The sequence below is a fragment of the Nocardia sp. CDC153 genome, assembly GCF_035818515.1.
GTDB lineage: Bacteria > Actinomycetota > Actinomycetes > Mycobacteriales > Mycobacteriaceae > Nocardia.
In genome coordinates this window covers 684260-739980 of sequence record NZ_JAYKYU010000004.1, presented here as the reverse complement: position 1 = coordinate 739980, position 55721 = coordinate 684260, and the positions used below count along the sequence as shown (strand labels likewise).

The 55721-nt window shown below is 66.9% G+C and carries 61 protein-coding genes (2 of these 61 running past the window's edge); 29 read left to right on the top strand and 32 right to left on the bottom strand.

The features are described 5' to 3' along the window. The 9 genes from nuoH to VMT65_RS25970 form a co-directional block, all read right to left on the bottom strand. A protein-coding gene (nuoH, locus tag VMT65_RS26010) for an NADH-quinone oxidoreductase subunit NuoH (protein WP_442790309.1) crosses the window boundary here: on the bottom strand, positions 1-1558 show its 5' portion. 203 nt of this gene lie to the left of the window's left edge; the window shows 1558 of its 1761 coding nt (coding positions 1-1558); its start codon is at positions 1556-1558; the stop codon falls past the left edge of the window. Positions 1559-1572: 14 nt separating this feature from the next. After that, the gene (locus tag VMT65_RS26005; RefSeq protein WP_326311015.1) at positions 1573-4038 is read right to left on the bottom strand and encodes an NADH-quinone oxidoreductase subunit G; all 2466 of its coding nucleotides are present in this window, start codon (positions 4036-4038) and stop codon (positions 1573-1575) included. Further along, a complete protein-coding gene (gene nuoF, locus VMT65_RS26000; protein ID WP_326311014.1) occupies positions 4035-5357 on the bottom strand; it encodes an NADH-quinone oxidoreductase subunit NuoF in 1323 nt (440 codons plus the stop codon). Before nuoF ends, VMT65_RS26005 begins: the two co-directional genes overlap by 4 nt. Continuing rightward, the gene (gene nuoE / locus VMT65_RS25995; protein ID WP_326311013.1) at positions 5354-6052 is read right to left on the bottom strand and encodes an NADH-quinone oxidoreductase subunit NuoE; all 699 of its coding nucleotides are present in this window, start codon (positions 6050-6052) and stop codon (positions 5354-5356) included. The genes nuoF and nuoE overlap by 4 nt, the downstream gene beginning before the upstream one ends. Beyond that, positions 6049-7380, bottom strand: a complete 1332-nt coding sequence (gene nuoD / locus VMT65_RS25990; RefSeq protein ID WP_326311012.1) for an NADH dehydrogenase (quinone) subunit D — start codon at positions 7378-7380, stop codon at positions 6049-6051. The genes nuoE and nuoD overlap by 4 nt, the downstream gene beginning before the upstream one ends. Then, on the bottom strand, positions 7380-8129 hold the full coding sequence (locus VMT65_RS25985) for an NADH-quinone oxidoreductase subunit C (RefSeq protein WP_326311011.1): 750 nt from the start codon (positions 8127-8129) through the stop codon (positions 7380-7382). The genes nuoD and VMT65_RS25985 overlap by 1 nt, the downstream gene beginning before the upstream one ends. After that, positions 8126-8680, bottom strand: coding sequence for a NuoB/complex I 20 kDa subunit family protein (locus VMT65_RS25980; RefSeq protein ID WP_326311010.1), 555 nt, complete (start codon positions 8678-8680; stop codon positions 8126-8128). Before VMT65_RS25980 ends, VMT65_RS25985 begins: the two co-directional genes overlap by 4 nt. 88 nt (positions 8681-8768) lie before the next feature. Then, positions 8769-9149 (bottom strand): NADH-quinone oxidoreductase subunit A, encoded by a 381-nt coding sequence (locus tag VMT65_RS25975; protein WP_326311009.1) that lies wholly within the window; start codon positions 9147-9149, stop codon positions 8769-8771. A 266-nt stretch (positions 9150-9415) separates the two neighbouring features. Further along, positions 9416-9835 carry an Rv3143 family two-component system response regulator gene (locus VMT65_RS25970; RefSeq protein WP_326311008.1) on the bottom strand — a complete coding sequence of 140 codons (420 nt, stop codon included), beginning with the start codon at positions 9833-9835 and terminating at the stop codon, positions 9416-9418. A gap of 207 nt (positions 9836-10042) precedes the next feature. Between VMT65_RS25970 and VMT65_RS25965 the strand changes: the two genes are divergently transcribed. The 4 genes from VMT65_RS25965 (at position 10043) to VMT65_RS25950 (ending at position 13998) form a co-directional block, all read left to right on the top strand. Continuing rightward, positions 10043-11242, top strand: coding sequence for an FHA domain-containing protein (locus VMT65_RS25965; protein ID WP_326311007.1), 1200 nt, complete (start codon positions 10043-10045; stop codon positions 11240-11242). A gap of 33 nt (positions 11243-11275) precedes the next feature. Beyond that, a complete protein-coding gene (locus VMT65_RS25960; RefSeq protein ID WP_326311006.1) occupies positions 11276-12646 on the top strand; it encodes a dihydrolipoyl dehydrogenase family protein in 1371 nt (456 codons plus the stop codon). Positions 12647-12735: 89 nt separating this feature from the next. Continuing rightward, positions 12736-13164 carry a CBS domain-containing protein gene (locus VMT65_RS25955; protein ID WP_326311005.1) on the top strand — a complete coding sequence of 143 codons (429 nt, stop codon included), beginning with the start codon at positions 12736-12738 and terminating at the stop codon, positions 13162-13164. Positions 13165-13173: 9 nt separating this feature from the next. Further along, the gene (locus VMT65_RS25950) at positions 13174-13998 is read left to right on the top strand and encodes a dienelactone hydrolase family protein (RefSeq protein ID WP_326311004.1); all 825 of its coding nucleotides are present in this window, start codon (positions 13174-13176) and stop codon (positions 13996-13998) included. Between the two features lie 22 nt (positions 13999-14020). On the opposite strand, the gene VMT65_RS25945 is transcribed toward VMT65_RS25950, so the two are convergent. Beyond that, positions 14021-14662, bottom strand: a complete 642-nt coding sequence (locus VMT65_RS25945) for a short chain dehydrogenase (RefSeq protein ID WP_326311003.1) — start codon at positions 14660-14662, stop codon at positions 14021-14023. A gap of 314 nt (positions 14663-14976) precedes the next feature. Between VMT65_RS25945 and VMT65_RS25940 the strand changes: the two genes are divergently transcribed. Both VMT65_RS25940 and VMT65_RS25935 read left to right on the top strand, forming a co-directional pair. After that, positions 14977-16137, top strand: coding sequence for a helix-turn-helix domain-containing protein (locus VMT65_RS25940; RefSeq protein WP_326311002.1), 1161 nt, complete (start codon positions 14977-14979; stop codon positions 16135-16137). Positions 16138-16263: 126 nt separating this feature from the next. Beyond that, entirely contained in the window at positions 16264-16605 is a 342-nt protein-coding gene (locus VMT65_RS25935) for a hypothetical protein (protein ID WP_326311001.1), read from the top strand. Between the two features lie 45 nt (positions 16606-16650). Here VMT65_RS25935 and VMT65_RS25930 read toward each other — a convergent pair whose 3' ends face one another. From VMT65_RS25930 to VMT65_RS25900, 7 genes are all read right to left on the bottom strand, one after another. After that, on the bottom strand, positions 16651-17040 hold the full coding sequence (locus VMT65_RS25930) for a hypothetical protein (protein WP_326311000.1): 390 nt from the start codon (positions 17038-17040) through the stop codon (positions 16651-16653). Between the two features lie 218 nt (positions 17041-17258). Continuing rightward, on the bottom strand, positions 17259-17771 hold the full coding sequence (locus VMT65_RS25925; RefSeq protein WP_326310999.1) for a MarR family winged helix-turn-helix transcriptional regulator: 513 nt from the start codon (positions 17769-17771) through the stop codon (positions 17259-17261). Further along, complete coding sequence (locus tag VMT65_RS25920) at positions 17722-19488, bottom strand: MFS transporter (protein ID WP_326310998.1); 1767 nt, start codon at positions 19486-19488, stop codon at positions 17722-17724. Before VMT65_RS25920 ends, VMT65_RS25925 begins: the two co-directional genes overlap by 50 nt. A gap of 113 nt (positions 19489-19601) precedes the next feature. Next, positions 19602-20876, bottom strand: a complete 1275-nt coding sequence (locus tag VMT65_RS25915) for an RNA polymerase sigma factor (RefSeq protein ID WP_326310997.1) — start codon at positions 20874-20876, stop codon at positions 19602-19604. A gap of 9 nt (positions 20877-20885) precedes the next feature. Next, positions 20886-21305 (bottom strand): YciI family protein, encoded by a 420-nt coding sequence (locus VMT65_RS25910; protein WP_326310996.1) that lies wholly within the window; start codon positions 21303-21305, stop codon positions 20886-20888. 180 nt (positions 21306-21485) lie between these two features. After that, the gene (locus VMT65_RS25905; RefSeq protein ID WP_326310995.1) at positions 21486-21917 is read right to left on the bottom strand and encodes an Imm63 family immunity protein; all 432 of its coding nucleotides are present in this window, start codon (positions 21915-21917) and stop codon (positions 21486-21488) included. A gap of 35 nt (positions 21918-21952) precedes the next feature. Next, a complete protein-coding gene (locus VMT65_RS25900) occupies positions 21953-22828 on the bottom strand; it encodes a LysR family transcriptional regulator (RefSeq protein ID WP_326310994.1) in 876 nt (291 codons plus the stop codon). Positions 22829-22951: 123 nt separating this feature from the next. Here VMT65_RS25900 and VMT65_RS25895 point away from each other — a divergent pair, with 123 nt between their 5' ends. From VMT65_RS25895 to VMT65_RS25875, 5 genes are read left to right on the top strand one after another with little or no spacing between them, the layout of a single operon-like run. Next, the gene (locus VMT65_RS25895) at positions 22952-24400 is read left to right on the top strand and encodes a form I ribulose bisphosphate carboxylase large subunit (RefSeq protein WP_326310993.1); all 1449 of its coding nucleotides are present in this window, start codon (positions 22952-22954) and stop codon (positions 24398-24400) included. A gap of 20 nt (positions 24401-24420) precedes the next feature. Beyond that, a complete protein-coding gene (locus VMT65_RS25890; protein WP_326310992.1) occupies positions 24421-24843 on the top strand; it encodes a ribulose bisphosphate carboxylase small subunit in 423 nt (140 codons plus the stop codon). A gap of 25 nt (positions 24844-24868) precedes the next feature. Next, positions 24869-25966, top strand: coding sequence for an AAA family ATPase (locus VMT65_RS25885; protein ID WP_326310991.1), 1098 nt, complete (start codon positions 24869-24871; stop codon positions 25964-25966). Positions 25967-25982: 16 nt separating this feature from the next. Beyond that, positions 25983-27059 carry a class 1 fructose-bisphosphatase gene (locus tag VMT65_RS25880; RefSeq protein ID WP_326310990.1) on the top strand — a complete coding sequence of 359 codons (1077 nt, stop codon included), beginning with the start codon at positions 25983-25985 and terminating at the stop codon, positions 27057-27059. Positions 27060-27114: 55 nt separating this feature from the next. Then, positions 27115-27993 (top strand): phosphoribulokinase, encoded by an 879-nt coding sequence (locus tag VMT65_RS25875; protein ID WP_326310989.1) that lies wholly within the window; start codon positions 27115-27117, stop codon positions 27991-27993. A 65-nt stretch (positions 27994-28058) separates the two neighbouring features. On the opposite strand, the gene VMT65_RS25870 is transcribed toward VMT65_RS25875, so the two are convergent. Continuing rightward, positions 28059-28646 carry an HdeD family acid-resistance protein gene (locus VMT65_RS25870; RefSeq protein WP_326310988.1) on the bottom strand — a complete coding sequence of 196 codons (588 nt, stop codon included), beginning with the start codon at positions 28644-28646 and terminating at the stop codon, positions 28059-28061. Positions 28647-28717: 71 nt separating this feature from the next. After that, positions 28718-29389 carry a YoaK family protein gene (locus VMT65_RS25865; RefSeq protein WP_326311198.1) on the bottom strand — a complete coding sequence of 224 codons (672 nt, stop codon included), beginning with the start codon at positions 29387-29389 and terminating at the stop codon, positions 28718-28720. Positions 29390-29575: 186 nt separating this feature from the next. Between VMT65_RS25865 and VMT65_RS25860 the strand changes: the two genes are divergently transcribed. From VMT65_RS25860 to VMT65_RS25840, 5 genes are all read left to right on the top strand, one after another. Then, positions 29576-30742: a thiolase family protein gene (locus VMT65_RS25860; protein ID WP_326310987.1), complete on the top strand. Its 1167-nt coding sequence runs from the start codon at positions 29576-29578 to the stop codon at positions 30740-30742. A 426-nt stretch (positions 30743-31168) separates the two neighbouring features. Beyond that, entirely contained in the window at positions 31169-32278 is a 1110-nt protein-coding gene (locus tag VMT65_RS25855) for a winged helix DNA-binding domain-containing protein (protein WP_326310986.1), read from the top strand. Between the two features lie 48 nt (positions 32279-32326). Beyond that, a complete protein-coding gene (locus VMT65_RS25850) occupies positions 32327-33361 on the top strand; it encodes a pentapeptide repeat-containing protein (RefSeq protein ID WP_326310985.1) in 1035 nt (344 codons plus the stop codon). 90 nt (positions 33362-33451) lie between these two features. Next, complete coding sequence (locus VMT65_RS25845) at positions 33452-34594, top strand: serine hydrolase domain-containing protein (RefSeq protein WP_326310984.1); 1143 nt, start codon at positions 33452-33454, stop codon at positions 34592-34594. Positions 34595-34679: 85 nt separating this feature from the next. Further along, complete coding sequence (locus VMT65_RS25840) at positions 34680-35879, top strand: FAD-dependent oxidoreductase (RefSeq protein WP_326310983.1); 1200 nt, start codon at positions 34680-34682, stop codon at positions 35877-35879. A 78-nt stretch (positions 35880-35957) separates the two neighbouring features. Here VMT65_RS25840 and VMT65_RS25835 read toward each other — a convergent pair whose 3' ends face one another. Continuing rightward, entirely contained in the window at positions 35958-37199 is a 1242-nt protein-coding gene (locus VMT65_RS25835; RefSeq protein WP_326310982.1) for an MFS transporter, read from the bottom strand. Between the two features lie 113 nt (positions 37200-37312). On the opposite strand from VMT65_RS25835, the gene VMT65_RS25830 reads away from it, so the two are divergent. The 4 genes from VMT65_RS25830 (at position 37313) to VMT65_RS25815 (ending at position 40125) form a co-directional block, all read left to right on the top strand. Then, positions 37313-37690, top strand: a complete 378-nt coding sequence (locus tag VMT65_RS25830) for an ArsR/SmtB family transcription factor (RefSeq protein ID WP_326310981.1) — start codon at positions 37313-37315, stop codon at positions 37688-37690. Between the two features lie 20 nt (positions 37691-37710). Next, complete coding sequence (locus VMT65_RS25825) at positions 37711-38118, top strand: NUDIX hydrolase (RefSeq protein WP_326310980.1); 408 nt, start codon at positions 37711-37713, stop codon at positions 38116-38118. 140 nt (positions 38119-38258) lie between these two features. Next, positions 38259-39380 (top strand): NAD(P)H-dependent flavin oxidoreductase, encoded by a 1122-nt coding sequence (locus tag VMT65_RS25820; protein ID WP_326310979.1) that lies wholly within the window; start codon positions 38259-38261, stop codon positions 39378-39380. Positions 39381-39627: 247 nt separating this feature from the next. Then, positions 39628-40125 (top strand): sensor domain-containing protein, encoded by a 498-nt coding sequence (locus VMT65_RS25815; RefSeq protein WP_326310978.1) that lies wholly within the window; start codon positions 39628-39630, stop codon positions 40123-40125. 1 nt (position 40126) lies between these two features. On the opposite strand, the gene VMT65_RS25810 is transcribed toward VMT65_RS25815, so the two are convergent. After that, positions 40127-40354 carry a hypothetical protein gene (locus tag VMT65_RS25810; protein WP_326310977.1) on the bottom strand — a complete coding sequence of 76 codons (228 nt, stop codon included), beginning with the start codon at positions 40352-40354 and terminating at the stop codon, positions 40127-40129. Positions 40355-40524: 170 nt separating this feature from the next. On the opposite strand from VMT65_RS25810, the gene VMT65_RS25805 reads away from it, so the two are divergent. Both VMT65_RS25805 and VMT65_RS25800 read left to right on the top strand, forming a co-directional pair. After that, entirely contained in the window at positions 40525-41325 is an 801-nt protein-coding gene (locus VMT65_RS25805; protein WP_326310976.1) for an HNH endonuclease family protein, read from the top strand. 35 nt (positions 41326-41360) lie between these two features. After that, positions 41361-41585 (top strand): hypothetical protein, encoded by a 225-nt coding sequence (locus tag VMT65_RS25800; RefSeq protein ID WP_326310975.1) that lies wholly within the window; start codon positions 41361-41363, stop codon positions 41583-41585. A 10-nt stretch (positions 41586-41595) separates the two neighbouring features. Here the strand turns inward: VMT65_RS25800 and VMT65_RS25795 are convergent, their stop codons facing one another. Then, a complete protein-coding gene (locus VMT65_RS25795; RefSeq protein WP_326310974.1) occupies positions 41596-42048 on the bottom strand; it encodes an SRPBCC domain-containing protein in 453 nt (150 codons plus the stop codon). Positions 42049-42110: 62 nt separating this feature from the next. On the opposite strand from VMT65_RS25795, the gene VMT65_RS25790 reads away from it, so the two are divergent. Next, positions 42111-42632 carry an NUDIX domain-containing protein gene (locus VMT65_RS25790; protein WP_326310973.1) on the top strand — a complete coding sequence of 174 codons (522 nt, stop codon included), beginning with the start codon at positions 42111-42113 and terminating at the stop codon, positions 42630-42632. On the opposite strand, the gene VMT65_RS25785 is transcribed toward VMT65_RS25790, so the two are convergent. Then, complete coding sequence (locus VMT65_RS25785; RefSeq protein ID WP_326310972.1) at positions 42607-43560, bottom strand: endonuclease domain-containing protein; 954 nt, start codon at positions 43558-43560, stop codon at positions 42607-42609. The two genes, VMT65_RS25790 and VMT65_RS25785, sit on opposite strands and share 26 nt — an antisense overlap. A gap of 133 nt (positions 43561-43693) precedes the next feature. Continuing rightward, a complete protein-coding gene (locus VMT65_RS25780) occupies positions 43694-44263 on the bottom strand; it encodes a TetR/AcrR family transcriptional regulator (protein ID WP_326310971.1) in 570 nt (189 codons plus the stop codon). 39 nt (positions 44264-44302) lie between these two features. Here VMT65_RS25780 and VMT65_RS25775 point away from each other — a divergent pair, with 39 nt between their 5' ends. Further along, complete coding sequence (locus VMT65_RS25775; protein ID WP_326310970.1) at positions 44303-45547, top strand: KasA/KasB family beta-ketoacyl-ACP synthase; 1245 nt, start codon at positions 44303-44305, stop codon at positions 45545-45547. Positions 45548-45573: 26 nt separating this feature from the next. Here VMT65_RS25775 and VMT65_RS25770 read toward each other — a convergent pair whose 3' ends face one another. Both VMT65_RS25770 and VMT65_RS25765 read right to left on the bottom strand, forming a co-directional pair. Beyond that, positions 45574-45987: a hypothetical protein gene (locus tag VMT65_RS25770; protein WP_033091132.1), complete on the bottom strand. Its 414-nt coding sequence runs from the start codon at positions 45985-45987 to the stop codon at positions 45574-45576. Then, complete coding sequence (locus VMT65_RS25765) at positions 45984-46265, bottom strand: hypothetical protein (RefSeq protein WP_326310969.1); 282 nt, start codon at positions 46263-46265, stop codon at positions 45984-45986. Before VMT65_RS25765 ends, VMT65_RS25770 begins: the two co-directional genes overlap by 4 nt. Positions 46266-46478: 213 nt before the next feature. On the opposite strand from VMT65_RS25765, the gene mtnA reads away from it, so the two are divergent. The 5 genes from mtnA to VMT65_RS25740 all read left to right on the top strand — a co-directional run bounded on the left by mtnA (position 46479) and on the right by VMT65_RS25740 (position 51107). Next, positions 46479-48161 (top strand): S-methyl-5-thioribose-1-phosphate isomerase, encoded by a 1683-nt coding sequence (gene mtnA, locus VMT65_RS25760; protein ID WP_326310968.1) that lies wholly within the window; start codon positions 46479-46481, stop codon positions 48159-48161. Positions 48162-48180: 19 nt separating this feature from the next. Further along, positions 48181-48759, top strand: coding sequence for a 1,2-dihydroxy-3-keto-5-methylthiopentene dioxygenase (locus VMT65_RS25755; RefSeq protein ID WP_326310967.1), 579 nt, complete (start codon positions 48181-48183; stop codon positions 48757-48759). Continuing rightward, complete coding sequence (gene mtnC / locus VMT65_RS25750; RefSeq protein WP_326310966.1) at positions 48756-49439, top strand: acireductone synthase; 684 nt, start codon at positions 48756-48758, stop codon at positions 49437-49439. Before VMT65_RS25755 ends, mtnC begins: the two co-directional genes overlap by 4 nt. Before the next feature lie 131 nt (positions 49440-49570). Continuing rightward, positions 49571-50143 carry a PadR family transcriptional regulator gene (locus VMT65_RS25745; RefSeq protein ID WP_326310965.1) on the top strand — a complete coding sequence of 191 codons (573 nt, stop codon included), beginning with the start codon at positions 49571-49573 and terminating at the stop codon, positions 50141-50143. Position 50144: 1 nt separating this feature from the next. Further along, on the top strand, positions 50145-51107 hold the full coding sequence (locus VMT65_RS25740) for a glycoside hydrolase family 5 protein (RefSeq protein ID WP_326310964.1): 963 nt from the start codon (positions 50145-50147) through the stop codon (positions 51105-51107). Between the two features lie 75 nt (positions 51108-51182). Here VMT65_RS25740 and VMT65_RS25735 read toward each other — a convergent pair whose 3' ends face one another. The 6 genes from VMT65_RS25735 to VMT65_RS25710 all read right to left on the bottom strand — a co-directional run. Then, positions 51183-51776, bottom strand: coding sequence for a GTP-binding protein (locus tag VMT65_RS25735; protein ID WP_326310963.1), 594 nt, complete (start codon positions 51774-51776; stop codon positions 51183-51185). Further along, positions 51757-52134, bottom strand: a complete 378-nt coding sequence (locus VMT65_RS25730; protein ID WP_326310962.1) for a DUF742 domain-containing protein — start codon at positions 52132-52134, stop codon at positions 51757-51759. Before VMT65_RS25730 ends, VMT65_RS25735 begins: the two co-directional genes overlap by 20 nt. Then, positions 52131-52556, bottom strand: coding sequence for a roadblock/LC7 domain-containing protein (locus tag VMT65_RS25725; protein ID WP_326310961.1), 426 nt, complete (start codon positions 52554-52556; stop codon positions 52131-52133). Before VMT65_RS25725 ends, VMT65_RS25730 begins: the two co-directional genes overlap by 4 nt. After that, on the bottom strand, positions 52534-55146 hold the full coding sequence (locus VMT65_RS25720; RefSeq protein WP_326310960.1) for a sensor histidine kinase: 2613 nt from the start codon (positions 55144-55146) through the stop codon (positions 52534-52536). The genes VMT65_RS25725 and VMT65_RS25720 overlap by 23 nt, the downstream gene beginning before the upstream one ends. 165 nt (positions 55147-55311) lie before the next feature. Then, a complete protein-coding gene (locus VMT65_RS25715; RefSeq protein ID WP_326310959.1) occupies positions 55312-55710 on the bottom strand; it encodes a roadblock/LC7 domain-containing protein in 399 nt (132 codons plus the stop codon). Then, positions 55688-55721: the final stretch of a sensor histidine kinase gene (locus VMT65_RS25710; protein ID WP_326310958.1), read on the bottom strand. The gene runs 2492 nt beyond the window's last position; only the last 34 of its 2526 coding nucleotides appear in the window; its start codon lies beyond the right edge, outside the window — the gene reads right to left on this strand; its stop codon occupies positions 55688-55690. The genes VMT65_RS25715 and VMT65_RS25710 overlap by 23 nt, the downstream gene beginning before the upstream one ends.

The window sequence follows — 55721 nt, the reverse complement described above, 5'->3', positions numbered from 1 at the left end:
TCAGCGCACGCGTCGGGCACGCCTCGATGCACAGGCCGCAGCCGATGCAGCGCAGGTAGTTGATCTGGTAGACGCGGCCGTAGCGCTCACCGGGCGACATGCGCTCGTCCTCGGTGTTGTCCGCGCCCTCGACATAGATGGCGTCGGCCGGGCAGGCCCAGGCGCAGAGCTCGCAGCCGATGCACTTCTCGAGGCCGTCCGGGTGCCGATTGAGCTGGTGGCGGCCGTGATAGCGCGGCGCGGTCGGGGTTTTGACCTCGGGGTAGAGCTCGGTATTGGGCTTCTTGAACATGGTGGCCGCGGTGACCATGAACCCGCCGAGCGGTTCCAGCAGACCGGGTTTCGCCGTGGCCGCCGGGGTTTCGGCGGGCATGGGCGGCACCGGGAAGTCGGAGTACGCCCGGGTCGAATCCGGATCCGGGGAGGCCTTGGTGCGGTCGTCGCCCGCGTGCCCGGCCCGCAGCACCAACGCCAGCAGCACGAGCGCGACGACAATGCCGCCGATCACCATGCCCGCGGTCTGGATGTGAGTCCCGTTGTCCTGCAGCACCTTCAGCGTGGCCACGAACATGACCCAGGCCAGCGAGACCGGGATCAGCAGCTTCCAGCCCAGGTTCATGAACTGGTCGTAGCGCAGTCGCGGCAGGGTGCCGCGCAGCCAGATGAACACGAACAGGAACGTCCACACCTTGGCGGTGAACCACAGCATGGGCCACCAGCCGGAGTTCGCGCCCGACCACAGCGAGATCGGGAACGGCGCGTGCCAGCCGCCGAAGAACAGCGTGGTGGCCAGCGCGGAAACCGTTGCCATGTTGATGTACTCGGCCATCATGAACATGGCGAATTTCAGCGAGGAGTACTCGGTGTGGAAGCCGCCGACCAGCTCACCCTCGGCCTCGGGGAGGTCGAAGGGCGCGCGGTTGGTCTCGCCGACCATGGACACCGCGTAGATCAGGAACGAGGGCAGCAGCAGGAAGACGTACCAGGTTCCGTTCTGCGCCTTCACGATTCCGGAGGTGGACATGGTGCCCGAGAGCAGGAACACCGCCGCGAAGCACAGCGCCATGGCGATCTCGTAGGAGATGACCTGCGCGGTCGACCGCAGACCGCCGAGCAGCGGGTAGGTGGAGCCCGACGCCCAGCCCGCGAGCACGATGCCGTACACGCCGACCGAGGCCATGGCCAGGATGTAGAGCACACCCACCGGCATATCGGTCAGCTGCAGCGGCGTCCGGTGTCCGAACATGGACACCTGCGGCCCGAACGGGATCACCGCGAACGCCATCACGGCCGGGATCAGCGAAATCACCGGCGCGAGAATAAAGATCGGCTTGTCCACGATGGCCGGGACGATGTCCTCCTTGAGGAGCATCTTCACGCCGTCGGCGATGGACTGCAGGGTGCCGCGCGGCCCGACCCGGTTGGGTCCGACGCGCATCTGCATGAACGCCACGATCTTGCGTTCGGCGTACACCGCCAGCATCGGGGTCAGCAGCAGGAACACGAAGATGCCGACCGATTTGACGAGGACCAGCCACCACGGATCGTGGCCGAACATACTCAGGTCGTAACTCACAGGTGGTCCTCCCGTCGGATACGCACAAGGTGTCCGGGTGTGGTGCCGAGCTGCACCAGCACGTCGGAGCCGGGGGAATTCATGGGCAGCCACACCACCCGGTCGGGCATCTCGGTGACCACCAGCGGCAGCGTGATGAGACCGTGGTCATTGCTGACGGTCACGGGATCGCCGGTGGTGACGCCGATTTCGGCGGCGGTGTGCGGGGACAGCCGCACCACCGGTGGGCGGGCGGTACCGGCCAGATTGGGCTCGCCGTCCTGGAGCCGGCCGCGGTCGATGAGCATGCGCCAGGACGAGAGCACCGCGGTGCCCGGATTCGGCTGGACCACCGGGTGCGGGCGATGCACCGGGGTGGCGGCCGCCGGACCGTCCCACGCACCCAGATCGGCCAATTCGGCACGGGCACTGGCCGCGTCGGGCAAGCCCAGCCGAATGCCCATCTCCGCCGCGATGGCGTCGAGCACCCGGTATTCGGCCATCGGCGCGGCCTCGCGGCGCACGGTCGAATCGCGCAGGGCGGCATCGAACTGGCGGTGGCGGCCTTCCCAGGTGAGGAAGGTGCCGGCCTTCTCCATGGCCGAGGCCACCGGGAACACGACATCGGCGCGGTCGCTGATATCGCTGCGCCGCAACTCCATCGACACCACGAAGCTCGCCGCGTCGATGGCCCGCAGCGCGGCATGCGGATCGGGCATGTCGCCGACCTCGACGCCGCCGATGAGCAGTGCGCCCAGCGTGGGTGCGGCGGCGAGGATGGCGGAGGTGTCACGCCCCGGGTTCATCGGCAGCTCATCGCAGTTCCACGCCTGCTGAACCTGTTGGCGCGCAGTGGGATCGGCGACGGGACGCCCTCCTGGGAGGAGAACCGGGAGGGCGCCCGCCTCCAGCGCACCGCGCTCACCGGCGCGGCGCGGAATCCAGGCCAGGGCCGCCCCGGTTTCGTCGGCCAGGCGGGCGGCGGCGGACAGGCCACCGGGGATTCCGCCGAGGCGTTCGCCGACGAGGATGAGGGCCCCGGGCTCCCGCAGCAGCGAGCCGACCTCGCCGAGCCGGGTGTAACCGGCTGTGGTCTCATCGGTTTCGCCGGTGCGGATGGATTCGAGCACGTGCGGTTCGGCGCCGGGTGCGGTGAGCAGCAGGGTGCCGGACATGCGCTGCAGGCCGCGGGTCACGTACGGGGCGAGCGAGTAGATCGGGGTGCCGTTCTTGCGGGCCGCTTTGCGCAGCCGCAGGTACACGATCGGCGATTCCTCTTCGGCCTCGAAGCCGACCAGCAGCACGAACGGGGCGCGTTCGAGTGCCGCGTAGTCGACCGTTATGCCCCGTCCCGCAATGCGGGCCGCCAGGAAATCGGCCTCCTCGCCCGAGTGTTCGCGGGCCCGGAAGTCGATGTCATTGGTGCTCAATGCGACTCGCGCGAACTTCGAGTAGGCGTAGGCGTCCTCGAGGGTGACCCGGCCGCCCAGCAGCACACCGGCATTGCCGCGCGCCGCGGCCAGTCCGCGTGCCGCCGCGCCGATGGCCTCCGACCACGACGCGGGCTGCAGGCTGCCGTCCCAGCTCCGCACCAGCGGTGTGGTCAGCCGGTCCTGTTCGGTGGCGTACTGGAACGCGAAACGGCCCTTGTCGCAGTTCCATTCCTCATTGACCTGCGGGTCGTCACCGGCCAGGCGACGCATGACCTTGCCGCGCCGGTGATCGGTGCGCTGGGCGCATCCGGACGCGCAGTGCTCACACACCGCCGGGCTCGACACCAGATCGAACGGCCGCGCCCGGAACCGGTAGGTGCTGCCGGTGAGCGCGCCCACCGGGCAGATCTGCACGGTATTGCCGGAGAAGTAGGAGTCCATCGGCTCCCCGGCCGCGATGCCGACCTGTTGCAGCGCACCGCGATCCATCAATTCGATGAACGGGTCACCGGCCACCTGCTGGGAGAATCGGGTGCAGCGCGCACACAGCACGCAGCGTTCGCGGTCCAGCAGGATGGCCGAGGACAGCGGAATCGGCTTGGGGTACGTGCGCTTCTCCCCGTCGAAGCGGGATTCGGCGCGCCCATTGGACATGGCCTGGTTCTGCAGCGGGCACTCGCCGCCCTTGTCGCACACCGGGCAGTCGAGGGGGTGGTTGATGAGCAGCAGCTCCATCACGCCCTCCTGCGCCTTGGCGGCGACGGGGGAGGACAGCTGGGTGCGGATCACCATGCCCTCGGCCACCGTCTGCGTACAGGACGCGACGGGCTTGCGCTGCCCTTCCACCTCGACCAGGCACTGACGGCACGCCCCCACCGGGTCGAGCAGCGGGTGATCGCAGAACCGCGGAATCTGGGTGCCGATGAGTTCGGCGGCACGGATCACCAGCGTGCCCGCGGGCACGGAAACCGTTGTGCCGTCGATGGTTACGGTCACCATGTCGGCGGGCGTCACCCCGCCGCCGGTCGTGGAGCTCACTGTCGAGGTCATCGCGCTCCTTCAGCCCAGACGGTGGACCGGGCCGGGTCGAACGGGCAGGCGCCGAGGCGGATGTGCTCGGCGTACTCGTCGCGGAAGTACTTGAGGGAGGAGAAGATCGGGCTGGCCGCGCCGTCACCCAGGGCGCAGAAGGACTTGCCGTTGATGTTGTCGGCGATATCGGCCAGCTTGTCCAGATCGGTCTCATGGCCCTGGCCGTTCTCCAGGCGCTCGAGCAGCTGGACCAGCCAGTAGGTGCCCTCGCGGCAGGGGGTGCATTTGCCGCAGGATTCGTGGGCGTAGAACTCGGTCCAGCGCAGGACCGCGCGCACGACACAGGTGGTGTCGTCGAAGATCTGCAGTGCCTTGGTGCCGAGCATGGAGCCCGCCGCGGCGACGCCCTCGTAGTCCAGGGCGATGTCGAGGTGCTCGTCGGTGAAGATCGGGGTGGACGAGCCGCCCGGGGTCCAGAACTTCAGGGTGTGACCCTTGCGGACGCCTCCCGCGTATTTCAGCAACTCTCGCAAGGTGATTCCGAGGGGCGCTTCGTACTGCCCCGGTCGCGTCACGTGACCCGAGAGCGAGTACAGCGTGAAGCCCGGCGACTTCTCGGTGCCGAAGGACCGGAACCAGTCCACGCCATTGGCGATGATCGACGGCACGGACGCAATGGATTCCACATTGTTGACCACGGTCGGGCAGGCGTACAGACCCGCCACGGCCGGGAACGGGGGACGCAGGCGCGGTTGGCCGCGGCGGCCCTCGAGGGAATCCAGCAGCGCGGTCTCCTCACCGCAGATGTACGCGCCCGCACCGGCGTGCACGACGACCTCCAGGTCGAAGCCGGAGCCCTGGATGTTCTTGCCCAGATAGCCTGCGGCGTAAGCCTGTTGGACCGCGGCCTGCAGACGCCGCAGCACCGGTACGACTTCGCCTCGCACGTAGATGAAGGCGTGCGAGGCGCGAATGGCGTAGGCGGCGATGATGACGCCCTCGATGAGGGTGTGCGGTGTCGCCAGCATGAGCGGAATGTCTTTACACGTACCGGGTTCCGACTCGTCGGCATTGACCACCAGGTAGTGCGGCTTGACCGGCGCACCGGCCGGTCCGGGCCCCTGCGGGATGAAGCCCCACTTCATGCCCGTCGGGAAACCGGCACCGCCGCGGCCGCGCAGACCGGAGTCCTTTACCGTGGCGATGACCTCGTCGGGCTGCATGCGCAGCGCCTTGGGCAGGGCCCGGTAGCCGCCCTGCCGTCGGTAGGCGGCCAGCGTCCAGCCGTCGGGATCCGCCCAGTGCTTGGAGAGGACGGGTGTCAGAGCGGTCGTCACTGCGCGCCTCCCTCGGTCTTCTCTTGTTCGGCGGCCGCGTACAGACCGGCGAGGGTGGCCGACCCGGGCGTGCCGTCGGTGGCTCCGGGCCGCTGGTCCTCGTAACCGGCCAGAATGCGGGCGGTTTCGCGGAAGGTGCACAGCGGGATGCCGCTGCGCGATCCGGTCATCTGCTCGCCGCGGCGCAGCGCGTCCACCAGCTGCTTGGACGATTCGGGGGTCTGGTTGTCGAAGAACTCCCAGTTGACCATCACCACGGGTGCGTAGTCGCAGGCCGCGTTGCACTCGATGTGCTCGAGGGTGATCGCGCCGTCGGCGGTGGTCTCGCCGTGCTTGATGCCCAAGTGCTGCTTCAGTTCCGCGAGAATCTGATCCCCGCCCATCACCGCACACAGTGTGTTCGTGCAGACGCCGACGTGATAGTCGCCGGTCGGGGTGCGCCGGTACATGGAGTAGAAGGTCGCCACCGCGGTGACCTCGGCATCGGTCAATCCCAGCTGCTCGGCACAGAATTCGATGCCCGTCCCCGAGACGTACCCCTCCACCGATTGCACCAGGTGCAAAAGGGGAAGCAGTGCAGAACGCGAGTTCGGGTACCGCTCGATGATCTCCTGGGCCTCGAGCTGCAGCCGATCGCGCACCTTCTCCGGGTACGGGATCGGCCGCGTGGTCAGGTTGAGCAGGATCTCTGTCATCGGTCCACACCACCCATCACCGGGTCGATGGAGGCGACCGAGGCGATGACATCGGCCACCAGGCCGCCCTCGCACATGGCCGCCACCGCTTGCAGATTCGTGAACGAGGGGTCGCGATAGTGGACCCGGTACGGGCGGGTGCCACCGTCGCTGACCATGTGCACGCCCAGCTCACCGCGCGGGGATTCCACCGCCACGTACACCTGGCCCGCCGGGACGCGCAGGCCCTCGGTCACCAGTTTGAAGTGGTGGATGAGCGCCTCCATGGAGGTGCCCATGATGTTGCCGATGTGCTTGGGCGAATTGCCCAGCCCATCCGGCCCGAGCTGCAAGTCGGCAGGCCATGCAATCTTCTTGTCCTCCACCATGACCGGGCCCGGCCGCAGCTTGTCGAGGCACTGCTCGACGATCTTGACCGACTCCTTCATCTCGTTGACGCGAATGAGGTAGCGGCCGTAGCAGTCACAGCCCGTGTCGACCTGCACGTCGAACTCGTAGTTCTCATAACCGCAGTACGGCTGGGACTTTCGCAGATCGTGCGGCAGGCCGGTGGAGCGCAGCACCGGGCCGGTGACACCCAAGGCCATGCAGCCGGTCAGGTCCAGGTAGCCGACATTGCGGGTGCGGGCCTTCCAGATGGGGTTCTCATTGAGCAGCAACTCCATGTCCCGCAGCCGCTTCGGCAACAGATCCAGGAGTTCGCGGACCCTCTGCACACCGTCATCGGGCAGGTCCTGGGCCACGCCGCCGGGGCGGATGTAGGCGTGGTTCATGCGCAGACCGGTAATGGCCTCGAACACGTCCAGGATCAGTTCGCGTTCGCGGAAACCGAACAGCATCGGGGTGAGCGCACCCAGCTCCATGCCGCCGGTCGCCAGCGCGACCAGGTGCGAGGAGATGCGGTTGAGTTCCATGAGCATGACGCGAATGACATTGGCGCGCTCGGGAATCGCGTCGGTGATGTCGAGCAGCTTCTCGACCGCCAGGCAGTACGCCGTCTCGTTGAAGAACGGCGACAGGTAGTCCATGCGGGTGACGAAGGTGGTGCCCTGCATCCAGTTGCGGTACTCGAGGTTCTTCTCGATGCCGGTGTGCAGGTAGCCGATGCCGCAGCGGGCCTCGGTGACGGTCTCGCCTTCGATTTCGAGAATGAGCCGCAGCACCCCGTGGGTGGAGGGGTGCTGCGGGCCCATGTTCACGACAATGCGTTCCTCGGCGACGCCATCGAGGGCAGCGGAGATCTCGTCCCAGTCATTGCCGACCACGGTGACCGATCGCTGCGGCCGTTCCTCGGTGGCGGGCTGGGACTTGGTGTCGATGTCGTTCATTACGAGTAAGACCTCCGCTCGTCGGGCGGCGGGATGCGCGCGCCCTTGTATTCGACCGGGATTCCGCCGAGCGGATAGTCCTTGCGCTGCGGGTGGCCACGCCAGTCGTCGGGCATGGCGATCCGGGTCAGCGAGGGGTGTCCGTCGAAGAGGATCCCGAAGAAGTCGTAGGTCTCCCGCTCGTGCCAGTCATTGGTGGGGTAGACCGAGTACAGCGACGGAATGTGCGGATCGGCGTCGGGCACCGAGACTTCCAGTCGCACCCGCCGGTTGTGGGTGATGGAGTTCAGGTGGTAGACCGCGTGCAGTTCGCGCCCGGTGTCCTCCGGATAGTGCGCGCCGCTCACGCCCAGGCACAGCTCGAAGCGCAGGCCGTCGCGCAGCGCCTTCGCCACCCGCACCAGATGCTCGCGGCGGATGTGCAGGGTGAGTTCGCCGCGGAAGACGACGATCTTCTCGATCGACTCCTCGAACGTCTTGGCCAGGGCCAGACGCAGATTCGCGATGATCTCGTCGAAGACCGGGCCATACGGCGGCGGGGTGCTGCCGGGCATATTGATCGTGCGGACCAGACGGCCGTAGCCGGAGGTGTCGCCGGTGCCGGAGACCCCGAACATGCCCTTGCGCACGCCGATCACTTCCTCGGCGGGCGCGCTCTGTTCGGATTCTGTTGTCTCCGTGTTGTTCTCATCAGGTTCCACGGCCGCCTCCGGGGGGCTCTCCGTGCCGGAAGGTGCATCGAACGTCATCGCAGCAGCCCCTTCAGCTGAATGGTCGGGGTGCTGGCGAGCGCGGCCCGCTCGGCCTCGCGCACGGCTTCCTCGCGATTCACGCCCAGCGGCATCTCCTGAATCTTCTCGTGCAGCTTCAGGATCGCGTTCAACAGCATCTCCGGCCGCGGCGGGCAGCCGGGCAGGTAGATGTCGACCGGCACGATGTGGTCGACGCCCTGCACGATGGCGTAGTTGTTGAACATGCCGCCCGAGGATGCGCAGACGCCCATGGCCAGCACCCATTTCGGTTCGGTCATCTGGTCGTAGACCTGGCGCAGCACCGGGGCCATCTTCTGGCTCACCCGGCCCGCCACGATCATGAGATCGGCCTGGCGCGGGGAGGCGCGGAACGCCTCCATGCCGAAGCGGGCGATATCGAATCGCCCGCCGCCGGTGGCCATCATCTCGATCGCGCAGCACGCCAAGCCGAACGTGGCCGGCCAGAGCGAACTCTTGCGCAGATAGCCGGCCAAATCTTCCACCGTGCTCAGCAGGAACCCGCTGGGCAGTTTCTCCTCGAGACCCATGTCGGACTACATCTCCCGTGGCTCATCCCCGCACGTGCGGGGATTGATGATTCGAATACCCCTGTGCGCCAGTCGATCCGGCTGCGCGTCAGTCCCAGCTGAGTCCGCCGCGCCGCCACTCGTAGGCGTAGGCGACCGAGACGTTGAAGATGAACAACGCCATGGCCGCCAGTCCGAACACTCCGAGCGAATCGAAGTGGACGGCCCACGGGTAGAGGAACACGATCTCGATGTCGAAGATGATGAACAGCATGGCGGTGAGGTAGTACTTCACCGGAAAGCGTTGGCCCGCAGCGTTTCCCGGCCCGCCCGCGACGGCGTGCGGGGTCGGTTCGATACCGCATTCGTAGGCTTCGAGCTTGGCCCGGTTGTAGCGTTTGGGGCCGATGAGGGCCGCCAGGAAGATCGAGAACACCCCGAACGCGGCCGCGACCGCGCCAAGTACAAGGGTCGGCACTTCTATATTCACAACAGAACTACCCCTCCTGCGAGCTGGACAACGCACTTCGGATGGCAGCAGCGAGTGAGGCGGCGGCGTCATTGATCAGTGATACCGATGCCCGCGCTCGTGTGAGCTACGGCACAGATTACAACCCGGACCAGAAGATACATGACGATTCGCGATCGCGTTTGATCGAATTCGGAACGGTCTTTTATGACCGATTGGACGCAATCGCGAATGTCACGTGACGTGGATATGCCCTGATCACGGGGCAGTGGAAGATCGGCCGAAGATCAGGCCGCGAAGCTATCGCCGAGCACACCGAGCACGGCGTCGGTCAGGCGAATCGGGTCGATGGGATGCGACACCGCCGCCTCGGCGCGCGACCAGTTGGCCAGCCAGGCATCGTCCGGGCGGCCAGTCAGCACGACTATCGGTGGGCAGTCGGCGATTTCGTCCTTGAGCTGCTTGGCCAGGCCCATGCCGCCGGTCGGGGCGGACTCGCCATCGAGGATGAGCAGATCCAGATCGCCCTTGTCCATGAGCTCGATGACAACCGGCCCGGTCGCCACCTCGACGTACTCGATGGGTGGCAATTCCGGGTGCGGCCGTCTGCCCAGGGCCAGCATCACCTGGCTCCGGGTATCGGCGTCATTGCTGTAGACGAGGACCCGCACCGCGGCGGGACGTTTCGCATCGGCCACGTCCCGCATGCTACGTGCCTGGTGGCGGACCGCGGAGCAGCTTCGCCAGAACTCGCGGTCGCGTCGCGGATTCGCCTGTCGCGCAATACGTCGATGCCGGGCTGTCGAGGAGACGCGACCGGTACCATCCGGCAAATGAGGGGAGAGATCCCGCAACGCTGCATCGAAACCGACGGCCGGATCGATGAATCAGTATGAGCGGCGGGAGATGGTGACGTGGGACGGGTAGAGGTGGTGGCCGGGCCGCATCTGGTGGCGAGCGTCGACGGGGTGGTCGTCGTTGTCGCGCATCGGGATTCGACCGAAGTGACCGCTACGTCCGAGTCGGTGGCGGTGCTCGACAAACTGCTGGAGTTGGTGGCCGACGCCTCCTCGCGGGAGACCAGGCGCACGGGGCGCACGTTCGCGCGGCTGGTGAGTACGTGGCTCATGGCTCGCGAGGATGAGGAGCGGGTGGAGTTCGGGGTGCTCACGCCGGGCGTGCGGGGGCTGGCGGTGTTCTTGCACGGGCGGGTCACCGCGGTGCTGGAGGGGGAGGATCACCGGGAGGTATTGCACGGGCGCGATGCGGCTTTCACCATCGACCGGGTCGTGAGTCCCGGCCCGGCGCGGGCGGCGGCGGTGTTCGTGGACGAGGACCAGCCACGTGCGGACTTGCCCGAGCCGGGAATCTGGACGTTGCGCGATGGGCGGGTGCCGGGGTCGGGTGCGGTGGTGTGGTTGGGGGAAGAGGACGAATCGCGGTCGCGGCGTGGCAGTTCGGCGGTGCGCAGGGCGCGGGCGCGGGTGGACTCCGCGCGGCGGGTGCGGCCCGTCGAGGGGCAGAACGGGCACGCAGAGGCGGATTCCGGCATAGCGCGCAAACCCGCAGCAGATGCGACTCCAGCGTCCGGTGCGGTCGGCGTGAGCACGTCGACCCCGCAGCCGGGCCCACGCGCGGTGACCGGGGTGGTGGTGAGCGGGTTCACCTGCGTGCGTGGACATCTCAATGACCCTCGCGCGGCTTTCTGCACGGCGTGCGGCATTTCGATGGACCAGGCGACCCGGGTGCTCACCGAAGGCATTCGACCGCCGCTGGGCGTGCTGAAGCTCGACGACGGCACCTCCTACGTGCTCGATTCGGATCTGGTGATCGGTCGCGAACCGGAGCGCTCCGACCAGGTGCGCCGCGGCGCGCAAGCCATCCGCATCCCCGATGCGTCGGGCGGGATGTCGCGGGTACACGCCGAGATTCGACTGGTGGACTGGGAGGTCGTGGTGATGGATCGCGGCTCGGCCAATGGCACCCACATTCGGTTCCCCGGTCGGCCGGACTGGATGCGGGCGGTGCCGGGGCAGCTGACCGCGCTCGCACCGGGGAGCCAGTTACTGCTGGGCGGGCGGGTCTTCACGTTCGACTCTCCGTACGGGCGCTAGCGTCGAGGTGGTTTGTCGAACGAAGGAGAGTGTGTGCCTGCCGAATCGGTGGATGTCGTGGTCATCGGAATGGGACCGGGCGGTGAGGATGCCGGTGCGCGGTTGGCGCGGGGCGGGCTTTCTGTGGTCGGTGTGGAGGGGCGACTCGTCGGTGGGGAGTGCCCTTACTACGCCTGTGTCCCCACCAAGATGATGGTGCGGGCGGCGGGAGCTCTCGCCGAGGCGCGGCGGGTGGATCGGCTCGCGGGATCGGCCACGGTGCGGGCGGATTGGGGGCCGGTGGCGGCGCGCATCCGCGACGAGGCCACCGACAATTGGGACGACGCGGCCGCCGTCGAGCGGTTCGAGAAGGCGGGCGGGACCTTCGTGCGCGGGTGGGGGAAGGTCACCGCCCCCGGCGAGGTGACCGTGCAGACCGCGAACGGTGATCGGGTGTTCCGCGCTCGGCGGGGGATTCTGCTGAATCCGGGTACGGCCCCGGCGGTTCCACCGCTGGACGGTCTCGCGGGCACGCCCTACTGGACCAATCGGGACACGGTGCCGACGACCGAGGTTCCGGAGTCGCTCATTGTGCTGGGCGGAGGGCCCGTCGGTGTCGAGTTCGCGCAGATCTTCGCGCGGTTCGGTACGCGGGTGACCGTGGTGGCGCGGCGACTGCTGCCGAAGGACGAGCCGGAGGCGGGGGAGTTGCTGGCGCGGGTGTTCGCGGACGAGGGTATCGAGGTGCGCGGGGTGCGGGGGACCGCGGTGCGGCACGACGGGCGGGAGTTCACCCTCGAACTCGACAATGGGGAATCGGTGCGTGCCGAGCGGCTGCTGGTGGCCGCGGGGCGGCGAACGGATCTGGCCGCGTTGGGAATCGGGGCGGTCGGGTTGGACGAGGACGCGAAGTCAATCCCGGTGGACAACCGGTTGCGTGCCGCCGACGGGGTGTGGGCGATCGGCGATGTCACCGGGGCGGGTGCCTTCACTCATGTGTCCATGTATCAGGCGCGGATCGCGGCCAATGACATTCTCGGGGAAGGTTCGGAGGTCGCGCGGTATCGTGCGGTGCCGCGCGTGACCTTCACCGATCCGGAAGTCGGGGCGGTCGGTATGACCGAGGAGGAGGCCCGGGCGGCCGGACTGCAGGTGCGCACCGGATGCACGGAAGTGCCTGCCTCCACGCGTGGTTGGATCCACAAGGTCGGCAATGACGGGTTCATCAAGCTGGTGGAGGACGCCGATCGCGGTGTGCTCGTGGGCGCGACCTCGGTGGGCCCGCAGGGCGGAGAAGTGCTGAGCGCGTTGGCGGTCGCCGTCCACGCCGAGGTGCCCACCGCGACCCTGCGCGAGATGATCCTGGCCTATCCGACCTTCCACCGGGCCATCGAATCCGCCCTCGATGCTCTTGCTTCAGGTTAGGCATCGGTTCGTAATCTTTGCTGTTCACGCTCGGGCTTCGGCGTCATCCTGGTATCCATCGATAGTCCCGAGCGTTGGGCGGTGGACACATGCGAATCTCGGAAATTCTTCGCCGTAAGGGCAGCGGCGTCGTCACGATCGCACCGGATGCAACAGTGCGCGAACTGCTCAGAGTACTGGCGGCGCACAATGTGGGCGCGGTGGTGGTCTCGCCGGACGGGGCCGCCATCTCCGGCATCGTCTCCGAACGAGACGTGGTGCGCCGCCTGCACAGTCACGGCGCGGACCTGCTGGACGCCCCGGTCTCCTCGATCATGACCGCCGCCGTGCACACCTGCGCGCCCGACGATCGCGTCGCGACCTTGAACGCCACCATGACCCAGCATCGCATCCGACATCTACCGGTGGTCCAGGACGGCCGCATGATCGGGATCGTCAGCATCGGCGACGTGGTCAAGAGCCAGATCTCCGAACTGGAAACCGAGCGGGAGGCTTTGGTTCGCTATCTCCACGGTTAACATCCCACTGTGGAGTCCGAAACCTCAACGCCCGATGACACTCTCGCCGATTTCACCAAGCGAGCGATCACCCTCGAGGGCGAAGAAAAGAATGTCTACGTCGCGGGCACCGGCCCCGCGGTCATCATCATGCCCGAAATGCCCGGCATCAGCCCCGACGTCCTGCGCTTCGCCCGCTGGGTCCGAGACTCCGGCTTCACCGTCTACGTCCCGTCCCTGTTCGGCGTCGACGGCGCGTATCCCACCCTCGAACTGGGCACCACCGTCCCCCGAAAGGCCTGCGTCAGCAAGGAATTCCGCGCCTTCGCGGGCGGCGGCACCAGCCCTATCGCCACCTGGCTGCGCGCCCTGGCTCGCTTGGCCCACGGCGAATCCGGCGGCCCCGGCGTCGGAGCCGTCGGCATGTGCTTCACCGGCAACTTCGCGCTCACCATGACCCTCGAACCCGCCGTCATCGCCCCGGTCATCAACCACCCCTCCCTGCCACTCGACGACCCGGCAGGACTCGAGTTGTCCCCGGAGGACGCGACGGCGATAGCCGAGCGCTTCGAACGCGACGACCTCCGTGCGCTCGCCTTCCGCTTCGACAACGACAAGTGGTGCACCGGCCAACGTTTCGCCGCCTACACTCAACTCCTCGGCGACCGCTTCGACGGTCGGGTCCTCTCCGGCGACTGCGCGAACCCCACCCCGCCTCCCTTCTTCGCCGAAATCGTCGAAACCCCACACAGCGTTGTCACCGCTCACCTGGTCGACGAGGAAGGCCACCCGACCATCAAGGCCCGAGACGAAATCCTCGCCTACCTACACCACCGCCTCGATACGGCTGCATAGTGGCTCGGTTGCCACGCCCCGGTTATCCGTAGGCGCGGATGATTTGGCCGGTGTCGTCGCCCTCGATGCAGTGCAGATAGTGATCGACGAGTTCGTTCATCGGCACCGGCCGCATCCCGGGAAAGTATTCGGCGAACGCATCGACAGAGTCGCCAACCATGGTCGGACTCACCACATTGACCCGCATCTTGCGCGGCAGCTCGATCGCGGCCGAGAGAACGAAGCTGTGCAATGCACCGCTGATAACCCCGCCCCCGGTGACATGCGGCCACGGCTCGTCGGCGAAGATCCCCGATGTCAGCGTGAAGGACGCACCATCGGCACAGTGGTGCTGCCCGGTGAGAACCAAATCGACCTGCCCAAAGAATTTGGCACGCATATTCTCGTACAACGCATCCGAGGTCAGCGTCTCGAACTCATCCATCGCCCCGTGCGCCGCAATACACACCACCCCCTCCACGGCCCCCACCTCGCGATACATGGCCTCGACACTCTCATGCGAACTCAACTCCACCCGAACTTCCCCCGAATTCCGCCCAGCCACAACAACATCATGCCCACGCGCCCCCAACAGTGGCACCAACCGCCGCCCAATAGTCCCCGCCCCACCCACAACAACAATCCGCACAGCTGCTCCTTCCCTCCGCCCCTGGAGTAACCCCAAACCCGCCCACCCAACAAGATCACGGCGCTCCCACCCGGCATCGCCAGACCGGCGTGTCCGGCGCCGGGTCCCGTGGATCAATGGGCCAATCCCTGCACAATCACAGCCAAACTGACAGAAACCTGCCCTCCAGCACCACTTTGTGCACGAATAGGCCCATTCCGCCGAGCACGGGGGTGGCGACTATCGATCAGGGCTGGGGTAGAGGTCGCGGAAGGCGTCGGATGCCTGCGGCGCAGCTTTTCGATCGGTGCACCCCTTGAGGGGATACACGAACGCCCCGGCGCGGGGAGGGGGCGATCTAGGCTGGGATTATGAGCGGCGATTTGGGGCAGCGGCTGCAATCGGTGCGGAAACGGCGGGGGCTTACGCAGCGGGAACTTGCTGCGGGGTCTGGCGTTTCGGTGTCGTTCATACGGAAGATCGAGCAGGGGGAGCGGGACGACGCTCGGATCGAGACATTGCGGCGGCTTGCGGTGGGGTTGGGGTGTCCGCTGACGGCGCTCATCGGGTCCGAACCCGAAGCACCGGAGAGCCGGAATGGGGAGATCTGGGCCGAGACTCGGCGGGCGATCGAGACGCCGCGTGCGCCACTGTTGGATGAACCGCCCGCGGACGATGCTGTGGCGCAATCGCTCACGGCGGCGGTGCGGCTGTACCACGACAACAACTATGAGGAGCTCGCCCTCGTTCTGCCCGAACTTGTCGCGGACAGCAACAGCGTTTCGCCGAGGCTGCGGGCGCGCATTCTGCAACTGACCGGTTCGGTAATGGTGCAGACTCGGCAATTACGCACCGCACGCACGGTTCTCGAACGCGCACTGACCTCGGCCGAATCGACCGACAATGCTCTGGATGCCGCCTCGGTGGTCGTCACCCTGTGCTGGCTCCTTCTGGTGGAAAGACGTTTTCAGCAGGTCGACGAGCTCGCGATCCATTGGGCCGACCGAATCGAGCCGCGGATTTCCACCGCCTCCGAACGCGAACTCTCCACGTGGGGATGGCTGTTGATGCGCGGCTCGGCCGCCGCCATCCGCGACAACCGCCCCGACGACGCCACCGGCATGATGCGCTTAGCGCAAGCCGCCGCGGTCGCCATCACCCGGGAACCTACCGAGTACCAGGACTATTGGACCCTCTTCGGCCCGGCCACCGTCGCCATGAAACGTGTCGAGAACGCCGTCATCGACGATCGCCCCGACCTCGCCATCCGCCTGGCCCGCCAAGTACCGACCGGCCTGCGCCCCACCTCCGACAACCGCAACCGCCACCTCCTGGATGTGGCGCAAGCTCACCTGGACCTGCACCGCCCCGACCCGGCACTCGACATCCTCCTCCAACTCTCCCGAGAAGCACGCCCCTGGCTGATCGAGCAACGCCTCGCCAAAGATCTCCTCGCCCGCCTGATCGGCAAGCGCCGCACCCTCACCCCCGACATGCGCTCCCTCGCCGACCTCATCCACCTCGAATACTGACCCGATCTGTGGCACTTCCCGACAGACCCCCGCAAAAGTGCCATTGCCGCCGAATTCCTGTGGGCCGAAGCTGAACCCACCATTTCCATTCCGGCGAGCACCACCCACCACTGAGAGGGCAGACCCATGAACCCGGGGGCAATCGGTTATATCCGACAGGATGTGTCGGGAGCGCGGCGGCAGTGGGATGAGGTGCGGATACGGACGTTGGCGGGGCGGCTGGGGTATGACCTGCGGAAGGTGGCGGTGTTCGGACCGCATACCGATCGGCCGGTGCATCGGTTGCGGGTGTTGGTGGCCAATCTGGGCGTGGACGCGGTGATCGTGCCGAGTCTCGACCACTTCGAGAATGCTGCGGTGCCAAGGGATCTCGTGGAGCGGGCCGACGTCATCACCGTCGATCCAGAACAAACCTTCGCCCGCTGGCTCATCCCGCCCGATTCCCCAGCCGACATGGGCTCGCGGTGATCCGGGCGTTCGGCGAACGCCCGGATCAGGCGTCGAGCGACCGCGCTAACCGTCCTCGATATCGGAGATGAGCTTGGTGGACAGATCACTTTGCACCGCCAGGCGGGTGTGTCCGGCATCGGGTCCGGTGCCCCAGGTCAGGGTGACGGTGCTGAACAGGTGGCCTGCGCCCGAGTCGTGGTAGCGGGTTTCCCAATGCGTCGGGACGTCCTGCGCCCGCAGCACACCGTCGGCGTGATTGGCCTCTTCCCAGGCGGCCAAGCGTTGGCGCAGATCCTCGGTCAGATAGTGCGCGCGCAACTCATCACCGAGATCGTCGGTGCCATCACCAACCGCGTCGATGTAGGCCGCATAGAAATCGGCCACCCGATCCACCGCGGAGTCGGGACTGCCCTCACGGACAGCACTGCCCTGCGTCGACGGGATTTCTGACATCACAAGCCCCCTTCGATCACAAAGAAACCCACGGACGCCCGTGCCAATGCTCACCACGAGCATGCCAATGGTGCCGCGAACCCGCGGCACTCCCATGGTCGCACGCCTCCCGGGCGGCGGAGGTCAAGTCGACGTCGGTCGAATGACACTGAGCGCGACAAGAATTCGCTCACGCCGCGTGTCACCGCCGGACACCCCGGCCGATAGGGGTGTTGCCGCTACTGTTCGAGCGCCCCGATGAGGGTTTCGAGGGCGGAGCGGAGAGACTGGCGCTGGTCCGGGGCGAGGTGGTCGAGGGCTGCGGCGAAGCGTTGGATGCGGGCTGAGGTTAGGCCGGTGACCAGGTTGTGGGCGGCTTCGGTGGCGGAGAGGAGTTGGGCGCGGCCGTCTTCCGGGTCGGCTTCTCGGGTCAGGTAGCCGGATTTTTCCAGGCCCGTGACGATGCGGGACATGGTTGGGGCGCTTACTCGTTCGATGTTGGCCAGGTCGCCGAGGCGGAGGGGGCCGGAGCGGGCGACGGTGGCCAGGGCGGAGGCGGCGCCGGGGCTGAGGGACCCGAGGTCGCCCGAGTGACGCAGCAGTCGGATGACGCGGCCGATGGTGTGGTACAGCTCAGCTGCTTCGGTGAGCTGGTCGGGGTCGGCGACGCTGGTCGGCTCGGGCAGGGTCCTCTCCTCCGTCTCAGATTCCCTCGCGGGCGGCTTCGCGGAGTTCGGCGGCCTCGTCCGCAACTTTCGGGCTACCGGCGAACCAGGAGGCCACCGCGCCGATCAGCATCATAATCGCGGCGCCGAGGAACACCACGACCAGACCCGAGTGGAACGGTCCGGAGATCAAGTGCGGGAAGAACTCCTGACCGGTGAGCACGTCCTTGTGCACGCCCGGGTGGTCGAGAATGCCGGTCGGGCCGAGCAGCGCCTGAATCGGATTCACACCGAGGAAGGCCGCGAACAGACTGCCGACCGGAGGCAGACCGGAGATCTCCGCCGCCACATTCGCGGGCACACCCTGCTCCTGCAGACCCGAATTCATCGCCCCCGGCAACGTATTGGACAAGCCGATGATCATGAGCGAGAAGAACACCCCGATCGACAGCGCCATACCGCCATTGAGCAGCGTCCCGCGCATACCGGAGGCGACACCGCGCTGCGAGGCGGGCACCGCCGACATGACCTCGGCGGTATTGGGGGAGGCGAACATTCCCGACCCCAGACCGTTGAGCGCGATGATCACCGCGAACGCCCAGTAGGAGAAGTCGACCGGCAGCACCACCAACAGCACGAACGTCACCGCGGTGATCGCCATGCCCAGCGTTGCGAACAGACGCGGCCCGTACTGGTCCGACAGTCGGCCCGAAACCGGCCCCGCCACAAGGAATCCCACCGTCAGCGGCAGCAGATAGATACCCGCCCACAGCGGCGTCGACTCGTAGTCGAACCCGTGCAGCGGCAGCCAGATCCCCTGCAGCCAGATGATCAGCATGAACTGCAGACCACCCCGACCCAGCGAGGACATCAACCCGGCCAGATTGCCCAGCCCGAACGCGCGAATCTTGAGCAGCGACAGGTGGAACATCGGCTGCTCCACCTTGGTCTCGATCCAGCAGAACAGCGCCAGCACCGCGAGACCGCCGAACACCGCCAGCAACACCCACGGATTCGACCAGCCGGTATTCGAATCCCCGTACGGCTGAATGCCATAGGTGATGCCGGTCAGCAGCGCGGTCAACCCGACCGCGAACGTGACGGTCCCCGGAATATCGAGCGATCCGGCATTGCGCTGCCCATTGTCGTGCAGCGACCGGTACGACCACACCGTCCCGAGAATGCCGAACGGCACGCTCACCCAGAACACGGCCTTCCAATCCCACTGCGCGAGCAGACCGCCCAGCAGCAGGCCCAGGAACGAACCGGCCACGGCCGCAACCTGATTGATGCCGAGCGCGAACCCGCGCTGCGCGGCCGGGAAGGCGTCGGTGAGGATCGCGGCCGCGTTCGCCATGAGCATCGCACCGCCGATGCCCTGGAACACGCGCCACCCGATCAACCACACCGCGCCCCCGCCGTGCGTGAACGGATCGAACGACAACGCCACCGCCGCGATCGTGAAGATCACGAACCCGTAGTTGTAGATCTTGACGCGCCCGACCATGTCGCCGAGCCGCCCGAACATGACCACCAGCACCGCCGACGCGAGCAGGAAGCCCATCATCATCCACAGCAGATAGCTGACATTGCCCGCCGCCAACGGGTTCAAATCGATCCCGCGGAAGATGTCGGGCAGCGAGATGATCACGATCGAGGAGTTGATGGTGACCATGAGCATGCCCAGCGTCGTATTCGACAGGGCGACCCACTTGTAATGCGGGTGATCGTGCTCGATCCGGAGTCGCCTCCGAATGGTCTGGACATCACCGGCATCCACATCGGTGGTTGGGGCCGCAGCCATCAGAGCCTCCCGCAAGTCAACGTACGAACAGCGTCCCAATATAGTTGCATGAGGCTAACTAACGAAATGGTGTGATGGCTCACTCACCGGCCACACCGGCTTACTCATGGGAATCAACCCAGGTCAGCGAGCTTTTTCGCGAGCAGGACGCGCTCGGGTTCGCTTCCGCAGAGTGAGATCGCGCGTTCGAGTTCGGCGCGCGCCTCGTCGCGGCGGCCCAGGCGGAGGAGCAGCTCGCCGCGCACGGTCGGAAGCAGGTGCGAGTTGGCCAGGGCGGTGGACGTTTTCAGGTCGTCGACGATGGGCAGAGCCGCGGCCGGGCCCTGGGCCATGGAGACCGCGACCGCGCGATTGAGGTCGACGACGGGGGAGGGCGCGAGCCGGCCCAACGCCTCGTAGAGCACCACGATGCGGTCCCAATCGGTGGTGTCGACCGAGGCGGCGACGGCATGACACTCGGCGATCGCGGCCTGCAGCCCGTACACGCCGAGCCCGCGCCCGACCCGGGATGCCTGTTCCAAGGCGGCCCGGCCGCGGCGAATCGCCGCCCGATCCCAGTGGCGGCGATTCTGATGCGCCAGCAGAATCGGGTTGCCGTCGGCGTCGGTGCGGGCCGGGAAGCGCGCGGCGGTCAGTTCCAGCAATGCCAGCAGCCCGTGCACCTCGGGTTCGCCGGGAACCAGCCGGGTCAGCACCCGGGCCAGCCGCCGCGCCTCACCGGCGAGGTCGAATCGGATCAGATCGTCGCCGGAGGTGGCGGACGAGCCTTCGGTGAAGATCACGTACACCACGCTGAGCACCGAACCCAGGCGTTCGCGCCGTTCCTCCGCCGAGGGCACGGCGAACGGAACACGCGCTGCCGCAAGGGTTTTCTTCGCCCGGGTGATCCGAGCCTGCACGGTCGCGGTCGGTGTGAGGAACGCCTTGGCGATCTCGTCGCTGGACAGACCGCCCACCACGCGCAGCGTGAGCGCGATCCGTGCCTCCCGCGACAGCACGGGATGGCAGGCGATGAAGATGAGCGCGAGCACGTCATCGTCGATCTGATCGGGATCCCAGGGTGTTTCGGCCGCTTCCGCGGGCGGGCCACCGGCGGCGACCCCGCCCTCGCCCAGCTCCCGGGCGAGGGCGGCGTACCGATCGTCGAGCGCGGCCCGGCGACGAAAGCCATCGATGGCCCGCCGCCGCCCGACCGTGAGCAGCCATCCGGCGGGATTGCGCGGCACGCCTTCCCGTGGCCAGGTCACCAGCGCCTCGGCCAAGGCTTCCTGAGCGAGATCTTCGGCGAGTGTGAAGTCGCCGGTGTAGCGCGCGAGCGCACCGACGATCCGCGCGGACTCGATGCGCCACACGGCGGCGACGGCCTCACGACCGGTGGGATCAGCCATGGGAACGATTCACAGCTGTCCGGTGGCCTCGCGCCAGGCCCGTTCCCGCTGAATCCACTCGTTGTCCTGCGGGTATTCGTCGATGGTCGTGACCCGCCGGATCTCGGTCTTGAATCCCGCCCCGAACGACGGTGCCCGCCGGGCCCATTCGATGGCCTCCTCCTTGGAGGCCACATTCAGAATGTAGAACCCGCCGAAGAGCTCCTTGGTCTCCCCGTACGGCCCGTCGGTGACCACCGGCGGCTCCGAGGAGTAGTCCACGACCACACCCTCCTCCGGCGGGGCCAGCCCTTCGGCCGCGACGAGCACGCCGGCCCGGATCATCTCGTCGTTGTACCGCCCCATGATTTCGAGCATCTTCTCGAAGTCGTATCCCGCCATCGCGGCACTGCCCTCGTCGGTGGCCCGCCAGATCAGCATGTACTTCACGTTCATCCTCCTGATTCCGGGTCGTCTTCCGACCCTCTCATCACAAGGTCGAACGGAGGTCACGACGGATCGACACGGGCGCGAAAATTTCGGCTAGGGCATCAGCAGAGTTTTGATCGCGCGGCGTTCGTCCATGGCCGCGCCCCGACGGTAAACCTTGCCCTCGGGGACAAGGTCAAGTCAGTGGAAGGGGTATTCGGCGAGGATGCCGTTGATATTGAGGAGGGTGCGGGTGCCCCAGTCGGGGTGGACGGCGTGGACCAGCCGGTGCCATTCGGGGAACCAGATGCGGCGGGCGTCGAGCGTGGGCGGCCGCGACTTGTGCCGGTGGACGGTGTCCAGGGCGATTTGTTTGGCCAGGTGGTCGACGATCCAGTAGGCCAGCTCGGCGGGCGAGGTGGTGGGCCGCTCGAGGATCTGTTTATCGCGCTCCCACGCCTCGAAGGTGAGGCGTTCGGGGGTCACGCGGAAGAAGGGTTCCGCGAAGTTCAGGTGCCCGTGTTCGTCGGCGATCATGGCCGGGACCTGGGCGGCTGGGTGGGGCGCGACCCGGTGGAGGCGGTCGACCCACAGCATGACTTCCTGCTGGATTCGCTCGGGGTCGAATGGCACCGGTCAAGTGTGCCTGAAGATGATCTTGTTCTGTTTCAGACCCCCCGAAACGCGACATTTCCGACACGATCGGGGTCGGTGATGTGGGACAGGAACAGGCGCGCGGCGGGCGTCGGGGTGCGGGTGGTGACGACGTGCCAGGGACGGTTGAGGGGAGTGCCCTCGACGGTCAGCACCTCGAGCAGCCCGGACGCCAGATCGGCGGCAATGGCGTCGGAGTGGATCAGCGTGATGCCGAGCCCTTCCCGCGCCGCCGCCAACGCCGCCCCGTGCGTGCCGAGAGTCAGTGTGGGAGGGCGGATTTGGAGCCGATCGAACAGCGCGAGGGTGGTGTCACGGGTGCCCGAACCCTTGCCGCGCAGCAGCCAGGTGGCCTCGCAAGGATCCGGCCACGCCTTGGGCGCACCCACCACGACCAATTGGCAGGGCCGGCGCGCCCGGGTCACCAGCCCCGTATCGCGCGGCGGCCGCCCGGCGACCACGAGATCGGTTTCGTGGTGGGTCAATTCGAGGTACAGCACATCCCGCGGCTGGATCGAGAGCCCGAGCTCGATATCGGGAAACCGCTGCCGGAACGAGGCCAGCAGCCGCAGCAGCACGTACTCGCCCGCCGTCGCCACCACCCCGATACGCAACCGACCGGTTTCCGCCTCCCGCACCGCCGCATGCGCCTCCTTCATCAATCCGAGGATGCTGCGGCAGTAGTCGGCATACACCCGCCCCGCCTCGGTGAGCGCGATACCCCGCCCGGATTTGGCGACGAGTTTGGCCCCGAGTTGTTTCTCGATGTGTGCCACGGCCGCCGACGCCGCGGCTTCGGTGATGTGCAACTGCGCGGCGGCACGGCGAATGCTGGAGTGCTTGGCAACGGCGAGAAAGGTTTCCATGCGCACCGCGCTCACCGTACCCATGCTTCACGGTAGCAAACCCGACGATTCGGTTGAGCGAGACCAGAAACAATCGAATTGTTTGTCGTTAACGGCCCCGTCATCCTGGGAATCGCAAGTGGTCCAACCGGGTTCGCAGGAGGAATGATGGCCGGATCTGACGATGATCAGCGCAGCCGGTGGGATCCGGGTGTCCAGTCGTATGCGTCGATGGGATACTACGCGCCCGACTATCAACCCAAGGACACCGATGTGCTGGCGGTGTTCCGGGTGACGCCCCAGAAAGGCGTGGACCCGGTGGAGGCGTCGGCCGCGGTGGCCGGTGAATCCTCCACCGCGACATGGACGGTCGTCTGGACCGACCGGCTCACCGCGCACAACCGCTACCAGGGCAAGTGCTACCGGGTCGAGGAGGTGCCGGGCCGGCCTGGGGAGTACTTCGCCTATGTCGCCTACGATCTGGATCTGTTCGAGGAGGGTTCGATCACCAATCTCACCTCCTCGGTCATCGGAAATGTCTTCGGCTTCAAGCCATTGCAGGCTTTGCGTCTGGAGGACATGCGGATTCCCGTCGCATATGTCAAGACCTTTCAGGGTCCTGCGCACGGAATCGTTATGGAGCGCGAATATCTCAACAAATACGGCCGCCCGCTGCTCGGCGCGACCGTGAAACCGAAATTGGGGCTTTCCGCGCGCAACTACGGTCGCGTGGTGTACGAGGCCTGCAAGGGCGGTCTCGATTTCACCAAGGACGACGAGAACATCAACTCGCAGCCGTTCATGCGCTGGCGTGATCGTTTTCTGTTCGCCATGGAGGGCGTGAACCGCGCGATTGCCGAAACCGGTGAATTGAAGGGCCATTACCTCAATGTCACCGCCGCCGACATGGAGGACATGTACGAGCGCGCCGAGTTCGCCAAGTCGCTGGGCAGCGTAATCATCATGATGGACCTCACGGTCGGCTACACGGCCATGCAGTCCATGGCCAAGTGGGCGCGCCGCAATGGCATGTTGCTGCACCTGCACCGGGCCGGGCATTCCACCTACACCCGGCAGAAGACGCACGGCGTGAGTTTCCGGGTGCTGGCCAAGTGGTGTCGATTGATCGGCGTCGATCACGTGCACGCGGGCACCGTCGTCGGAAAGCTCGAGGGCGATCCGCACACGGTGCGCGGCTTCTACGACACCTTGCGCGACGGTCATGTGCCGATGAATCCGGCGAATGGCATCTTCTTCGACCAGGATTGGGCCAGCCTGCCGGGTGTCATGCCGGTGGCCTCCGGCGGTATTCACGCCGGGCAGATGCATCAACTCCTGGATCTGTTCGGCGATGACGTGATCCTGCAATTCGGCGGTGGCACCATCGGGCATCCCATGGGCATCGCCGCGGGCGCGGAGGCCAACCGCGTCGCGCTCGAGGCGGTCGTGAAGGCGCGCAACGAGGGTCGCGATCTGCTTAAGGAAGGCCCCGACGTGCTGCGCAAGGCCGCCGAGATCTGCCGCCCGCTCGATGTCGCGCTCGCGACCTGGGGTGATGTCACCTTCGACTACACCTCCACCGATGCCCCCGACGCCGTCCCCACCGCCACGCGGTGAGCGAAAGACAGGGATTACCAATGCATTTGCGCCAGGGCACCTTCTCGCACCTGCCCGACCTCGACGACACCGAAATCGCCGCCCAGGTCCGCTACGCACTGCTCAACAACTGGCCGGTGTCCATCGAGTACACCGACGACCCGCACCCGCGCAACAACTACTGGGAGATGTGGGGCCTGCCGCTGTTCGATCTGGACGAACCCGACGGCGTGCTCGCCGAGATCAATGCCTGCCGGGCCACGTTCCCGCGCCACTACATTCGCGTGAACGCCTACGACGCCTCCTACGGGCGTCAGACCACGGCCTTGAGCTTCCTGGTCCAGCGCCCCGAGCACGAGCCGGGCTTCCGACTCGATCGCACCGAATCCTCCGATCGCCGCCAGCGTTACGGCTTCCACGCCTACGCCACCGACGATCGGCCGGGCGAAAGGTATGGCGGCTGAAGACGTTTCGGAACGGGAGGATATCGTGAGCACGGAACACCCCGCGGTTCCGGGCGACCGGCAGCCTGCAGCCGGTCGCCCGGCGGGCGGGTTCCAGATGCATCGACCCGGGGTCACGAGCCCCGCACCGGTGCGTGGTACGGCCGTCGATGGTCCTCCCCGACCGGAGGATTCGGCGGCCGACCACCTCGGTCCGCTACCCGACGACGCGCTGTTGGATCTGTCGACCGATATCGCGGGCAAGGACGTCGAGGACACCCTCGCCCGCCTGGACGCCGAACTGGTCGGCCTGGCGAACGTCAAACGGCGTGTCCGGGAAATCGCGGCCCTGCTGCTGATCGATCGCGCCCGTCAGCGCTTCGGGCTTCAGGCTACCCGCCCGACCATGCACATGAGCTTCACCGGTGGTCCCGGCACCGGCAAGACCACGGTCGCCCTGCGCATGGCCGAGATGTTGCACGCGCTCGGGTATATCCGTAAACCCAAGGTGCACACCGTCACCCGCGATGATCTGGTCGGTCAATTCATCGGTCACACCGCGCCCAAAACCAAGGAAGCACTCGCCAAGGCCGCCGGGGGAGTGCTGTTCATCGACGAGGCCTACTACCTGTTCCGCCCCGAGAACGAGCGCGACTACGGGCAGGAGGTCATCGAAATCCTCCTGCAGGAAATGGAGAACGAGCGCACCAGCCTCGTGGTGATCTTCGCCGGGTATCCGGATCGGATGGAGACGTTCTTCTCCGCCAATCCGGGCCTGTCCTCCCGCGTCGCGCACCACATCGAGTTCCCCGACTACACCCACGAAGAACTCATGGCCATTGCCGAACTGATGGTGCGCCAGGAGAACTTCCGTTTCGATCCCGCTGCCGCCGAGGCGTTTTCGCGGTATCTCGCGTTGCGCATGGCGCGGCCGCGCTTCGCCAATGCGCGCAGTGTGCGCAATGCCCTCGACCGGTGTCGGTTGCGCCAGGCCAAGCGCCTGGTCGAACTACACCGACCGGTCGGTCGTGAGGATCTGATCACCCTGACGGACAGCGATGTCCTCGGCAGCAGTGTGTTCGCGGACGCCCCCAACGGCTCTGCGGACTCGAACGGGTCCGCCGACGAGGGGGCCTCTCCATGACCGATTGAGAGTGATTGTGCCCGAAGGACTGAAGACCCTCACCCGCTACACCATCGAATCCGAGCACCGGCACCCCGGCTCCTCCGGTGAATTCTCGGCGCTGCTGAATGTGGTCGCCACCGCGACCAAGATCATCGGTAATCAAGTGACCCGGGGAGCGATCGTCGGCTCCCTGGGCGCTTCCGATGCCGAGAATCTGCCGGTCACCGTACACCGCAAGATGGATGCCATCGCCAATGACATCATGGTGGCCGAATCGCAGTGGACCGGGCCGCTCTCGGCGCTGGTGTCCGAGCAGATGCGCGAATGCCATCCGGTGCCGAGCGAGTATCGGCGCGGGAAGTATCTGCTGGCCTTCGATCCGCTGGACGGGTCCAGCAATATCGATGTGAATCTGCCCGTCGGAACGATTTTCAGTGTGCTGCGCGCCCCCGAGGACGGCCGCGAGGCCACCGGGGAGGACTTTCTGCAGCCGGGCGTGCGGCAGGTGTGCGCGGGCTTCACGCTCTACGGGCCCGCCACCATGCTGGTGCTGACCGTCGGCGACGGCGTGGACGGGTTCACCCTCGATCGCGAGGTCGGCGCGTTCGTGCTCACCCATCCGCGCATGCGAATCCCCGACGACACTTCGGGTTTCGCCATCAATGCCGCCAATGAGCGGTTCTGGGAGCGGCCGGTGCGCCGCTACGTCCACGAATGCCTCGAGGGCGTGGACGGGCCGCGCGGGCGCGATTTCAATATGCGCTGGGTCGCCTCGCTGGTGGCCGACACCTTCCACATCCTCACCCGCGGCGGGCTGTACATGTATCCGCGCGACACCCGGCATCCGGATCGACCGGGCCGGGTGTCGCTGCTGTACGGGGCCAATCCGATCGCGTTCATCGTCGAGCAGGCCGGGGGCGCGGCCACGACCGGGCACGAGCGGGTGCTGGACGTGGTGCCCGAGGAGCTGCATCAGCGGATCCCGTTCATCTTCGGGTCCCGCAATGAGGTCGAGCGGATCGAGCGGTATCACCGTGAGCCGGAGGAGGGGCCGAGTTTCGATGCCTCCCTGTTCGGCTCGCGCTCGCTGTTCCGGTCCTCCCTCCACTGATGTTCCGCCTCGGTCCCGAGTGCGAAACCTGTTGTCCGGCAATCGAGGAGGTGCCATGTCGGTCAAACATCCCGTGGTCGCGATCACCGGGTCGTCCGGTGCGGGGACGACCAGCGTCACGCGAACCTTCCAGGAGATCTTCCGCCGCGAGGGAATCAATGCGGCCATTGTGGAAGGGGATTCGTTTCACCGCTTCGATCGCAACGAGATGAAACTGGCCATGGTCGAAGCCGAACAGCAGCGCAATCTCACCTTCTCGCATTTCGGGCCGGAGGCGAATTTGCTCGGCGAGCTCGAGACGCTGTTCCGCGAGTACGGGGAGACCGGTGTGGGGGCGGTGCGGCGGTATCTGCACGATGACGACGAGGCCAAACCGTTCGGGCAGCCCGCGGGCACCTTCACACCGTGGGAGGAGCTCGCGCCCGGCAGCGATCTGCTGTTCTATGAGGGGCTGCACGGTGCGGCGGTGCACGAGGACATCGATGTGGCCCGGTATGCCGATCTGCTGGTCGGCGTGGTGCCGATCATCAATCTGGAGTGGATTCAGAAGGTCCACCGGGACAAGACCGAACGTGGATACTCCAGCGAGGCGATCATCGACACGATTTTGCGGCGCATGCCCGACTATGTGAAGCACATCTGCCCGCAGTTCTCGCGGACCTATGTGAATTTCCAGCGGGTGCCGACGGTGGATACGTCCAATCCCTTTACCGCCCGGACCATTCCGACCGCGGACGAGAGTTTCGTGGTGATCCGCTTCGCCGATCCGAAGGTCATCGACTTCCCGTATCTGCTGTCCATGCTGCATGATTCGTTCATGTCGCGGCCCAACAGCATCGTGGTGCCGGGCGGCAAGATGGATCTGGCCATGCAGTTGATCTTCACGCCGCTGATCCTGCGGCTGATGGACAAGCGGCCCAAACGGCTGCGCTGAAACAGCTTGCCGGGCAAAAGAAAACGGCGGCCGCCCCGAAGGGACGACCGCCGTGCGGTGCTGGGTCAGAGGCCCGCCGGAACGTTCTTGGCGCGACTCTTCACCTGGAAGGCCGTGATCACCTCGAAGATGCCGATGGCGATCAGCCAGCAGCCGACCACCAGCACCAGCGCGGTGATGGAGCGGAAGGGCTCCACGATCAGCAGACCGCCACCGACGATGAGCAGCACGCCGAACAGGACCTGCCAACCCCGGCCCGGCAGCGCGACATCGGACATCGCGGCCACCAGGGTCGCGGTGCCGCGGAAGATCCAGGTGATGCCGATCCACAGGGCCAGCAGGCCGATGGCCTGGAACTCATTGCGGAAGCAGAAGAAACCCAGAATGAAGGACAGGATCGCGGTGATGAACGACAGCACCCGCATCCAGGTGCTGATGTGCAGACCGAAGGCCGCGATCAGCTGGAACAGACCCGACACGAGCAGGTAGATGCCGAACAGGACACCGGCGACGACCAGGGTGGGTCCGGGCCACACCAGCACCAGGATGCCCAGCACCACCGAGAGCAGACCGGTGACCAGGATCGACTGCCACGCACTGCGGGCCAGTGCTTGGACCGGCCCCTCGTAAACTCCCTCTTTGCTGGTTGTCATGTTCGTCAGAATATGACCAGATAGGACGAATTTCGCTCAATTAGCTCAGTGTTGCGTGGCTGTGACGTAACTCAATCCTCGTCCTCGGCAAGTCGCATATTTCGCCGCACCCAGCGAATGTCGGCGCGCCAGGTGTAGGAGGCGACGATCAGTGAGCCGAGGAAAGCGGCGTTGAGCATGTAATAACCGTCGATGACCAGGGATACCAGGCCACCGATGAGCGCGCCGAGCGCGAACGAAAAATATTGCGTCGCATAGCCGAGCCAGTTGCGGGCGTCGCCCTCACCGGCAATGTGACGCTCCAGGCCCTGTGCGAATTTCACCAGTGTGCCGGTCACATAACTGACCGGGATGGACACCTCACCGTTCTTCACGAACGAGGTGTTCAGCGCTCCCATGCCGAAGGCCACGAAAAGGATCGGGATCAGGCCGATTCCGCGTTCCTCCAGGAAGGCGTCGACGACGGCCGCGCCCAGTAGCGCGCCGGTGGTGAGCATGGTCGCGCCATGCGGATGGTTGGTCCACCAGTAGCGGCGGCAGATCGAGGCCACGAAGACCCCGGCCAGGAAGCAGACGATGATGGCGGCGGCACCGGCCGCGAGGACGTGGTCGCCGGAGAAGTTGCCCAGGACAGCGCGTTCGGTATTGCCGGTCATGAAGGTGACGAAGTAGCCCGCGGAATGGGTGTACGCGGCCGCGCCGATGAATCCCGCCAAGACCGACAGCACCGCCGACAGCCGCATCTCGAGGTCCCAGAAAGGTTCGGGGTCGCGCTTGCGTGTCGAAGTCACAGCAACAGGCTAGCAATCCAAATCGCCGTGCCCGGGAGGTGAAATCCGCGCGACTGTCGGCGCGCCCGCCGGTGCGGTACAGTGCATATGTTAACCGGAATTCACATCCGGCTCGTCCAGTGGGAACAAGGAGAAGTCATGACCTCCGCCGTCATCGTCGACGCCGTCCGCACCCCGTCCGGAAAGGGGAAAATCGGTGGCGGCCTGTCGGAAGTCCATCCGGCGACGCTGCTCTCGGGCGTGCTCCAGAGTCTGGTCGAGCGGACCGGGATCGATCCGGCGCTCGTCGATGATGTGATCGGCGGTTGCGTCACGCAGAGCGGTGAGCAGGCGTTCAATATCTCGCGCACGGCCGTCCTGGCCGCCGGTTTTCCGGAGGCGGTACCCGCCACGACCGTGGATCGACAGTGCGGATCCTCACAGCAGGCGGCGCATTTCGCGGCACAGGGCGTGATCGCCGGGGCCTACGACATCGCCATCGCGTGCGGTGTGGAATCCATGTCGCGGGTGCCGATGTTCTCCAATGCGCAGGGCAAGGACGCCAATCGCGGGCCGATCGCGCACCGGTACCCGGACGGGCTTGTGCAGCAGGGCATTTCGGCCGAGGTGATCGCGGCGCGGTGGAAGTTCGACCGCGCGGCCCTGGACGAATTCGCGGCGCGCTCGCACCAATTGGCCGCCGCCACGGCCGCATCCGGCGGCTTCGACAACGAACTCGTCGCCGCGGGCAACCTGACCGCCGATGAGACGATTCGCCCCAGCACCACCGTCGAGGGGCTGGCCGGGCTGAAGCCCGCGTTCGTGGACGCCGAACTCGAGGCCCGGTTCCCGGAAATCGAATGGTCCATCACCCCCGGAAACTCCTCACCGCTGACCGACGGCGCGTCCGCGGCCCTCATCATGAGCGAGGAGAAGGCTGCCCAACTCGGTCTGAAGCCCCGCGCCCGCTTCCACTCCTTCGCGGTAACCGGTGACGACCCGCTGCTCATGCTCACCGCCGTCATCCCCGCCACCCGCAAGCTCCTGGCCCGAGCCGGACTGTCCATCAACGACATCGACGTCTACGAGGTGAACGAGGCCTTCGCCCCCGTGCCCCTGGTCTGGGCCCACGAGCTCGGTGCCGACCCCGCCAAACTCAACCCCCGCGGCGGCGCGATCGCCCTCGGCCACCCCCTCGGCGCCTCCGGCACCCGCATCCTCACCACCATGCTCAACCACCTCGAACAAACCGGCGGCCGCTACGGCCTCATGACCATGTGCGAGGCAGGCGGCCTCGCCAACGCCACCCTCATCGAACGCCTCTGACCCGGGTCTGAGGACCCGTCCGTGGCGGCGGGTGGACCGACCGCACGGACATGATCCACGCCGATACTCCACGGAGGCTGGCCGGCGGCCGTGCTCGGGCCGGTGCCGGGGCGGTGGAACACGGCTGGCCGCGCTGCTCGGTACCGCCTACCAGCACATCGCTTGTCGGGCGACGAGGTGGGTGGCGTGGCCAACGCGGCAGCACGGCCTCTGACACGCACCACGAATGACCGTCCCGACAACCCGTCGGCTACCGCTGCGGCAGCGGGCGCCTGGCAGGCGTGAGGCCGGTGAGCACCAGGACCGGGTGGGGCTGCGATCCGGATTTGCCGAGGACGGCCGTTCTTCGGCGGCAACCGTCATCGCGTTGCGTCGTAGTCGGGTCGTACGCTGAGGCTCGTTCGAACGGGTGGTGTGGGAGGTGCTGTGAAGGTTTCGTGGGATCAGGTGTTCGGCTGGCGGGTGCGGCGGCAATTCGTGGATCCGCGGACCAGGTTGGATGCCGTTGGTGTTGCGGAGCGGCTGTGTGGGGTGCAGGCGCAGGTGACGTCGGCGGCGGAAACCGCTGTGGCGCTGCGGCGTTCGGTGGGGAAGCCCGGGGCGGTGGTCGAGGCGCTGGGGACGGGTGCACTGATCAAGACGTGGGCCATGCGGGGGACATTGCATGTGCTGCCGCCGGAGTTGGGGGCGGCGGCGCTGTCGTTGATGGGGTCGGCGCGGACGTGGGAGAAACCGGCGTGGACCAAGGCTTCCGGGGCTACGCCGGAGGATGTGGCCGCGTTGGTGAAGGCGGTCGGGGAGATTCTCGACGGTCGGGTGCTGACGCGGGACGAACTGGTGGGGGAGCTGGTCGCCGAAGCCCGCTTCCAGCCGCTGGAGGCGCATCTGCGCTCGGGCTGGGGTTCCATGCTCAAGCCGCTGGCCTGGCAGGGCGCCCTCTGCTACGGCGAAAGCCGCGGCACCGCCGTCACCTTCGGCAACCCCGCCCACCTCATCCCCGATTGGCAGGGCATCCCGGACCCCGACCTCGCCGCCCCAACCGTAATCCGCGCCTACCTCGGCGCCTACGGCCCCACCACCCCGGACATCTTCAACAACTGGCTGACCCGCGGCTTCCTCAGCAAACCCACTGTGCGCCGCTGGTTCTCGGAACTCTCCGCCGAACTCACCGAAATCGAAGTAGAAGGCCGCACCGGCTACTTCCTCACCGAACACCTCGACGACCTGGCCAAAACCAAACCCACCTCGAGGGTCCACCTCCTAGGCCAATTCGACCAATACGTCCTCGGCCCAGGCACCGCCGACCCAATCCTCCTCCCCGCCGACCACCGCACCAAAGTCAGCCGCACCGCCGGCTGGATCTCACCCCTACTCCTGATCGGCGGCCGCATAGCCGGAACCTGGGACATCGACAAGGGCGACCTGGTGGTCTCCATGTTCGACGGCGCACCCGCCCCCACCGCGGAAATCACCGCCGAACTCCCACGCCTCGCCAAGGCCACCGCCCAACCGATCACCGGAATGCGCACGGCCTGAGGCAATAAATCACTCGGCGTGATAACGCTTTTGGTGGATCATCATCGCGTGAAAGCAAACCGGGGGGCGGTTGGCGCGCGGCGTCGGCCGAATCGAATAACTTCGCTACGTCAACCGAATACGAGTCGCACGCGACTGCGCCGCATCACTCGCGCCTGTGTCAGCTGGGGAGGCTGGACCAGGCTGGCGTCGATCACCACGACCATCGCGGCCGTCACCGCGCTGTGGTTCACCAGCCAATCACTGCACGCCACCAATGACCAGTACAGCCTTGCCAGGCAGACCGCCCTCACCGAACGCTTCTCGAAGGCCGTTGAGCAACTGGGCAATCCAGGACTGGACATCCGGCTGGGTGGCATCTATTCGCTGGAGCGCCTGACGAAGGATTCGCCGCAGGATCGCGCGTCGATCTTCGAGGTGCTCAGCGCCTTCGTCCGGACCCACTCTCCGGACAACGCGGACTGCGGCAAGCTCGACGGACCCGACCTCCCGGTCGACATCCAATCGGTGCTGACCGTGATCGGGCGACGCACCGCGGGCGGCCCGGAATCGATCGACCTGAGGGGCGCGTGTCTGTCGAAAGCCGACCTGTCCCATGCAAATTTGCAGCGGACCAACCTCACCGGAGCGAATCTCACGCGGGCGCAACTCGACAAGGCGAACCTCAACCAAGCGGAGCTATCCGAGGCAATGCTGCCCTTTGCCTCGTTGTGCGATGCGGATTTGACACAGGCATTGCTCAGCTCCGCGCATCTGAAGGATGCCGACTTCTCCGGCGCAGCAATGGTCGACACCCAGCTACCGTTCGCGGACCTTCAGGGAGCACAATTCATGGGTGCCGATCTGACGGACGCCATGCTCCACAGCGCTGATCTGCGAGATGCTCACTTCGCGGCCACGCCTGGCACCGTGGCCACCGCCGGGACCGATATGAAGCCGCACATGGCCAGTGTGACCGAGTTGCGAGTGTTCGATGCGAAACTGACGCGGACCGATGTTGGGGACGCGAAGGTCGATGCCGGTACTTGGTGGCCGGACGGATATGTACCGCGGCTTCAAGAGATCAATAGTGACGGGCCGTAAGCACCGGTGGTGACATCCGGGTGGATTCTCAGGGGAGGTCTCAGGGGTTGTCCGGATGTCTGGGGCAGTGGCCGTCCCTACCGTCTAGATATGCGAATCGTGCCGACGGTGACAGTGCTGGCGCTCCTGGGCGCGGCGGGGTGTGCGAGTGTGTCGACGGAGGGGCCGCGGACGGTGTCGACTACGCCAATGGCGGTGTCGGCCAAGCGGGTTGACAAGGTTCGGGCCGATATCGACGGGCTGGTGCGGGATGGGATGCCCGGGGTGGTCGCCACCCTCACCGAGAACGGGCAGACGGTGACGCTGACGGCCGGGGTCGCCGATCGGGCGAAGTCGACGCCGATTCCGATGGCTCCGCCGCAGCAGGTTCGGGTTGGCAGTATCTCCAAAACCTTTGCGGCGACGATCATTATGCAACTGGTCTCGGAGGGGAAGGTCCGGCTCGACGAGCCCGTCGACAGCTATCTGCCGGGGTTGCTGAGCGGCGATGGGGTGGACGGACGGGCGATCACGGTGCGCCAGATCCTCGAACATCGCAGCGGACTACCGGAAATGTCGAACGACCCCGAGGTCGACGAGGTCCAGGCCGTCGCGAATGGCCGCACCTTCACCCCGGCCCAGGAGATCGCCCTCGCACTGCGCAAGCCCGCTCAGTTCGCGCCGGGGGAGCGGTTCAAGTACACCAACACCAACTTCATAGTCGCCGGCATGTTGGTCGAGAAGGTCACCGGCAGAACCTATTCCGACGAACTGACCGGCCGCATCACCACCCCGAATCACCTCACCGACACCTACCTCCCCGGCCCGGGCGAGACCGGATTCCGGGGCCCGCACCTGCAGGGCTATATGACGGTGGACGGCGCATCCACCGACGTCACCCGCTCCGAGCCATCGATTGCCTGGTCCGCGGGCGGCCTCATCTCCACCGGCAACGACCTCAACAACTTCTACCTGGCCCTGGTCGCCGGAAAGATCCTCGCCGACGCGCAGTTACGCGACATGCTCGCGACACAGCCCCGCGCGGACGGCACCGGACTCGACTACGGTCTCGGCATCGGCGCGGCCCAACTCTCTTGCGGCACAGAATTCTTCGGCCACTCGGGAGAAATCAACGGTTACGTCACCATCTCCGGCGCAACCCGAGACGCCCGCGCGGTAACCATCGCCATGAACGACTCCTCGGCCAAGGAACCCAACTGGCTCACCCTCCTCAGCGACGCCCTCTGCCCGTAGTCGATTCACCCTTGCGCGAAACCGCTCGGATTGGCTACTACTTATCGTAGTAGTCAATCCAATTGGTGGGAATGGAGTGGGCGCAATGGAATTCGCGCAGTGCTGTGTGATCGGCGGCGGACCGGCGGGCATGATGGCCGGGCTACTGCTCGCCCGTGCCGGGGTCAAGGTGACCGTGGTCGAGAAGCACAAGGACTTCCTGCGCGACTTCCGCGGCGACACCGTGCACCCCTCGACGCTGCGCCTGCTGGATCGGCTCGGTCTGGGGGAGCGGTTCGCCCGGCTTCCGCACCGCAAACTCGAGCGGATGCGCATGCATGTCGCCGACCGCACCGTCGTGGCGGCCGATTTCAGCCGCATCCCCGGCCCGCACCGCTATATCGCCATGGTCCCGCAGTGGGACTTCCTCGACCTGCTCGCCGCCGCGGCGTCCGCCGAACCGACCTTCACCCTGCGTATGGCGACCGAATTCGTCGGCCTCCGTAGCGAATCCGGCCGCGTCATCGGCGTAGACCTGCGAAATCCGGACGGCACCGTCGAAACCCTCGCCACCGACCTCGTCCTCGCCTGCGACGGCCGCGATTCCGCGGCCCGCGCGGCGGCCGGTCTGCGCCAGCGCATGTTCGAAGTCCCCATGGACGTCTGGTGGCTGCGCATCCCGGCCGAGGCGGGCGCTCACCACGATTCCCAGGTCTTCGCCCGGTTCGCCAACGGCCGGGCCGCCGTCACCATGGACCGCGGCGACTACTACCAAACCTCCTACCTCATTCCGAAGGGCTCCGACGCCCGCCTGCGCGCCAAGGGAATCCCCTGGCTGCGAGACGAACTGGCCCAACTCTTCGGCTGGTCCGCCGACCTGCTCTCCACGATCGAATCCTGGGACGACGTCAAACTCCTGGAAGTCACCATGGGCCGCCTCCCCACCTGGCACCGCCCCGGCCTGCTCTGCCTCGGCGACGCCGCCCACACCATGTCCCCGGTCGGCGGCGTCGGCGTCAACCTCGCCATCCAGGACGCCGTAGCCGCCGCCCGCCTCCTCGCCGAACCCCTCCGCACCGGCACCCTCACCCGCTCCGACCTAGCGAAAGTCCAACGCCGCCGCCAACTCCCAACCGCCTTCACCCAAAAATCCCAACTCTCCGAACACACCCTCCTCCTCGAACCCGCCCTCACCGCCACCCTGACCTCCGTCCCCACCCCCCTCCGCCTCATCGACCACTTCCCCCTCCTCTCCGCCCTCACCGCCTACCTCGGCGGCATAGGCCTCCGCCCCGAAACCCTCTGATCAACCCCACGAGCATGCAATCCAGCAGGCAAACGTCGAGAAGACACCTGCTGGATTGCATGCTCGTGGATGTGGGGGTTAGGGGTGGAGGGACTGGCGGTTGCGGAGGATCAGGGTTGCGGCGACTGCGGAGAGGGTTATTAGGGTGGCGGCGAAAGTTGTTGTGGCGGTGGGGAGGCCGACTGCGTCGCTCAGGTAGCCGACGGAGACGGGGAGGAGGCCGGCGGGGATGTAGCCGCCGACGTTGAAGGCGGCGTTCGCCTCGGCCAGGCGGGTCGGCTGGATGGTGTGGTTGAGGAGGGAGAGGCCGCCCAGTTGGCCGAGGCCCTGGCCGGTGCCCGCTAGGAGGGCGGCGGCGATGAGGGCGGGCGCGGAGTGGGCCTCGATGGCCAGGATGAGGGTGGCCATGGCGAGGGCTGTGCCGAACGCCGAGGCGGTCATGATCGTCGGGCGCGGGAGGGAGCGGACGGCGAACTGGACCGCGGTGGCTGTCAGGAACATGGCGAAGGCCATGGCACCGGCAATGATTCGGCTGGTCGTGCCCAGCAGACCCGAGAGCAGGGACGGGCCCAGGGAGAGGACGAAGGATGTTGCGGTGATTCCGGGGGCGAAGACTGCGATGCCGAGGGCCAGCTGACGAGCGTTGCCACGCGGGACGCCGGGGATGCGGATCCACGACCCGTTGCCGGTTGACGTCGGTCGGGCCAGCGGCATCCGCAGGACGGTCACGAAAGCCGTGGCCAGCAGCGCGATTTCGACCAGGAAGACGGTGACGGTCGGGGCGGGTGCCGTTTCGGAGAGCACTCCGGCGAGCAAGGGTCCGACGCCCGCGCCGAGGACCATGGCGCACGAGGCGAGCAACGCGCCGAGCGGCTTGCGGCCAGGTCCGGCTACATCAGTCACTGCCGCCATGCCCGCCGAAACCGCCGCGCCGACCGCTATTCCGGTCAGCAGGCGGGCGATCATCAAGGCGATCACACTCGGTGCGGTCGCGAAGATCACGCAGGCGACTGCGGCGAGGGTCAGGGCCGGAAGCAGGACCGCCCGGCGTCCCAGCCGATCCGAGGCCACGCCGGACACCAGCAGCGATCCGAGCAGGCCGACGATGTAGAACGCGAAGACCACGGTCATCGTGCCCTTGGAGAATCCGAAGTCGCGCTGCCACAGGACATACAGCGGGGTCGCCGCGTTCGAGAGCACGAAGATCGCCGTCACGGGCCAGGCGGCGAGCCAGATCCACCAGGTCGGTGCGAGGCCGGGCGGGGTCTCGAGGGCCGTCGATTCCCTGGAATCCGCCGGGCGGGATTGTGTCGCAACCACTTCCACTACCTCCAACTCATAGTTCGAATTTACTCGAACTAGTACGAATGAAGTCGAACATAGCATGCTGTACGATCAAAGTCGTACTAGTGATGACCGTGAGGAGTTCGCCGATGTCGACGAAGGTGCGCCCGGTACCGAAGTTCGCGCTCCCGCCCGAGCCGGACGTGGTCCCGGACCCGTTGCCGGAACCGGCCGTCGACGACCTGCGCCTGGAGACCGTCATGGGCGCGCTGAGCGACCCGTTGCGGATCTACATCGTCCAGAAACTGCTGCTCGACTCCGAGGCCTACGATCATCCCTGCGGCTGGTTCGGCATCGACCGCCCCAAATCCTCACTGACGCACCACTTCAAGGCCCTGCGCGAAGCCGGTATCACGCGGCAGCGGCAGTACGGCCTGGAACGCCGTAGTCAGGTCCGGATCGACGATCTCGAAGCTCGCTTCCCCGGCTTGCTCGCCCTCGTCGCCGCCTGGCAGCCCGCGGAGTGACCGCCCGCTAGGCTGCGCGAATGCAGACCGACCGGGAACAGCGACTGATCGACACCGTGGCATGGGTGCGCATCGAGGACGGCCGCATCCTGTGCGCGCGACCGCGCGGCAAGGACGTCTTCTATATCCCGGGCGGCAAACGCGAAGGCGCGGAGACGGATCTGCAAACCCTCGTGCGGGAGATCCGCGAGGAACTGACCGTCGAGATCGCACCGGAAACCGTCGCCCACGTCGGCACCTACGAGGCGCTGATTCCCGACGCCGTCGTGCGGATGGCCTGCTACACCGCCGACTACTCCGGCACCCTCGCGGTCAGCAGCGAGATCGAGGAAATCGCCTGGTTCACCTACGCCGACCGCCCGCACGTGCCGCCGGTGGATCAGCTGTTGTTCGACGATCTGGTGGCCGAGGGCCTGCTCGCGGCCTGAAATCGGGCCCGGAAACTGGAACACGTACCGGATGTGTACTCGCCGGTAATCATACACAGTCTGGCCACAATGTAGAACATGTTCTAGTGTTGTGGGCACAACGTTTCCAGTGCCGGAAAGTTCAGAGGAGCCCACCACCAATGCGTACCGAGATCTGTGATCGCCTCGGCATCGACGTGCCCATTTTCGCCTTCACCCACTGCCGGGACGTGGCCGCCGCGGTCAGCAATGCGGGTGGTCTGGGTGTGCTCGGCGCGGTCGGGTTCACCGCCGAGCAGCTCGAGGTGGAGCTGCAGTGGCTCGACGAGCACGTGCACGGCGTCTACGGCGTGGACCTGGTCATTCCCTCCAAGTACGAGGGCAAGGGCGTCGAGGGCCTGACCCCCGAGGAGTTGGAAGCCCAACTGGCCAAGCTGGTTCCGCAGGGCCACCGCGACTTCGCCGAGAAGATCCTCAACGACCACGGCGTGCCGCACCTGCCGCCGGAGGAGAAGCACAACCAGCTGCTGGGCTGGACCGCCACCACGGTCGCCCCGCAAATCGAGGTGATCCTGAAGCACCCCAAGGCCAAGCTCGTCGCGAATGCCCTGGGCACCCCGCCCGACGATGTCATCAAGCAGATCCAGGACTCCGGCCGACTCATCGGCGCACTCTGCGGTTCGGTCAAGCACGCGCTCAACCACAAGGCCGCCGGGCTGGACTTCGTGGTCATGCAGGGCACCGAAGGCGGCGGGCACTGCGGTGAGATCGCCTCGATGGTGTTGTGGCCGCAGGTCATCGACGCCATCGGCGATATGCCCGCGCTGGCCGCCGGCGGCATCGGCAATGGCCGTCAGGTCGCGGCCGCGCTGGCCATGGGCGCCGCCGGTGCGTGGACCGGCTCGATCTGGCTGACCGTCGAGGAGGCCAATGTGCCGCCCGCGCAGATGCAGACCTACATCGACGCCACCAGCTCCGACACCGTGCGCTCGCGCTCGTGGACCGGAAAGCCCTGCCGCATGCTCAAGAACGACTGGACCGAGGCCTGGGAAGCCCCCGAAAACCCCAAGCCCCTGGGCATGCCGCTGCAGATGATGGTCGCCCTCGACGGCGTCAAGCGCGGCCACCGCTACCCCGAGCAGGCCAAGGACGTGAACTTCAACCCCGTCGGCCAAGTCGTCGGCATGATGAACAAGATGGAACGCTCCGCCGACGTCGTCCAGCGCCTCATCGCCGAATACCTGGAATCCTGCGAGCGCCTCAACAAGCTCAACAACGCCTGACACTCAGCGGAATTCGGCGCGCCGGAAGGGCTACCCGGCGCGCCGAGTCGCACCGTGGCTCCGATCCCCGAGCGGACGACCACGCGCACCGGTCATGGACGCCAACGTGGTCGACCGCTCGCGGTCGGTGGCGTGGAGCGCATTGTCGAGGGTGGCCGTGCTCCCGGATGTCTGGTCGCGGCGGCAAGCCCGGCGCGGAACGGCGGCTTACCGACCGCGGGGTCGGACCCGGATTAGTGTGGGTGGCATGGGGAAGGTGGAGCGGGTGTTGCGGGCGGCGTATTTCGCGCTGCTGGGGGTGCCGGTTGCCTTCGCGCCCACGGGGGTTCGGGCTCGGGTGGTGCGGCGGGTGTTTCGGTCGCCGTTCGAGTTGCGGGAGCCGGGGGTGTGGCGGGCGATCGCGCACTCGGTGTTGGCGCTGGCGGTGGGACTGGTCGCCTGGTTTGCGGCGTTTCTGATGGTTATCGCCGCGGTGCGGGGAATCTTCTATCCGCTGATCGCGGCACACGATTACGAACATTCCTGGGGCGGGCCGACATTGGCGGGGGCGTGGGCGGTGCATTTCGCCGGGGGCGCGCTGCCGTTTCCGCTGTGGGTTCTGCTGATCGCGGGGCTGGGGTGGATTCAGTTGCAGTTGACTCGGCGGTTGCTGGGTCGGGTCGGGCCGTGGTGGCCCGTCCCGATCTCAGTGCTGCTGTTCCTGGGCGGGACAGCGTTTTTCATAGCCTGGCTGCATCAGGTGTGAATCAGCACAGGGGGTACTTGGACCCCGTGAAACCGCCCTCGAGCAAGCAGACCAGGAACTCGACGCCTTCCTTACCGTAAGTGGCCGAGCCACTGGCGGATCCGCTGCCATCGACGTCTTGGGCCGGGGTCAGCACGACCTCCGCCTGCGCAGGTGCGGCGAGTGCAGCCGCCGGTGTCAGCAGTGCGGCCGACACGGTCAACGCGCCGAGGAACTTCCTGGAATTCATTGGGCCTCCATTGTTCTCGATCTTGACGGGGCCCAGTATGGAAGCAGCGTCGACACTGTCGACAGCCCAGCTTTCGGGGACACGAGAATCCGGGGCAGGTGTGAGACCGGTCTCGGAAACGCGCGTGTGGCTTGCCGTTTCGGGTGGTGGATTGCCACGGTGGTCGGGATATGTTGCAGAAGAAGATCTCTTCCCCAGCCCTGCGCCGCGCGCTGAAGGCGGCCGTGTCGCTGCTGTTCGTTGTCGCGCTGGCCGCCGTGATCGCCGTTCTCGAAAACCACGGTGGCTCCGGCAAACCGGATTCGAGCGGGCCACCGGCACCCGATCGCGGCGGCCCGGTGGGGTCGGCCAAGGAGATCAGCGCCCTCTTGGGAAAACTCAAAGTGGCCGATGAGCTACCCATGGCCGGGTATTCCCGGGAGCGATTCCCGCACTGGGACACCGAGAAACCCGAACACGGATTCGGCGACGCCTTCGCGCAATACAGCCGCTGCACGACCCGCGATGTCGTCCTGCTGCGCGACGCGACCGGGCCGGTGAAACTGGATCCCAGCAGCTGCAAATTGACCGTCGGCACCAATGGCGGCTGGCGCGATCAATACGGGGTCATGGACAAGAAGACCAATGCCCTCAAACCCTATAAGTGGACCACCGATTCGTCCGGTCTGGACATCGACCACATCGTCGCGCTGGCCGAGGCATGGCGTTCGGGCGCCTCGAAGCTCGACGACGACACCCGCCGCCACATCGCCAATGACGCGTTGAACCTGGTGATTTCCGATCCCACCGCCAATCGCTCCAAGGGCGATCAGGACCCGTCGAGCTACTTGCCGCCCGGGAATTTCCGGTGCGCCTATATCGGCCGCTACATCCAGGTGAAAGTAAAGTACGGCTTGAACGTCGATGCCAAAGAACAGTCCGCGCTGCAGACCGCGGTGCAGGACTGCACCAGCAAGGGAGATTTCACATAGTCGCCATCGTCGAGATCCGCAGCGAGGCAGCCGTCATGACCCGGGAAGAGGGAACGGTCTCCGGGGATCTCGATGTGACGCTGGATTATTCGGGCCACGGGCTGGTGCGCTATCGCGGCACCGCCACCTGGTACACGATCGGCAATCTCGAAGACGAGGAACCGCGCAGCTGGGACAGCCCCGAGGAGCTGGCCACCGCCATCGAGAACGAGAGCGGTGGCCGCGACGCCGCGGGCAATGTGGTGCCGTTCGAGGCGTGAGCGCCGGTCGCTAGTGCTGGGCGGTCTTCAGTGCCTCGGCCCGCGCCTTGACCGCATCGGTCATATCGATGAACCCGGTGGTCAAGGCGCGGCCCAGCAGACCGGAAACCGCCGGTGCCAGTGCGCCATTGAGCTGGAAGTGCGAGAAGTACCGGGTACGGCCATCCTCGAGCGTGGTCACCGTGTGCGAGCGCTCGCTGCTGAGCAGGCCCAGCGGCAGGGGCTTCATGTTGTAGCTGAATTCCTTGCCCGGCGTGTGAGTTCGGATGAACTCCCGCTGCTTCTTCGGCTTCGGCCCGACCAGCCGCACCTTCATATCGATCGGCGACCCCGGTTCGAGGGTGGTCTTGCACTCCAGGCAGAAGGGATTCCACTCCCCGTACTTGTCCACATCGGTCAGCACCTGCCACACCAGCTCGGCGGGCGCGTCGATCTCCACGGTCTTATCGATGACGAAGGCCATGGGGGAACAATACTGAAACCAGTTCTAAAGCGTCGGCCATGCCCTCCCACTACGGTCGAACCATGACCCTCGCCGACCGCTACCCCCTCCTCTACACCCCCGCCCGCTGGGAGTGGGGCGGCCTCGACGTCCAATTCTCCACCGACCTCCCACCCGACGAATTGGTGACGAACATCCACGTCGTCTGCTTCGTCGGCGACCGCATCGTCCTCTGTCGCGACGACCGCGACGTCTGGTTCCTCCCCGGCGGCACCCGGGAGGCCGGAGAATCCATCGAGTCCTGCGTGATTCGTGAACTGGCCGAGGAAGCGGGTGCCGAATTGGCAGGCCCCCTGCACCCTTTCGGCGCCCACTACGCAACGACCGACCGCCCGACTCCCTACCGCCCTTGGCAGCCCCACCCCCACAAGGCCTGGCTCTGGTGCACAGCCGACGTCCATCTGACGGGCACCCCCACCAACCCCGAAGACGCCGAACACATCCTCGAGGTAGCCCTCTTCCCCCTCCCCGAAGCCATCTCCCGAGCCGCATCCGACGGCCCCCACCTCCCCGACCTCCTCACCCTCGCCGCCTCCCTCCACTAACCCCACGAGCATGCAATCCAGCAGGCATCTTCTCGACGTTTGCCTGCCGAATTGCATGCTCGTCGGGAATGGGGGCACCGGCGGCGCGGAGGGCGGCGGCAGTGCGGGTGAGGATGGTGTGGGGGTGGGTGTGGAGGTGGGACGACGAGACTCGGATTATGGTCCAGCCGAGGGCGGTCAGGCGGGCCTGGCGGTCGATGTCGTGGGCGTACTGGCGCTTGTCGGTCCAATGCTGGGCGCCGTCGTACTCGACGGCCACCTTCCATTCGGGCCAACCCATGTCCAGCCGGGCAACGAAGCGGCCGTACTCGTCACGGACCTCGATTTGGGTGGTGGGTCGCGGAAATCCGGCGGCCAGCAAGAGAAGTCGGGTCCTGGTCTCCTGGGGTGATTCTGCCCCGGCATCCACATAGCCGATGACCTCACGCAGCCTGCCGTTCCCGCGAGCTCGCGGATGATCGGTACTGATCTCGAGAATCCGGCCAGGTACCAGCCCTGTCACCTGGCAGAGCGAATCCAGGACCGCCACAGCCGTTCCGAAGCGCAACCGACGGCCGAGGTCATACCCGGTCCGCTCGGCGGAGGTTACCCGCACACCGTCGATCGATACGACCTCCTGCGGCAGCAGCTCATATTGCCTGGCAACAACTCCTGCTGGAGCGCGAGTGATATTCGGTCCCGACAACTCGGCGGGTTCTTCGGCAAACCACTGCACCCCATGCATCACGAGCGCCGAAAACCCCACCAGCACAGCCTTATCCCCACCCCAGAACGCCGCGGCCAGCGTCCGCCCCCGCGCATCCAACTCGACCCCCTTCGGCAGATAGATGCCGGGATACACCAGCCGATAATCCTTCTCCAGCGCATACCGAGTGACGATCCCCTCCCGCAGCGCCCACTCCCGCCGAATCAGCCCCTCAACCCCCATCCCCGAATTCTCCCGCCCACCCTCCACCACCACCCCCCACTTCCCAACTCCGCACCCCCTTCCCACGAGCATGCAATCCAGCAGAGTCCTTCTCGACGTTTGCCTGCTGGATTGCATGCTCGTCGGGGTCGAATCAGGGGGTGGTGGGGATGGCTTGGGAGATGAGGAGGGTGACTGCGCGGCGGATGCGGGGGGTGTCGGCGGTGATCCACCAGTCTTGGATTAGGCCGCGCATGCCGGAGATGAGGAGGGTGGCGGAGGCTTGGGGGTCGGGGATGGTGGGGTCGATTCGGGTGAGGGAGTTGGTCATTGCGTCTACCAGGACTTCGATGGCGTCGGTGGCGTAGGACTTGAAGGGGCTGTTGGGGACGGTGGCCGCGCCCAGGACCTGGAGGAGGACCGGGAGGCTGGTGGCGAATTGGCCCGCGGTGTTGATTTCGAAAGAGGCGCAGAGGCGGTCGCGCAGGACCGCGGCGGAGTCGATGCCGGTGAAGAGGGCAGCGATGTCGGGGCGCTGGGTTTCCAAGGCGGCGACCAGCATTGCTTCCTTCGTGCCGAAGTAGTGGATGAGCATGCGGGAGCTGGTGCCCAGGTATTCCGCTAGGGGGCGGAGGGAGAGTTCGGACAGGCCGCGGTCGGCGATGTAGGCAATCAGGCCTTCCAGGAGTTCGGCGCGGCGGGCGTGGTCGAGTGGGCGGGGCACGGGTTGACTGTAGCGGGTGGTACAGGTATCCATGTCGGCATGGGTGTAACAAGTGGTACAGAAACTCGGCGGGGTGCGGTGGTCACCGCGATGGCGGCTACCACCTGCCTCGGGGCCGATTTGGAGTCGACGTGGGTGCGGCTGCTGGCGGGGGAGAGCGGAATCGGCACGCTCGCAGATGATTTCGTGACCGAATACGAGCTGCCGGTGCGGATCGGCGGGCGGTTGGTGGCGCAGCCGGGGGAGCAGCTGACGCGGATCGAGCAGCGGCGGATGTCGTTCGTGCAGCAGTTGGCGCTGGTGCTCGCCCGGCAGGTGTGGCGGGAAGCGGGGACGCCGAAGGTCGAGGCGGAGCGGCTCGCGGTGGCGGTCGGCACCGGACTCGGGGGCGGCGAGTCGCTCGTGAACGCGGTCGATTCCATGCGGGCGGGCGGGTACCGCAAGGTGCCGCCGATGACCGTGCCCATGGTGATGCCCAATGGCTCCGCCGCGACCGTCGGACTGGAAATCGGCGCGAAAGGCGGTGTATACGCGCCGGTTTCGGCGTGCGCGTCGGGTGCCGAGGCGATCGCACACGCGTGGCGGCTGATCACCACCGGCGAGGCCGATGTCGTGGTCGCGGGTGGCGTCGAGGGTCATATCGACGCGGTGCCGATCGCCAGCTTCGCCATGATGCGGGCAATGAGCACGCGCAATGACGAACCCCAGCGTGCCTCAAGGCCTTTCGACAAGGACCGGGACGGTTTCGTCTTCGGCGAGGCGGGCGCGCTGCTGGTGCTGGAGTCCGAGGAGCACGCGCGAGCGCGCGGCGCGCAGATCCTCGGGCGAGTGCTGGGCGCGGGCATCACCTCGGACGGCTACCACATCACCGGCACCGCCCCCGACGGCGACGGCGCGGCCCGCGCCATGCGCAAGGCCCTCGCGACAGCGGGATTGACCGGCGACGACATCGACCACGTCAATGCGCACGCGACCGGCACCCCGGTGGGCGACGCCTCCGAAGCGAAGGCGATCATGGCGGTCACCCCGAAAGCCTCGGTGTACGCGCCCAAATCGGCACTCGGCCATTCCATCGGCGCGGCGGGCGCGCTGGAAGCCATGCTCACCCTGCGCACACTCGAGGAGCAGATCATCCCGCCCACACTGAATTTCGAGACCCCGGACCCGGGCACCGAGCTCGATATGGTGGCGGACAAACCCCGCTACCAGGAGTTGCGCTACGCGCTGACCAACTCGTTCGGTTTCGGCGGCCACAATGTCACCCTCGCGCTCGGCAGGGCCTGAGCGAAAGTCGTTGCCTCGGAGGCCGATCAGGGCAGTTTGTCGGTCTGGACGCGGGGATCCAGCTTCCGCAGCGTGTCCGGCCGGTCGGTGAGGCAGGGCCAATCCCGGCTCACCGCTTCGAGAGTCGCGTGCCCTGCGGGAATCAGCGCATCGGCGTCGGGCCGGTCGGCGAGAGTGTCGCCGAGGTGGTCGCTGGCGGGTCGATCCAGGGGCTGGATGACGGTATTGGGCAGGTCCAGCAGCACTGAGAGAATGTCGAGCCGCCCGGGCGGAATCAGCGCACGGGCCGCGGCGAGCGCGGTGGCGGGGACGATGATCGTGTGCCCGGCGTCCGCGGTCGCCCAGACCACGGATTGCACGTAGGCCACGCGGTGCGCCCAGGCGGTGAGCGCGGCGGTGTCGAAGACGACGCCGCCGAGGGTGGGGGCGGCGGGGGTCATGCCGCGCCGCGGTCGCCGCTGGCGTTCTCCTCATCCGATAAGGGGGGCAAACCTTGGACGGCCCGGGCGCGGTTGATCAGATCGAGGGGCGGGCGGCCGCCGAGGGCATTCTCGAGGCGGGCCAGGGATTCGGCGCGGTCGACGCGGGCCTTCACGGACTCGGCGACGAAGCTCGAAATCGAGGCAATGCGGCCGGAAGTGCGCCAATCGTCGAGGGTGGCGGCGATCTCCTCCGGCATCGTCACGGTGATCTTGCGGGTGCGACGCTGTCTTGCCATACCGGGAGGGTACTGCGGTATGCGCGACGGGCGCGAGCTGACAACGCCGGGACCGCGATACCCGATGTTGCGCGCATCCCGCGCGAAAACCGGCTATTCGGATTCGACTGATCCGAAACCTGCCGGTCAGGCGTGGATCCGCGTTCGATACGGTGGAGTGTGTCCACGGCCGTGGGCGCTGCCGCAATTCTCCAGTCAAGAGGACAGAACTAGATGGATCAGAGTTCGATCGCGTGGGCCGACGGTGCGCTCGTCACCATCGACCAGCGGGCGCTGCCGCACGAGCTGCGGGAGCTTCGAATCACGACGGTCGACGAGGTCATCGATGCCATCAAGACCCTGGCCGTGCGGGGTGCGCCCGCGATCGGCGTGTGCGGCGCGTTCGGTGTCGTGATCGCGGCGCGGGCCGCGACCACCGACGGAGTCGTCGACACCGCGCGGGTCGAGACCGAGGCCGCCCGCATCGCGGACGCCCGACCGACCGCGGTGAATCTGGCCTGGGGTGTACAGCGCACGCTGGCCAAACTCCCCGAGGGCGTGCGGGCCATGGAGGCCGAGGCCCTCGAACTGCTCGCCGAGGACGGCCGCGTGAATCTGGCCGCCGCCACCGAGGCCGCCGATCTGATTCAGCGACTCTGCGCCGACCGCCCGCTGCGACTGCTGACCCATTGCAATACCGGCCGACTCGCCACCACCGCCTGGGGCACCGCGATCGGCGCACTGCGCGTCCTGCATCAGCGCAGCGCGCTGGCCGAGGTGATCGTGGACGAGACCCGCCCGCTGCTGCAGGGCGCGCGCCTGACCGCGTGGGAGATGGCCGAAGCCGGTATCCCGCACCGCCTCACCATCGATTCCGCCGCCGCCTGGGCCATGGCGACCGAGCAGGTGGATGCCGTGGTGGTGGGCGCGGATCGCATTACCGCCGACGGTGCCGTCGCCAATAAGATCGGCACCTACATGCTGGCCATTGCCGCCAAGCACCATGGCATTCCGTTCATCGTGGTCGCGCCCGAATCGACCCGCGATATCTCCACCGCGCGCGGATCCGACATCGTGGTCGAGCAGCGGGCCGCGGCCGAGGTGACCGGATTCGGCGGCGTCGCAACGGCTCCCGAGGGCACCAAGACCTTCAATCCGGCCTTCGATGTCACCCCGGCCGAGCTGGTCACCGCGGTGGTGACCGAGTACGGCGTGCTGGGCGACCCGAGCGCGGCGCGGAGCGCTTCTTCCGGCTCGGGGGTCACCGCCTCCGGCTCGACCGTCACCTCCGCGAACGCGGCGGGTACCGAGATCGCCGAGATCGCACGCGGCCTCTACGCCAGCGGCTGGATGCCCGGCACCTCGGGCAATATCTCGGTGCGACAGGGTGATACGGCCGTCATCACCGCCAGCGGCCTGTCGAAGGGCGAGCTCACGGCCACCGACATGGTGACCGTCGCGGTCGTGGACTCCAAGCCGGTCGACGCGTCGGGCCGCAAGCCCTCCGCCGAGACCACCATTCACACCGCCGTCTACCGCACCCGCGGTGCCGACGCGGTCGTGCACGTGCACCCGCCGCACGCCACCGCCGTGTCCATCAAGACCGCCGGATCCGGCGTCACCACAACGCGTTTCGCGGGCTACGAGCTGATCAAGGGCCTGGGTTCGTCCCGCCCCGATCTCATCGACATCCCCGTCTTCCCGAATCACGCCGATGTCCCGCAAATCGGCGCGGACATCGAGAAGTACCTCACCGAGCACCCCGATGCCCCGCCCGTGCTGTTCATCGCCGGGCACGGCATCACCGCCTGGGGCTCGAGCCTGGCGCAGGCCCGCGATCGGGCCGAATGCCTCGAGGCCATGTGCGAACTGACCACTTTGACCGGCCACCGTGAGATTCCGGTGGGCCAGAATTAGTTCCGAGAAAGGAACCCTAATGACTCTGCTGCAGATCATGTCCGACAAGGACGCCGGTGATGTCATCCTGCGCACCTCCGATGACGCGGTGATCGCCGCCGAACTCGGCAAGCGCGGCATCACCTTCGAGCGCTGGCCGCTGCTGGAAGGCTTCAGCGCCGCCACCACGACCGAGGAGCTGCTGGCCGAATACCAGCCGCGCATCGACGCGTTGAATGCCGACGGCCGCTACAAGTTCATCGACGTGGCCCGCATCCACCCCGATGACACCGACCCGGAGTGGCCCGCCAAGGCGGTCGCCGCGCGCACCAAGTTCCTCGACGAGCACCGTCACGCCGAGGACGAGGTCCGCTTCTTCGCGGCCGGCGCGGGCTGCTTCTACCTGCACCTGGGCAATGAGGTCCTCGCGACCGTCTGCACCGCGGGCGATCTGGTCTCGGTCCCGGCGGGCACGCTGCACTGGTTCGACATGGGCACGCGGCCGGAGTTCGTGGCCGTGCGCTTCTTCGAGGAAGAGGACGGCTGGATCGGCGATTTCACCGGCGACAAGATCTCCGGCGGCTTCCCGACCCTCGACGAGCTGCTGGCCCCGGCATGATCAAGGTGGTCGTGCTCGATATCGAGGGCACTACCAGCCCGACCAGTTCGGTGCGGGAGGACCTCTATGGGTACACCCGCGATCGACTGCCGGGTTGGCTCGCCGAAAACACCGGCGGCGCGGCCGATCCCATTATCGAGGCGACCCGCGCCCAGGCCGGTCGGCCCGACGCGGATGCCGCCGAGGTGGCGGCGATCCTCATCGACTGGCTCAACACCGACGTGAAGTCCGAGCCGTTGAAGGCGGCCCAGGGCATCATCTGCGCCGAGGGCTTCCGCAGCGGCGCCTTGCACGGCGAGTTCTTCCCCGACGTGCCGCCGGTGCTGCGCGCCTGGCGCGACGCCGGACTCGAGCTCTACATCTACTCCTCGGGTTCGGTTCGCAATCAAAAGGATTGGTTCGCCTTCGCCCGCGGCGGCGACCTGTCCCCACTGATCAGCGGCCACTTCGATCTGTCGACGGCGGGCCCCAAGCGCGAGGCCTCCTCCTACGAGAAGATCGCCAGCGCCATCGGCGTTCCGCCGGAACAGATCCTGTTCCTCTCCGATCACCCCGACGAGGTCGACGCGGCCGTCGCGGCGGGCTGGCAGGCCATTGGCGTCACCCGCCCGGGCGAGCCCAATAGCCCTCGCGGCGACCACCGCTGGATCAGCGACTTCGCCGACGTCGAACCCAACTGATCACCGCGGCAAGCACTTCCGGCCGACTCCCCATCGCCCCGTCGAATCTCGCATTCGACGGGGCGATGTCTATTTCCACACCCAGAGCGTATAGTCGATTTCGACTAGCCGAGTTCGACTATTGGAGCGATATGGCACCGCGCTTGCTGCGCACTCCCGTCACACTGGCCGTGCTGGGTCTGTTGGCGGAGAAACCCCGCCACGGATACGAGATGCGGACAGTCATGCGCGAGCGCGGTCACGACACGGTGCTCAAGCTGAAGAACGCCTCGATGTACGACGCCGTCCGCCGCCTCACCGCCGCCGGGCTCATCGAGGCGGGCGAGGCTGCGCGGGAAGGGAATCGGCCCGAACGCACGGTGTATCGGATCACCGAGTCGGGTCTGCGGACGCTGGTGCAGTGGCTGCGGGAGCTCTTGGGCGACCCGGCCCACGATCAGGCGGCGTTCACCACCGCGCTGCTGTTCATGTTCGCCCTGCCCGAATCCGAGGTCATCGACCTGGTGACGCGGCGCGCGCAGCGGATTGCCGAGCAGATCGACGCGGTCGACGCGGCGGTCGCCGCGGCGGGCGAGGTCCCGGCGATCTTCCTCACCGACCAGACCTACGGGCAGACCCTGCGCCGCGCCGAGCACGAGTGGCTGGTCACCTTCGCGGACGACCTGCGAACGGGTCGTTTGGTATGGCCGAAAGGATTTGAGTGACATGGGCATTCACGACACCAACCGGTTGCTGGCCCGGACGATCAATATCGGACTCGACTTGGGTGCCGATATCGAGCAGGGTTGGACGCTCCCGGTGGGGGAGCACGAATTGGATCTGTGCCGGGAGGCGGGATTCACCGCCGTCCGCTTGGGTGTCTGCTGGGCGGCCCATACCGGGCCCGGATTCCAGATCGACGCCGCGGCCCTCGACCGCGTGGCCACGCTGGCCGAGCAGGCCACCGAACGCGGACTCGCCTTGGTGCTGACCAACTTTCTGGATCCGGAGCTGATGGCGGATCCGCCGAGGTACCTGGATCGGCTGTTGTCCATCACCGAGCAGGTCACCACCCGCTTCGCGGCCCACCCGGAATCGATTCTGCTCGAGCCGTTGGCCGAACCGCGCGAGGCGTTGGACGCGCTGTGGAACGACTACATCGCGCGCCTGCTGACCGTGCTGCGCAAGGTCGATCCGCACCGCGCCGTCATCGTCGGTCCCGGAGCCTACAACAATGCCCGTACCCTGCCGCAGCTCGAATTGCCCACGGCGGACCGCGATCTCATTGTCACCGTCCATCAGTACTGGCCGATCACCTTCACCATGCAGGGCGAGGAGTGGCTGGGCACGACCCCCTTCGGCGACCCGAAGTCCTGGCTGGGCAATACCTGGGACGGCACCCCGGAGCAGCGGGCCGAACTCACCGGGGGCTTCGACGGGATCGCCGCCTGGGCCGCCGCCGCGGACCGCCCGGTGTTCCTGGGCGAGTTCGGCACCTCGGTGCATGCCGACAATGCCTCGCGCGCCCGCTGGACCGCGTTCAACCGACTGCTCGCCGAGGAGCGCGGTTTCTCCTGGGGCGCATGGTCGTTCGGTCCGACCTTCGCCCTCTACGACGCGCAATCCGGCGGCTGGAACCAGCCACTGCTCACCGCATTGACCGGTGACGCGCGAGCGGTGTTGGGCTGAGCATCGCCCGAAAACGCGAATCGCGTCCTACCGGGGTCGCCGGTCGGACGCGATTGTCGTTGGGGGAGCCGGAATTCAGACGTGCGCCCCGGTCGAGGCGGCTCGCTCGATCAGGTACTCGACCAGGGTCATGAGCACGTTCTTGCACGACCCGCGGTCGCGGGCGTCGCAGAGCAGTACCGGAATGCGCTCGTCGAGATCCAGCGCCTCGCGGACCTCGGCGGGCGTGTAGAGCGGCGCGCCCTCGAAGCAGTTGACCGCCACCGTGAACGCGACGCCGCGGCGTTCGAAGAAGTCGATCGCGGCGAAGGAACCCTCCAGTCGCCGGGTGTCGGCCAGCACGACCGCGCCGAGCGCCCCGCGCGCCAATTCGTCCCACAGGAACCAGAATCGGTCCTGTCCGGGGGTGCCGAACAGGTAGAGCACCAGGTTCTGGTCGATGGTGATGCGGCCGAAGTCGAGCGCGACGGTGGTGGTGGTCTTGCCTTCCACGCCGCGCAGATCGTCCACGCCCGCGGACAGCTCGGTAATGAGCTCTTCGGTGCGCAGCGGGGTGATCTCCGAGATCGCCCCCACCATCGTTGTCTTGCCCACGCCGAAGCCGCCCGCGATGAGGATTTTCACCGAGGCGGCCATGGGCTGGGCGGTATCAGAGTTTTCGAATGCCATCGAGTACCGCTCGCAGAATGTTGAGGTCACCGGGCGCGGTCTCGGGGGAGGCCGGGGCCCGGAAGTTGAGGATATTGTCCGATATCAGGTCCCCCACCAGGATTTTCGTTACCGCCAGCGGCAGCCGCAGCGCGGCCGACACCTCGGCCACCGACAGCGGCAGCCGACACAACCGCACGATGTCGCCGTATTCCGGCTCGACGCGCCGCAATGGTGGGGCGGCATTGGGTACCACCACCACCGTCAGCATGTCCAAATCGTGCGCAGCGCCCATGGTTCGGCCACCGGTCCGTGCGTAGGGGCGCACGAGCGGACCGGCCGCGTCATCGAACCACTGTTCCCCCGGCCCCGGCCTCATGACAGTCGGGGGTTGCCTTGTCCGGCCAGGTTGTGGCGCGGGGTGGTGGACAGGTAGTTGCCGACGCGTTGGACGGTCAGGTTCATCTCGTAGGCGACCATGCCGAGGTTGGCGGACTCGGTGGCCTGCAACGCCAGGCAGGCGTGGCTGCCGGCGGCGGTCACGAACAGCACCGCGCGCTCGAGTTCGATCACCGCCTGGCGGACGCCGCCGCCGTCGAATCTGCCGCCCGCGCTGCGGGCCAGACCGTAGAGGGTCGAGGACATGGCACCGAAGTGCTCCGCGTCCTCGCGGCTCATGGCGGAGGAGCGGCCCAGCAGCAGCCCGTCGGTGGAGTGCACCACCGCGTGACGGACGCCTGCGAGCCGGTCGACCAGATCATCGAGTAGCCAGTTGAGATCACCAGCGTTTGAGGTGGTCACCGTCGCCTTCCTGTCGTTCCGAGATTGCTTGCGACTCAGGCCCGAACGAACCGGGGTCGGCCTTGCGGCCCTGCCTGGTCCCGTTTTCGATAGCGGAGAAAAGGTCTCGGGCCTGCTCGGCCGTGCGGGTGGCCTGGGTGGCCGGCTCGGGGGCCGACTGCTCCTGCGCCAATTCCGGTGCGAGACTTGCCTGCCGACGCCTACGCGGGAGCGCGGGTCGGACGTCGGAGCCAGTGTAATGGGAACGCCCGAATTCGCGAGCCCGGAAACCGTTTTCCGAGGGCGGCTGCGGGGCGGCTTGGGGTTCCGGCGCGGGCCGCGGGTTGGTCGGCGGGTCGAATGGTGCTGCCGCGCCGAAGGACAGCGGGGGCGCGTAGTCGTTCGTCGGGGGACCGGCCGGTTCGGGCTGCTTGGCGAAGGACCCGGTGGACGGGCCGAACGGTTCGAACTTCGGGGCGGTCGGCGGGTTGTAGGGCGCGGGCGTCTCCGCCGCCGGGGGCTCGTAGCCGACGATCGGCAGATCGTAGTTGGAGATCATCGACGGCGGGGCCGCGGGCAGCTGCGGCAGCGCCGCGACGGCCAGCGCGGCCGCGGACGGCTCGGCGGTATCCAATTGCCGTGGCACGGCCGGGATTTCGCCGGTGCGGCCCGAGGGCTGCACGGTGAGATTGTTCGGCACCAGCACGATGGCGCGCACGCCGCCGTAGTCGGATTCGGTGAGCCGCACCGAGATGCCGTTGCGGGAGGCCAGCTGGGCGATGACGAAGCGGCCGAGGCGGAAGTCGTCGGGCACCATGCTCACACCGAAATCGGGTGCGTCGCGCAGGATCTCGTTGACCCGCGCGAGCTCCGCCTCGGGCATGCCCATGCCCTGGTCGATGACCTCGATGGCCACGCCCTTGCCGACGATCCCGCCGCGCACCTCGACCTGCGACTGCGGCGGGGAGAAGGCCGCGGCATTGTCGACCAGCTCGGCCAGCAGGTGCACGAGGTCGGCCACGGCGCTGCCCGCGATGGACACCTCCGGCAGCCGGGCGATCTTGACGCGGGTGTAGTCGAGGGTCTCGCCGACACTCGAGCGCACGATCTCGAGCAGCTGCACCGGGTTTCGCCACTGCCGCCCGGGCTGACCGCCCGCGAGAATGATCAGGTTCTCGGCATTGCGGCGTTCGCGGGTGGCCAGGTGGTCGAGGCGGAAGTAGATGTCCAGCAGCGCCGGATCTTCCTGCTTCGACTCGGCGGCGTCGAGGATCTCGAGCTGCCGGTGCACGATGACCTGGCTGCGGTGGGCGATATTGAGGAACATCGCCTTGACGCCCTCACGGGTGCGGGCCTCGGTGACGGCGGCGGCCAAGGCGGCGGCGTGGGCGTGGTTGAACGCCTTTGCCACCTGGCCGATTTCGTCGAACCCGAAGTCGAGCACGGCGGCCTCCGCGGCCGGATCGACCGGCTTGCCCTCGCGCAGCTTGGCCATGATCTCGGGCAGCCGCTCATCGGCGAGCACCAGCGTCTCGTTGCGCAGGCCCTTGAGGCGGCGAATGATCCGGTTGGCCAGGATCAGGGAGACCAGGAAGGCGAGCGCGGAGACCGCGAGCATGCCGCCACCGGCCAGCGCGGAGTTGCGGGCATTGCGGTCGCCGACCGCCGCGGCGGCGGCCTCGTTGTGCCGACTCGAGGTGTCCCACAGGTGCAGGATCTGGGTGTTGAGTTTGGCGACGGTGTCGCGCCATTCCTGCGGGGTGAAGGTCAGCGGGGCGACCTGCGGGGCCGCGCCCGGCTTGCTGGGCGGCACCGTGATCGGATCCAGTGCCCGCGAGAGCAGCACGTTCTCCATCATGACGATCTTCGTCCAGTCCGGATCGTTCATGAGGGCCTGCATGTCCTTGTCACCCACGCCGCCGTCGCCGCCGGCGAGCACGCCGAGGTTGACGCGGTAGGTGCCCGCCACGCGGGAGAATTCGATGGCCAGCTCGGGCGGGACGCTGCCGCCGCCGAACAGCACCTCGGCGACCGAGGCTTCCCGGGAGAGCATCTCCGAGGCCTGCGCGATCTGCAGTCCGTTCGAGACCTCCAGGGCCACCTCGGAACTGGGCGCGGTGTCGGCGACCATGCGGGTGCCGATCCAGACGACCTCGAGCAGCTTGCCGTAGAAGTAGTAGGCGTCCGAGACCGGGATGGCGTTGGTGTCGATCTGGGTGCGCACGCTGGCCAGTTGACCGCTGAGGGTGGTCAGTCCGCCGACATTGTCGCCGATGCCCTTGGGGCCGAGCTTCTGCATGGTCGGGGTGATCGCGGCCAGGGCCTGCAATGCCTTGTCGAGGCGAGAGCGCGCCTGCGCCAAGGCCTTCGGATTGGCGTCGTCACCACCGCCCATCTGGGCCAGGGACAGCTGCCGCTCCTGCTGCACCGCGACGATCAACTCATTGGTGGTCGGGGCCGCGGACGTCAAGGCCTCCGCCCACTCCCGTGCGTGCTTGCCCTCGACCACCAGATAACCCGCGCCACCCACACCGATCGCGAGCAGCGCCAGGCTCGGGACGAGTGCGATGGCGAGCACGCGGGTCCGGACCCCGAGCCTCGCTCTGAACATCGGGCAAAGGTAACGGGACGTATGTCACATTCGCCGCATCGGTCCCGGTGAGCGGGAACAAGATTGACATTGAAAGTTATGTATGTTCGTGAATCACAGACCATGCCGCCGCCGAGCCGCAGTTCACGGGCGGTAATCGGCGGCGGCACAGTGGAATTCACCGACTCAGGCGCGATGTCGAGGCGCGGCCGAGAGGAACGAACCGACGCGCTGCACGGTCAGATTCATCTCGTAGGCGACCATGCCCAGATTCGCGTCCGCATTGGACTGCAGTGCCAGACAGGCGTTCGGTCCCGCGGCGGTCACGAACAGCACCGCGCGATCGAGCTCGATCACCGCCTGCCGCACCGCACCTCCGTCGAAGCGATGTCCGGCACTGCGCGAGAGCCCGAACAACGTCGACGACATCGCACAGAAGTGCTCGGCGTCCTCGCGACTCATGCTCTTCGACCGCCCCAGCAGCAGCCCGTCGGTGGAATGCACCACCGCGCACCGCACACCCGCGAGTTTGTCGACGAGATCGTCGATGAGCCAGTCCAGATCACCAGCGTGGGAGGTATTCACCGTCGCCTTCC

Excerpts from the sequence above, each read along its gene's own strand:
- VMT65_RS26005 (WP_326311015.1), bottom strand. The coding sequence starts at position 4,038 with ATGACCTCGACAGTGAGCTCCACGACCGGCGGCGGGGTGACGCCCGCC.
- nuoE (WP_326311013.1), bottom strand. The coding sequence starts at position 6,052 with ATGACAGAGATCCTGCTCAACCTGACCACGCGGCCGATCCCGTACCCG.
- nuoD (WP_326311012.1), bottom strand. The coding sequence starts at position 7,380 with ATGAACGACATCGACACCAAGTCCCAGCCCGCCACCGAGGAACGGCCG.
- VMT65_RS25985 (WP_326311011.1), bottom strand. The coding sequence starts at position 8,129 with ATGACGTTCGATGCACCTTCCGGCACGGAGAGCCCCCCGGAGGCGGCC.
- VMT65_RS25980 (WP_326311010.1), bottom strand. The coding sequence starts at position 8,680 with ATGGGTCTCGAGGAGAAACTGCCCAGCGGGTTCCTGCTGAGCACGGTG.
- VMT65_RS25970 (WP_326311008.1), bottom strand. The coding sequence starts at position 9,835 with ATGCGGGACGTGGCCGATGCGAAACGTCCCGCCGCGGTGCGGGTCCTC.
- VMT65_RS25955 (WP_326311005.1), top strand. The coding sequence starts at position 12,736 with ATGCGAATCTCGGAAATTCTTCGCCGTAAGGGCAGCGGCGTCGTCACG.
- VMT65_RS25940 (WP_326311002.1), top strand. The coding sequence starts at position 14,977 with ATGAGCGGCGATTTGGGGCAGCGGCTGCAATCGGTGCGGAAACGGCGG.
- VMT65_RS25935 (WP_326311001.1), top strand. The coding sequence starts at position 16,264 with ATGAACCCGGGGGCAATCGGTTATATCCGACAGGATGTGTCGGGAGCG.
- VMT65_RS25930 (WP_326311000.1), bottom strand. The coding sequence starts at position 17,040 with ATGTCAGAAATCCCGTCGACGCAGGGCAGTGCTGTCCGTGAGGGCAGT.
- VMT65_RS25920 (WP_326310998.1), bottom strand. The coding sequence starts at position 19,488 with ATGGCTGCGGCCCCAACCACCGATGTGGATGCCGGTGATGTCCAGACC.
- VMT65_RS25915 (WP_326310997.1), bottom strand. The coding sequence starts at position 20,876 with ATGGCTGATCCCACCGGTCGTGAGGCCGTCGCCGCCGTGTGGCGCATC.
- VMT65_RS25900 (WP_326310994.1), bottom strand. The coding sequence starts at position 22,828 with ATGGGTACGGTGAGCGCGGTGCGCATGGAAACCTTTCTCGCCGTTGCC.
- VMT65_RS25895 (WP_326310993.1), top strand. The coding sequence starts at position 22,952 with ATGGCCGGATCTGACGATGATCAGCGCAGCCGGTGGGATCCGGGTGTC.
- VMT65_RS25890 (WP_326310992.1), top strand. The coding sequence starts at position 24,421 with ATGCATTTGCGCCAGGGCACCTTCTCGCACCTGCCCGACCTCGACGAC.
- VMT65_RS25875 (WP_326310989.1), top strand. The coding sequence starts at position 27,115 with ATGTCGGTCAAACATCCCGTGGTCGCGATCACCGGGTCGTCCGGTGCG.
- VMT65_RS25870 (WP_326310988.1), bottom strand. The coding sequence starts at position 28,646 with ATGACAACCAGCAAAGAGGGAGTTTACGAGGGGCCGGTCCAAGCACTG.
- VMT65_RS25865 (WP_326311198.1), bottom strand. The coding sequence starts at position 29,389 with ATGCGGCTGTCGGCGGTGCTGTCGGTCTTGGCGGGATTCATCGGCGCG.
- VMT65_RS25860 (WP_326310987.1), top strand. The coding sequence starts at position 29,576 with ATGACCTCCGCCGTCATCGTCGACGCCGTCCGCACCCCGTCCGGAAAG.
- VMT65_RS25845 (WP_326310984.1), top strand. The coding sequence starts at position 33,452 with ATGCGAATCGTGCCGACGGTGACAGTGCTGGCGCTCCTGGGCGCGGCG.
- VMT65_RS25840 (WP_326310983.1), top strand. The coding sequence starts at position 34,680 with ATGGAATTCGCGCAGTGCTGTGTGATCGGCGGCGGACCGGCGGGCATG.
- VMT65_RS25830 (WP_326310981.1), top strand. The coding sequence starts at position 37,313 with ATGTCGACGAAGGTGCGCCCGGTACCGAAGTTCGCGCTCCCGCCCGAG.
- VMT65_RS25825 (WP_326310980.1), top strand. The coding sequence starts at position 37,711 with ATGCAGACCGACCGGGAACAGCGACTGATCGACACCGTGGCATGGGTG.
- VMT65_RS25820 (WP_326310979.1), top strand. The coding sequence starts at position 38,259 with ATGCGTACCGAGATCTGTGATCGCCTCGGCATCGACGTGCCCATTTTC.
- VMT65_RS25815 (WP_326310978.1), top strand. The coding sequence starts at position 39,628 with ATGGGGAAGGTGGAGCGGGTGTTGCGGGCGGCGTATTTCGCGCTGCTG.
- VMT65_RS25810 (WP_326310977.1), bottom strand. The coding sequence starts at position 40,354 with ATGAATTCCAGGAAGTTCCTCGGCGCGTTGACCGTGTCGGCCGCACTG.
- VMT65_RS25805 (WP_326310976.1), top strand. The coding sequence starts at position 40,525 with ATGTTGCAGAAGAAGATCTCTTCCCCAGCCCTGCGCCGCGCGCTGAAG.
- VMT65_RS25800 (WP_326310975.1), top strand. The coding sequence starts at position 41,361 with ATGACCCGGGAAGAGGGAACGGTCTCCGGGGATCTCGATGTGACGCTG.
- VMT65_RS25795 (WP_326310974.1), bottom strand. The coding sequence starts at position 42,048 with ATGGCCTTCGTCATCGATAAGACCGTGGAGATCGACGCGCCCGCCGAG.
- VMT65_RS25790 (WP_326310973.1), top strand. The coding sequence starts at position 42,111 with ATGACCCTCGCCGACCGCTACCCCCTCCTCTACACCCCCGCCCGCTGG.
- VMT65_RS25785 (WP_326310972.1), bottom strand. The coding sequence starts at position 43,560 with ATGGGGGTTGAGGGGCTGATTCGGCGGGAGTGGGCGCTGCGGGAGGGG.
- VMT65_RS25775 (WP_326310970.1), top strand. The coding sequence starts at position 44,303 with ATGGGTGTAACAAGTGGTACAGAAACTCGGCGGGGTGCGGTGGTCACC.
- VMT65_RS25770 (WP_033091132.1), bottom strand. The coding sequence starts at position 45,987 with ATGACCCCCGCCGCCCCCACCCTCGGCGGCGTCGTCTTCGACACCGCC.
- VMT65_RS25765 (WP_326310969.1), bottom strand. The coding sequence starts at position 46,265 with ATGGCAAGACAGCGTCGCACCCGCAAGATCACCGTGACGATGCCGGAG.
- mtnA (WP_326310968.1), top strand. The coding sequence starts at position 46,479 with ATGGATCAGAGTTCGATCGCGTGGGCCGACGGTGCGCTCGTCACCATC.
- VMT65_RS25755 (WP_326310967.1), top strand. The coding sequence starts at position 48,181 with ATGACTCTGCTGCAGATCATGTCCGACAAGGACGCCGGTGATGTCATC.
- mtnC (WP_326310966.1), top strand. The coding sequence starts at position 48,756 with ATGATCAAGGTGGTCGTGCTCGATATCGAGGGCACTACCAGCCCGACC.
- VMT65_RS25745 (WP_326310965.1), top strand. The coding sequence starts at position 49,571 with ATGGCACCGCGCTTGCTGCGCACTCCCGTCACACTGGCCGTGCTGGGT.
- VMT65_RS25740 (WP_326310964.1), top strand. The coding sequence starts at position 50,145 with ATGGGCATTCACGACACCAACCGGTTGCTGGCCCGGACGATCAATATC.
- VMT65_RS25735 (WP_326310963.1), bottom strand. The coding sequence starts at position 51,776 with ATGGCATTCGAAAACTCTGATACCGCCCAGCCCATGGCCGCCTCGGTG.
- VMT65_RS25730 (WP_326310962.1), bottom strand. The coding sequence starts at position 52,134 with ATGAGGCCGGGGCCGGGGGAACAGTGGTTCGATGACGCGGCCGGTCCG.
- VMT65_RS25720 (WP_326310960.1), bottom strand. The coding sequence starts at position 55,146 with ATGTTCAGAGCGAGGCTCGGGGTCCGGACCCGCGTGCTCGCCATCGCA.